This window comes from Massilia sp. NP310, assembly GCF_019443485.1.
In the GTDB taxonomy this organism is placed as follows: Bacteria; Pseudomonadota; Gammaproteobacteria; order Burkholderiales; family Burkholderiaceae_D; genus Telluria; species Telluria timonae.
Window position 1 is genome coordinate 4,333,521 of record NZ_CP080379.1, and the last position, 57,671, is coordinate 4,391,191.

Below are 57,671 nucleotides of genomic sequence, written 5' to 3' on the forward strand. Positions count from 1 at the left end.
GCCGGGATACCAGCGTACGGCAAAGCGCGCGTCCAGCAGCGGATGGGCGGCGCCGCCCTGCGCCTTGAATGGCGCCAGGCCGCGCCACTCGCGCGCCAGCGGGCCGTCGAGCCAGGCGCCGGTGTTCTTCTCGCCCCTGGCGCCGGCGGCCGCCTCGGCCAGGGTGGCGCGGTAGGTCACGCCATCGATCGTGAGCGTGACGCTGGCCGTCAGGCCGTCGGCGAGCAGGCGCTTGACGGTGACGTCGGCGGCGCGCGGCTGCGGCGCTTGCTCCTTCACCAGGTCGAGGTCGGCGTTTGCGCGCGCGCCGAGACGTGGCAGGACGCCGGAGAGGACCGCATGGCGCACCGAGCCGTCCGCATGAGTGGCCTTGACATCGACCTGTAGCGGCAGCAGGGCGCCGTCTTGCAGGCGCGCCGCCAGGCGCTCGTTCTTGCCCAGGTCGCCCGGCGCGAAGACCTGGCCGAAGGTGAAGGGGACGTCGGCCTGGTCGGAGCGCAGGTTCTGGAGGCGGACTTCAGCGAGAGGGGATGCCGCCAGCGCGGCGGTGCTGGTCAGCACGAGCGCCGCCGCCAGCAGACGGAACAGGCGCGGCGCGGAAAAAGAGGACGGGCCGGACATCGCAGCGGTGGGCGTCGGTGCGTCAGCCCGCCGTGGTCGACTGCGCGAGCGTGGCGCCGGCCCCTGGCGCGGCGTCGAGCGCGCGAATCACGTCGCGCGAGGTGGCTTCATACTTGCTGTTAATGAAGCGCATCGAACCGATGAAGTGCAGGAAAGCCGTTTCCGCGGTGGCGCAATCGGGGGTGCCATACTTGGGGAAGGGCAGCGTGCGGGTGCCGCGGGCATTGGCCACCAGGTAGTTCGAGGTCACCTGCTCGGTGCCCCAGCGCTTCCAGTCCTCGCCCAGCTTGGCGGTCATGCGGCGCGAAAAGTCCAGCATGGCGTCGCGCATGGTGTCCGAATGCGGGAAGCCGGTGAAGCCGGCGCAGCCGCGCACGTACAGGGCGTCCTGCGGCAGGCCGACATTGACCATCTCGCTCTCGGAAATGGTCTGGATGTGGGCGCCCGGCTTGAGCACGCGCAGCGCGTGCTCGCGCACCGCCGGCAGCTGGCGCAGCGGGGTGTCGGACAGGTCGGCCAGCACGAAACCGGTGCCGTTGCGCACGCCTTCCACGATTTCGGGGATCGGCTGGACCGTGACGGTATCGGCGTCGAGCTGGACCACATAGGTTTCGCGCACGAAGCCCGAGATCGCGTACAGCCTTTCCCACACGCCGCCGCGCGGAATGTCGGGATGGACGAATTCGTCGGCGTGGTGCAGCTCGATGTGCGGCACGTGCTGGCGCAGCACGGCACGGTCCTCATCGGTGATCGAGGGATCGCACACCACGACCACCCGTTCCGCGTTCGCATAACGGACGAAGGACTTGAGCGCGACCAGGTAGGCGAGAACGTCGCGGGTATGGACCATCGACAGCAGCATGAACGGCAGGTTGCCGCGCTCGACCGGAGGGGTCGACAAGATTTGCCGGGTCGCCTTCGTGTGCCGGGAACGGAAATAATCCCGTTTCAGGCGCTGAACGATCCTCTGAATTAAAGACATCCTCACTGACTCCTGTATCCGCATGTCGGCAAGCGTCGCAGCTTTGCCGGACGCTGGCGTGATACTATTGCATTTCTTGCAATAGCGCGCGATTATTATATGCTGAATTGTGCAGCGCACGCGTTCCGTGCTGCATTTTTTGCCAGATGACATTATCTTCATGCCTGAAGACGGCATACCGCCATCCAAATCCCTGACGGAGCGCCATTGAGTAAGCAGCAGGTAACATTTTTCTTGCCGGATCCGCAACAAGTACGCTTGTTGCAGGATGCCGATCCGGACCGCGACTGGCGCCTTTTCAGCACCGGGGTGCAGGTATGGGTCGGGCAAACCTATCTGCGCCTGAAGCGGGCCGGGTATCCGGTGGCGCTCAGCGCGCTGGCGCCGGATGCGGGCCTGGTGGTGGTCCATGCCGACCATGTGCCGGTGCTGCTGTGCCGGCGGCGTTGGGGGGCGGCCCTGACCATCGTGGCGGCGCGCGCCGACCGTCCGCACCAGCCGCATGCCGATGTCGAGATCGTGCAGAACGCCGCGTCCGCGCACGGCGGCAGCGCCTTCCACGTCCAGCACTGGCCGCAGCCAGGCCTGGTGGCGCGCGATCCGCAGCGCGGCAACACCGTGCGCACGGTGTCCTTCAAGGGGACGGTGGGCGAGATGACGCCGGAATTCGCCGCACCCGAGTGGGCCGACGGCCTGCGGCGCCAGGGCATCGAATGGCGCTGCGACGCGGTGGCATGGGGCGGCAATGCCGCGTCTTACCAGACCAGCTGGAACGACTACCACGATACCGACGTGGTGCTGGCGATGCGCAAGGACGTGTCGCACCTGCACGTCAAGAAGCCGGCCAGCAAGTTGATCAATGCCTGGCTGGCCGGCGTGCCGGCCATTCTCGGTCCCGAGCAGGCCTACCGCGAGTTGCGCCGCTCGCCGCTGGATTACATCGAAGTGGCGTCGGCGCGCGAGGCCGGGGAGGCGCTGGCGCGCCTGGCGAGCGAGCCGGCGCTGTACCAGGCCATGGTCGAGAACGGATTGCGTCGCGGTGAAGAAGTGCGGGCCGAGGCATGTACCCGGGTCTGGGCCGAATTGCTGTTCTATACCATCCCGGCGCGCCGCCGCGCACCGGCGCCGCTGGCGCTGGCCGGCCTTGGCCTGCGCAGCCTGCGCTGCCGGCTGCGCGCCTGGCGAACGGCGTCCCCGGCGTAAAAAAAAGCGGCGCCACCGCCAGGTGGCGCCGCCCCGGATCGGCTCCCGGACGCTGGCTTCAGGCGAAGCCGGCCGGGATGCCGCCTGCGGTCAGCGTGGAACGATGTTCCATTGCGGGCCCTTGCTGTAGTCGGGCTTGTCTGCGCGGCCGCTGAAAACGGTCCAGGCCTGGGTCGCGTTGGCGATGCCCGAAGTCGCCGCAACCGCCAGCGCCGGCTGCATATTGGACGGGTAGCCCATGGTCGAATCGGAGTAGCCCGACATGCGGCCCGGAGACCAGCGCCCCTTCGACGCGACGCGCAGCCAATCGCTCTGCTGGACGCTTGCACAAGGCTGGTCGATATACTTCAGGCCCTGCGGATGCTTCAGGCGCTTGCTTTCGTTCAGAATGCTGTCGCCGGCAAAGTTATAGGTGTGCATGGCGGTCAGGTCGCTGAAGATCGGTTCCTTGGCGCTTGGGCGGAACTCCAGGTGATAAGCCGAGGCCTGGATCCAGCAGAAACCCGGCGTGGTCATGCGGCCGACAGCGTACTTCGCCTTCCATTGGAGGATCGGCAGGGCCTTCTCGAAGCCGAGTTCGGTCAGGTAGCCGAAGCTCCAGGTCAGGAAGTCGTCCTGCCATGGGGCCGAAGCGGCCACCTTGAACGAACTGGCGCCAGAGCCGTCGTACACCCCCAGCTGGTTTGGATTGCCGACCACATAAGTCGCGTGATAGAAGTTCAGGTTGTTGTCGACCTGTTTGACAAAATAGTCTTTCAGCGGGTGGCTGTCCGGGGTGACGTAGGCGGCATGGCCGAGCGTGCGCAGCGACCAGGCCTGGCCGCGTACCTGCTGCCAGCGCACCAGGCCCTGGCCATAGCCGGAATTGCCTGGATCGGTTTCCAGCGGATTCGCAGCCGCCCAGAACAGCAGTTCTTCGAGATAGTAGTAGTCGCCGGTCAGCAGATACGGGAGGTAGACCATCGACGGCTGGTGGGCGGTATCGTGCGAATACGGCGTACTGCACAGCTGCTTGTTGTTATTGGCGCAACGCGGCACCGGCAGCGGAGCCTTGTTTGCCAGATTCATGTGGGTCGAAATATTCTTGTTGGCCGCGCTGTCGGCGCGCACCGGGTTGCCGGTGTTCTCGTCGCGCATGTGGATCGACCAGCTGGCGGCGCCATCGGCGGCGGCCATCATCGAGTTCAGCGCGCGCTGGTCCTTCGACAGCAGATAAGCGACTGACCAGGAAGGCAGGGGGCCGATGTCGGCGCGACCGCCCGTGGTGCCCATGGCCGCCATGACGGGACCGATCTTCATCGGGCCGGTGTTGGCCGTGGTGATGCCCTTGCCCAGATCGGCCAGCATGCTTTCCGACGGCACGACGTTCTGGTCGTAGTTAGAAACCGCTTTTGATGCGATCAGGTAGGACGTATTGTGACGCACGTGCGCCTGTGGCGCGCGGGCAGCGTCCCACCAGGCGCTCTGGTGCCAGCGCGCGTGATGGTAATGGGTCAGGCCAGCCTTGGTGTAGATGCGGCGGCCGGCGACATCGACGCTCACGTCATATACGAGGTTGCGGGCGCCTGCCTTGAAGGTCTTCGTGTTTTCGACGACGACGTCGACCCGTGCCTGTTTCGACAAGCCCGGATACCAGCGTACGGCGAAACTGGCCGTCAGCAGGGGATGCACGACGCCGGCGCCGTTCTTCACCGGGGTGCTCACGATCCATTCGTTGGCAACCGAACCCGACAGCCAGCTGACAGGCTTCGGGGAAGCCAGCGCATCGGCCAGGGAGGCGTTGTACTGCACGCCGTCGGCGGTGATGACGACGTTCGCGCTCAGGCCGCTCGCGGCCAGGCCTTCGAGGGTCACCCTGCTTTTTTCGGACGCGGTCGATTTGACCAGCTGGATCTTCTCGATCTGGCCGACGGCCAGGGTCGGCAGGATGCCGGACACGATCACGTGACGCACCGAGCCGTCGGCGTGGGTCGCCTTGATATCGGTCTGCAGGCGTAGCAGGGTGCCGTTCGACAGGCGGGCCGCAAGGCCTTCGGTCGGCGCCATCTGGCCGGCCGCGACTACCTGGCCAAAGGTAAACGGCACATTCGTCTGGGCCAGGCCGGTATTCTGGATCTCGACATCGGTCAAGGTGGGGCCGGCGACGATCGCGGCCGGCGTGGTCACCGGCGTGAGGACGGTCGGGGTGGTCGGTTTCGGGGTGAAGCCGGTGGTGGTCTTGGCCAGCGACGTACCGGAGTCGGTGTACGACACCGCGTCGGGCGCGAGGTCGTCGCCACCGCCGCCGCCGCAGGCGCTCAGCATGGCGGCGCTCAGTGCGGTGGCGATGACGGAGGTGCAGCGTGCAGTCAGGCGGGCCGGCTTGGCGCTGTGATTGCTGCCACGTTCCGCGCGGCTCGGGGTGATCTGGTCAGGGGTCATGGGAGTTGGGGTGTCGTTTCGCAGTGGAATTAATTTCCGTGTGGAACTGAACTTTACCCTGACAAACATTTCCATGGGCCAATTTTGAACAGATTTTGCTGATTTTCTGCGCAAAAACAACGAAAATGTCGAACTTGAAAGTATTTACGCAAATAAAGTCAAGCGTATTTTTGCCGAAAGACGTAAAAAAGCTACAATATTCTTGGTTTTTTTACACTTGTGACGGGTCAAAATCAGAACTTGAGCCGAATAACGCGTTTTTGTGCACCGGCAATGTTTCGGATTTGCTGAATATGCCTTGGGCGCGCGCACGCATCCTTGCGAAGTTGACATTGAATAATTATTTAATGTGCTAGGATGACAACATCAATGGACTGGCGACATGGCTGGTCCCTTTATCCAAGGACACAGTGCCGGCCGTTGTGCTGCGCCGATGTGGCGCACTCGGGCTTCGCGGAAATGATGCAATGCTAAGCACAACCAACCATGTAGCGGCCCGGCTGGCGGCCGGACGGCCGCCGGTCCTGATCGTGATCGTCGATACCGAGGAAGAATTCGCCTGGGACCGGCCATTCGACCGCGCCAGCGTCGATACCGCCTCGGTCGCGGCCCAGCCGCTGATGCACGAGCGCGTGTTCGACCGCTTCGGCATCGTGCCGGCTTATATGGTCGACTGGCCGGTGGCCACCGCCCCGCAGGCCGTCGCCACCCTGCGCCGGCTGATGCAGGAAGGACGCTGCGATATCGGCACCCAACTGCACCCCTGGGTCTCGCCGCCTTATGAAGAACAGGTCACGCGCTTCAATTCCTATGCCGGCAACCTGCCGCGCGAGCTGGAGCTGGCCAAGCTGCGCATGCTCACCAACGCCATCGGCAACGCTTTCGGGCGTGCCCCGACCGCCTTCAAGTCGGGCCGCTACGGCCTGGGGCCGCACAGCGCCGAGGCGGTGGCCGCGCTGGGCTACGAGATCGACGCCAGCGTGGTGCCCTATACCCGCTTCGAGGACGACGGCGCCCCCGATTTCCGCGCCTTCGACGAGCATCCCTACTGGTTCGAGGCCGGCGGACGGCGCCTGCTCGAGCTGCCGGTGACCACCGGCTATGCCGGCTGGCTGCGCGGCATGGGGTCGCGCCTGTTCGACCTGGCGCGCAGCCCGGCGGGACGCGTGCTGCGCATGGGCGGTGTGCTGGCGCGCACCCGCGCGCTCGAGCGCATCCGCCTCAGTCCCGAAGTCGCCACAGGCGCCGAGATGCGGCGCCTGACGCGCGCGCTGCGCGCCGATGGCTGCGAAGTGTTCTCGCTGACCTACCACAGCCCCTCGCTGGTGCCTGGCCACACGCCCTATGTGCGCGACGCGGCCGACCGCGAGCGCCTGATTTCCACGATCCACGATTACTGCGCCTGGTTCCGCGACGAGATCGGCGGCCAGTTCCTGGCCCTGTCGCAGGTGGGGGCGGCGCTGGCGCCCCAGGCCGGGGTCGCGCCGCGCTCGCTCGAAGCGGTGCGCTGAAATCAGCGCCCGGCGGCGCGTGCGTGCAGCCGGCCCAGCCAGGGCCAGCGATAGGCGTTCAGGTGGTACATGGTGCGCACCTCGCCGGTCCAGCGCAAGTGCCATTCCATCACCCGCCCATAGAATTCGATGCGCTCGAAGCGGCGCGCTTCGATGATGTCGCGCGTGGCTTCCTCGCGCATCAGGAGCGCCGGCGACAGGCCGTTGCCGATACCCTCGTCGTAGGCCGTCTTGAGCACCACGATGCAGCCGCCGCCCTCTACGCACAAGTCCATCGCCGCCAGCCGTTCGCCGATGAAGTAGCGGTAGACGCAAGCCGCATCGATGGCGGCGAAGGCTTCCAGCATGGCGCGGTAGAAGCGGCCCTGCTCGTTGCCGGCGCTGACGGCGGTGCCGTCCTGCGCCTTCCAGCCCGCGCTTTCCAGGCGGCCGTAGTCCTCGACCGCGGCCGCCATCTCGTGTGCCGCGCGGCTGGCCTGGAGCCGGGTCGGCACGCCGTCGTCCTGCAGGCGCTTGCGCTGCTTGCGCAGATTGCTGCGCAGGTTCTTGCCGCGCGTATTCCAGTAGTCCTCGAAACTGGCCGGCAGGGTGACGCGGGCGGTCTCGATATAGTCCATGCTGCGCAAGCCGCCGTCACCGTGCGCGGGACGCGCCATCAGCATCGGATCGCACTGGGTCAGGCCGAGCGTGAGGGCGGCGCCGGGCAGGGCGCGCAACAGGCCGGGCAGGCCGGCGCCGGGCGCCCCGGCGTCGCGCTGCAGCCACAGGCCGACCGGGGCCTGGGCCGGCTGGAAGGTATTCCAGGCGCCCAGGCGCGACGGCGCCAGGATCGCCATCGCGTCGGTTTCTCCATCGCGCTCGCGCCAGGCCAGCACTTCCCGTCCGGTGCCGAACACGGCCAGCAGGGGGAGCACGAATTCCGGCGCCAGCAGCGGCGAGCCGGCGCTCTCGCGGTGCAGGCGGCGCCAGCGTTCCAGGTGCTCGGGACGGGCCGCCAGTTCGGTTGCCGGGACCACGCGCCAGTTCATGACGCCGCTCCCGCCGTCTCTTCCAGCGCGCGGCGCACGGTGGCGGCCAGCCAGGCGCGCTCCGGCGCGCGCAATGCCTGGTGCACGGGCAGGCCGAACAGGCGCCGGCCGAGCGCCACGCTGTTGGGGCAGACCGTGGCGTCGACCCCGGGCCACAGGCTGGCGCCGAAGCGCACCATCGGCACGCCGGCAGCGCGCAGGCGTTCGAACAGCGCGTCCGGCCGGTCGGCCAGCAGCGGGAACACCCAGGGGCAGGCGCCGGCGGGCAGCGCCGCGAACAGCGGCTGCCAGCCGGGCGCACCGGCCAGCGCGCGTTCGAGTTCCAGGTAATTGCGGCGCCGCGCCCCGACCAGGCGCGCGCGGCCGGCGCGCCGCAGGACGGCGCGCGAGAACCACGACGAGCGGCGGTCGACCCAGCGCGGATCGAAGTCGAAGCTGCTGTCAGACGAGGCCGGGGCCAGCGCCGGGATCGCGCCGGCGCCGGGGTTGGCGCTGCGTGCCTTGAGCCGGTTCCACAGCGCCGTCTTCAGGCCCAGCGGCAGGGCCAGCGCGGCGCGCACGAGCGGCAGGCGGCCCTGGGCGAAACTGGCTTCGAGCGCGCCCAGCGCGGCCTTGGCTTCGAAGCCGGCGCCGGCGCCATGCAGGGCCGCGGGCAGCCGGTGGCGGTGCGACACCAGGCAACCGCCCTCGAAGATGGGGAAGAATTTCATGCTGCTGCCGATCGCGTAGTCGCCGCTGGCGCCGACCGCGACGCCATCGCGCTCGCCGAAGAAGCAGTGGGCGCAATCCTCGACCAGGCCGGCGGCGTGAGAGTCGCACAGCGCGCGCAGGGCGCGCAGGTCTTGCGGAAAGCCGAAGAAATGGGTGACCATGACGGCCTTCACGCCGGGGCCCAGCTTGCTTGCCACGTCGTCCAGGTCGGCCGTGGTGTCGGGATGGACCCGGTAGAACACCACCTCGGCCCCGCGCCAGTGCACCGGCGGGATCATCGAGGGGCTGTGGTAGGCCGGCACCAGCACCTTGTCGCCGGGGCCGACGCCGAGCGCGCGCAACGCCATGCCGATCGCGATCCGGCCGCTCGTGACGGGCTGCACCGCGGGCGCGTCGTCCAGCGCCGGCAGGGTCGCGCCGTGGCCGGCAAAGGCGCCGAGCGAGAGGATCGGGACGGAGGGAATGGCGCGGATGTCGCTCATGCTGGCGCTGCGGATGTGTTTATTCTAGGCATGATTTAAATATAACATGCGGTATCGCCGTTCCCGCGCACCGAAAAGATGTCGAAAAAGCATCCGCTTTCTTGCGGCGCGGCCCGAACTGGTAAGATTGCAGATGCGTGGCGGATGCGCCGCGCCATTTCGCGCCATGCGGCGACCGTACCCACTATGCGATGAACCACCTGATCCACGACAGCATCTTCGACAGCGCGGCGCGCACCCCCGAGGCCGAGGCCCTCGCCTATGGCGCGGCGCGCTGCACCTACCGCGAACTGGCCGACCAGGTCAACGCGGCGGCGGCCCTGTTCCTGGCCCAGGGCATGCAGCCGGGCGAGCGGGTCGCGGTGTACATGGAAAAGCGCATCGAGAACGTGGTGGCCATGTTCGGCGCGGCCGCCGCCGGCTGCGTGTTCGTGCCGGTCAATCCGCTGCTCAAGGCCGAGCAGGTGGCCTACATCCTGGCCGACTGCAATGTGCGCCTGCTGGTGACGACCCCCGAACGCCAGGCCCAGCTGGCCGCCAGCCTGGGCGGCTGCCCTGACCTGCGCGCGCTGCTGCTGACCGACGGCGCCCAGCCGGCGCCGTCCCCTTCGGGCCTGGCGCTGCTGCGCTGGTCGCAGCTCGAGACCGGCGTATCGTTCACCCCGCACCGCCGCATCGACACCGATATGGCGGCCATCCTGTATACCTCGGGCAGCACCGGCGCCCCCAAGGGTGTGGTGCTGTCGCACCGGAACATGGTGGCCGGCGCCGCCAGCGTGGCCGGCTACCTTGGCATGCGTGCCGACGACCGCCTGCTGGCGGTGCTGCCGCTGAGCTTTGACTATGGCCTGAGCCAGCTGACCACCGCCTTCCTGCGCGGGGCCTGCGTGGTGCTGATGAACTACCTGTTCCCGAAGGACATCGTGGCCGCCGTGCGCGCCGAGCGCATCACCGGCCTGGCGGCGGTGCCGCCGCTGTGGATCGCCCTGTCGCGCCTGGAGTGGCCGGCCGATTGCACGCTGCGCTTCATCACCAATTCCGGCGGCGCGATGCCGGTGGTGACGGTCGAGGCGCTGCGGGCGGCGCTGCCGCGCGCCGAGGTCTACCTGATGTACGGCCTCACCGAAGCCTTCCGCTCCACTTACCTGCCGCCGGCCGAACTGGCGCGCCGCCCCGATTCGATCGGACGCGCGATCCCGAATGCCGAGGTGCTGGTGGTGCGTCCCGACGGCACCCTGTGCGAGGCCGACGAGCCGGGCGAACTGGTGCACCGCGGCGCCCTGGTGGCGCTGGGCTACTGGAACGACCCGGCGCGCACCGCCCAGCGCTTCCGTCCTGCCCCCGGCCAGGATCCGGCCCTGCCGCTGCCCGAGCTGGCCGTGTGGTCGGGCGACACCGTGCGGCGCGATGCCGACGGTTACCTGTACTTCGTCGGCCGCAGCGACGAGATGATCAAGGTCTCGGGCTACCGCATCAGCCCGACCGAGGTCGAGAGCGTGCTGCATGCCAGCGGCCTGGTGAGCGAGGTGGCGGTGTTCGGCATCGCCGACGAGACGCTGGGCCAGGCGATCGTGGCGGTGGCGGTGGCCGACCTTGGCGCGGTCGACCGCGCCGCGCTGCTGGCCGAATGCCGGCGCCGGCTGCCGGCCTACATGATCCCGGCCCACATCGTCGTGCGCGCCGAGGCGCTGCCGCGCAACCCGAACGGCAAGATCGACCGCAACCTGCTGCGCACGACCTTCCAGCCCGGCCAGTAAAAAACGTCCGGACCTTACCGCACCTGTTCCAGCCTATTCCCATGACCGGCACCAAGCCCCAGCACGCTCCCCAGATTCATTTCCCCGTGGTCGACGACGTCCTGCAAGTCGGCGGCATCCCGCTCACCCGGCTGGCCGAGCGCGTCGGCCGCACGCCGTTCTTCGCCGTCGACCGCGCCGTCTGCAGCGGCAAGGTGGCGGGCCTGCGCGCGATCCTGCCGCCGCAGGTGGCATTGCACTATTCGATCAAGGCCAATCCGATGCCGGCCCTGGTGCAGCACATGGCGGGCCTGGTCGACGGCCTCGACGTCGCCTCCAGCGGCGAACTCAAGACCGCGCTGGATACCGGCATTGACCCGGCCCACATCAGCTTCGCCGGCCCGGCGAAGACGGATGCGGAGCTGCGCCAGGCGGTCGCCGCCGGCGTGTGCCTGAACATCGAGTCCGAACACGAGCTGGCGCGCACCGCGCGCATCGGCGAAGCGCTCGGCATCACGCCGCGCGTGGCGCTGCGCATCAACCCGGCTTTCGAACTGAAATCGTCGGGCATGAAGATGGGCGGCGGCGCCAAGCCCTTCGGCATCGACGAGGAACAGGCGCCTGCCGTGCTGCGGCAGGTGGCGGCGCTGGGCCTGGATTTCCAGGGCTTCCACATCTTCAGCGGTTCACAGAGCCTGCGCCTGGACGCCATCGTCGAGGCGCAGTCGCGCAGCATCGAGCTGGCCATGCGGCTGGCCGGCGACAGCCCGCTGGCGCTGCGCCAGCTGAACATCGGCGGCGGCCTGGGCATCCCGTATTTCCCGGGCGAGGCGCGCATCGATCCGGCGCCGATGGGCGAACACCTGGCCGCCTGGCTGCCGCGCCTGGCCGCGGCGCTGCCGCAGGCGCGGCTGGCGCTGGAACTGGGACGCTACCTGGTCGGCGAAGCCGGCGTGTACGTGGCGCGCGTAATCGACCGCAAGGTCTCGCGCGGCGAGGTGTTCCTGGTGCTGGACGGCGGCATGCACCACCACCTGGCCGCCTCGGGCAACCTGGGCCAGGTGATTCGCAAGAATTATCCGGTGGCGGTCGGCAGCCGCATGAATGCCGCGGGCGACGCGCCGGACAGCGGCCCGGCCTCGGCCACCGGCCCGCTGTGCACCCCGCTCGACATCCTGGCCGACCGCATGCCGCTGGCCCATGCCCGCGTCGGCGACCTGGTGGTGGTGTTCCAGTCCGGCGCCTACGGCGCCAGCGCCAGCCCGGCCATGTTCCTCGGCCATCCGCCGGCGCTCGAAGTGCTGGTCTAGCCGGTCTGGCGCGGCGCCGCCGCGCCGCCCTGCGCCTTGGCGTCAGGCGCCTTGCCCAGCCAGCGATCGATGCGGTCCTGCATGAACGGGATGCGCATCGGCGGAATGTCTTCCTGGATCGGCATGCGGATCAGCACCTTGTCGAGCACGATCAGGATCGCGAATACGTAGTAGATCAGGTCGTAATAGGCCAGGGTCAGGAAGGCGCCGGCGGTCATGTAGCCGATGATGCTGACGTGGCACATGCGCGCCAGCATCAGGGCCCAGCCGAGGTCCGGCTTGTCGCGGCAGAAGCGGATCACCCGCGAACCGAGGCGCCAGGCCACCAGGAACATGGTCAGGAAGATCGCCAGGCCGATATAGCCCTGCTCTCCCAGCACCTGGAAATAGATGCTGTGGGCATCGTAGTAGCGTTCGGGTTCCGGCGCATACAGCATGAACATATGGGGCGCGAACACGTTCGGCCCGCCGCCCAGCACGAACTCGTTGGCGATATTGATCGCGAACAGCCAGGAGTTGATGCGCCCGGTCGCGGAGGCGTCCTCGTCGTACGTCTGGATGCTGTGCATCCTTCCCATCCATTCCTCGGGCATGGCCAGCAGGACGACCGGCACCAGGAGCAGGAAGGCGATGCCGGTCTTGAGCTTGTGGTGCGACTTGAGCCACAGGAAAAATCCCATCATGAAGACAGCGAGGAAGGCGCCGCGCGAGTACGAGCCGATCGCGCCCAGCGCGGTCAGGGCGGCCATGGCCAGCACTCCTCGCTTGAGCCATTTTCCATGCACCTGGGTTACCAGGTAGACCAGCAGTGGCGTGATCGTCACCAGCGCCAGCGCCAGCGTGTTGTTGTCGCTGATGAAACTGGCGCGCGGACCGAGCATGCCTTCGCCGCCGCCGCTGAAGATGACGAAGATGCCGCTCTTGACGCCCCAGAAGCCGATCGACAGCGCCACCACGATGGCCAGCATCTGGGCATCCTTGCGGGTACGTACGGTCATGATGGTGAGGAAGACCATCAGGATAATCTTGCTGAAACGGTCCCAGTCCTGCCAGGCCGCGGCGGGCACCTGGGCGAAGATGGTGGTGACGGTCATCCAGCCAAAGAAGATCATCAGCATTACCACCAGCGGGGACATCGGAATCTTCTTGGGCTCGCGCGAGACCATGACCGCCACCAGGGTAATGATCGACAGGTACATCGCGAACGCGAAGTTCTGCGTGAAGCCATAGCTCAGGCGGTGGGGATTCATCAGGCTGACCACGGCGTAGGCCATGGCGCCGACCACCGGGCGTTTGAAGATATAGGGAATGATCGCCACGAAGGCGAACAGTAGAATGATGTCACGCATGGCCGGGCCGCCTCGGAATGCTTGGAATGGATGGTGTCATGTGGATGGGAGGTCCCAAAGCGCGCCGGGAAGCGCTGGCGCCGGATCGGTATTTGTTAAAAAGCAATGCCGCCATTATGCGAAAAAATTTTCCGGAGGGCAGCACGATTGACGCCAGACGCATAAATTTTTGACAAGCATGATACTATAATTCAAGTTCTGATCAGCACTGTTACACCTTATCGTTAGCAGCTGAAGCAACACTCGGCACAGGAAAAACGGCGCGCACGACGTGCGCTTTCACCGGTTTCTTTCGTTCAGTTAATTCACCTCCCAGAGAAATCATGAAGATCACTATCATTGGCACCGGTTATGTGGGCTTAGTTTCGGGCGCATGCTTCGCCGACGTCGGCAACACGGTATTGTGCCTGGATGTCAACGACGAAAAAATCGCCATGCTCAAGAATGGCGTCATCCCGATCCACGAACCCGGCCTGGACACCATGGTCGAGCGCAACGCTGCCGCCGGCCGCCTGCTGTTCTCGACCAGCTACGACGAAGCCATGGCGCACGCCGAATGCGTGTTCCTGGCGGTCGGCACCCCGCCGGACGAGGACGGCAGCGCCGACCTGACCCACATCCTGGCCGCAGCCCGTTCGATCGGCCAGCGCATCGAAAAGCCGGTGGTGGTGGTCGACAAGTCGACCGTGCCGGTCGGCACCGCCGACAAGGTGCGCGCCGCCATCCAGGGCGAACTCGACAAGCGCGGCAGCACTGTCGCGTTCTCGGTAGTGAGCAATCCCGAATTCCTGAAGGAAGGCGCGGCGATCGACGACTTCATGCGCCCGGACCGCATCGTGGTGGGCAGCGACGACGCCACCGCCACCCGCCTGATGCGCCAGCTGTACGCACCGTTCAGCCGCAACCATGAAAAACTGGTCGAGATGGACGTGCGCAGCGCCGAGCTGACCAAGTACGCCGCCAACGCCATGCTGGCCACCCGTATCAGCTTCATGAACGAGCTGGCCAACCTGGCCGAAGTGCTGGGCGCCGACATCGAGGCTGTGCGCCACGGCATGGGCCTGGATCCGCGCATCGGTTCGCAATTCCTGTATGCCGGCATGGGCTATGGCGGCTCCTGCTTCCCGAAGGACGTGAAAGCCCTGGTCAAGACCGGCGCCGACCACGAGCAGACCCTGCACATCCTGGAAGCGACCGAGCGCGTCAACGACAACCAGAAGAACGTCCTGTTCAAGAAGCTGTCGCGCTTCTACGGCGGCGTGGAAAACCTGAACGGCAAGACGGTCGCGCTGTGGGGCCTGTCGTTCAAGCCGAACACCGACGACATGCGTGAGGCGCCAAGCCTGATCCTGCTGAAGGAACTGTTCGCTGCCGGCTGCCGCGTGCGCGCCTACGATCCGGTGGCCAGCAGCGAAGCGCTGCGCGTGCTGGAACGCGACCACGGCGCCGCCCGCGTCGAGGAGATGCTCACCATCGCCAGCTCGGCCACCGCCGCGGTCGACAATGCCGACGTGCTGGTGCTGGTGACCGAATGGAAGGAATTCCGCGCGCCGGACTTCCGCCACCTGGCCCAGACCCTGCGCGGCAAGGCGATCTTCGACGGCCGTAACATCTACGACCCGGCGGAAGTCGCCGAAGCCGGCCTGGCCTACGAAGGCATCGGCCGCGTCAGCCGGAAGGCCGCCTGATGATCACGGGCGCCCACCGCATCCTGGTCACGGGCGCTGCCGGCTTCGTCGGCAGCTTCGTGGCGGCGCGCCTGGCGGCAATGGGCCACCAGGTGGTCGGCTGCGACAACTTCAACGACTACTACGATCCGCGCCTGAAGCACGACCGCGTGGCGGCCTTGCTTGCGCCGGCCGGCGTGCCCTGCCACACGGTGGAGCTGGCCGACCCGGCCCAGGTCGCGGCGCTGTTCGAACGCGAGCGGCCGACCCTGGTGGTGCACCTGGCGGCCCAGGCCGGGGTGCGCTACTCGCTCGAGAACCCGGCCGCCTACGTGCAGTCGAACCTGGTCGCCTTCGGCAACATCCTCGAGGCCTGCCGCCACGGCAAGATCGAACACCTGCTGTATGCCAGCAGCAGCAGCGTCTACGGCGCCAACGCCAAGGTGCCGTTCAGCGAGGACGACCAGGTCGACGCGCCGGTGTCGCTGTACGCCGCCACCAAGAAGTCCAACGAGCTGATGGCGCACTCATACAGCCACCTGTTCAAGCTGCCGGCCACCGGCCTGCGCTTCTTCACGGTGTACGGGCCCTGGGGGCGTCCCGACATGGCTTATTTCAGCTTCGCCGAGAAGATGGCGCGCGGCGCCACGATTCCGGTGTTCGCCGAAGGCCTGCTCACGCGCGACTTCACCTATATCGACGACATCGTCGAAGGCGTGGTGCGGCTGCTGTTCAAGCCGACCCCGGCCACGGAAACGCGCGCCGCGCACACCGTGTTCAACATTGGCAACCATAATCCGGTGCGGGTGCTGGACTTCATCCAGACGCTGGAAGGCGCGATCGGCATCGAGGCGCGTAAGGAGTTCCTGCCGATGCAGCCGGGCGACGTGCCGGCCACCCATGCCTCGATCGACAAGCTCAAGGCCTGGGTCGACTTCGCGCCGACCACGCCGCTGGCCACCGGCCTTGCCAACTTCTGGGCCTGGTACCGCGACTGGGCGCCGGCACGCACATGAGGCGGGAGCGAGCATGAACGACCAGCCGCAGATCCTGCTGTTCCAGACCACCGACCCGGCCGCCGTGAAGAAGCGCCTGCTGCGTTTTCGCGCCGCTTTCCTGCGCCTGGGCCCGCAGTGCCGCTTCGCCGCCATCTCGTACACGCCGAATGCGAAGTCCGGCGTGCGCAAGGTGGTGCTCGACGGCGTCGAGATCGAGCACCACGTGTACGGTCCGGACGCCATCGACACCCTCGGCTATCCGGCCAAGGGCGCCGCGCGTCCGTTCAAGCTCATCCCCGGCAACTGCGACCTGCCGCCGCTGCTGTTCCGGCGCGCGCAGCCGCAGTACACCCAGTACTGGGTGGTGGAGGACGACGTCGAGTACTCGGGCGAGCTGCATGAACTGTTCGCCGGACTGGCCGACCGCGAGGGCGACCTGCTGGCGGCCCACCTGGCGCGCGGCGAGGCCGAATGGACGTATGCGTCGATGCTGCGCGCGCCCGGCCTGGACCTCAAGCCGGCCGACAGCTGGCTGGTGTTCCTGACGTTCTTTCGCATCAGCGGCGCGGCGCTCGACCTCATCGACCGCTACTACCGCGCCGGCTGGACCGCCCACAGCGAGAATGCCTGGGCCACGATCCTCAAGCATGGCGGCATGAGCGTGGTCGACTTCGGCGGCGCCGGCGAATTCGTGGCCGAGGAAGACCGCAACAAGCGCTACCACGGAGTGCCCAACGACGGCTTCGCCAAGAACGGCAGCTTCGGCACGCTGAACATCCGCCTGCGTCCCGGGCGCCAGAAGGACGTGCTGTGGCATCCGATCAAGCCGCCGAAGGCCTGGCTGCGCCAATGGCGCAAGCGCTATGTCTCGATGGCCCAGTGGTATCTTGGCCGCTTGACGCGCGGCACGCGCCAGGGCTGAGCCTTCAAGCGGATGATGACGACCGGGGCCTTCACAGGCCCCGGTTTTTTTATGCCTCGGCGCTGACGCGCAGGAAGGTCTCGAACATCAGCACCGACCACAGCGGGGTGCTGTAGTCCTTGCCGCCGGCGATGTGTTGTTCGACCATCTCGCGCAGGAAGCGCTCGTTGAACATGCCGGTGTCGAGCAGCAGCGGCGACAGCGCCGCCGCGCGCAGCTTCTCGCGCAGCGGGCCGCGCAGCCAGGCCGCCAGCGGAATCGAAAAACCCTTCTTGGCGCGGTACAGCACATCGTGCGACAGGAACGGCTCGAGCGACTTCTTGAAGATGTACTTGCCTTCGCCGCCGCCCAGCTTGATGTCGGGCGGCAGGGTCGAGGCCCATTCGACGAAGGTATGGTCCAGGAGCGGCACCCGCACCTCGAGCGAGTGCGCCATGCTGGCGCGGTCGACCTTGGTCAGGATGTCGCCCGGCAGCCAGGTCTTGAAGTCGAGGTACTGGATCAGCGACAGCGGATCGTCGGTCGGCGAATTGGCCGCATGCTCGTGGAACACCTGGATCGCCTCGTAGCCCTGCAGCTCACGCTTGAAGCTATCCGAGAACAACTGGGCCCGGATCCGGTCCGGCATGCGCGACACGCCGTGGAAGTAGCCCTCCACCGTGTCGCGCGCCAGCGCCTCGAAGGTGGTCTTGGCGCGGAACATGCGCGGCGCCCAGTCGGCCTTTGGATACAGCCGGCCCAGGGTGCCGAACACGGGCTTGCGCAGGCCGGCGGGCACCTTGTCGCGCACGCGCTGCTCGGCCATCGCGAAGCGGTAGCGGCGGTAGCCGGCGAAGCTCTCGTCGCCGCCGTCGCCCGACAGCGACACGGTGACGTGCTTGCGCGCCAGCTGGCACACGCGGTAGGTCGGGATCGCCGAGCTGTCGGCGAAGGGTTCGTCGTACAGCCGGCCCAGGGTGTCGATCAGGCCGTAGTCGTCCTTGTCCACGACCTGGGCGTGATGGGTGGTGCGGTAGCGCGTGGCGACTTCATTCGCGTACTTCGATTCGTCGTACTCGGGATCGTCGAAGCCGATCGAGCAGGTGACCACCGAATCGGGATTCTGCTGCGCCATCATCGCCACCACCGCGCTCGAATCGACGCCGCCCGACAGGAAGGCGCCCAGCGGCACGTCGGCCACCATCTGGCTCTGCACGCATTCCTGCAGGCGCGCCGTCAGTTCCTGTTCGATTTCCTGCATCGGGCGCTGCGGGGCGCGCTGGAACGGAATGTCCCAGTACTGCTCGGGTTTCACCTCGCTGTCGCCGGCCTTCAGCGTGATGCGGTGGCCCGGCGCCAGCTTGAAGGCACCGTGGAAGATGGTGTGCGGTTCCGGCACGTAGCCGAAGGCGAAGTAATCCTCGACCGCGCGCGGGTTGAGCTTGCGCGACAGTTCGGGGTGGGTCATGACCGATTTCAGCTCGGAGCCGAACACGAACAGGCCGTTCGGCAGCAGGGCGTAGAACATCGGCTTGACGCCCAGGTGGTCGCGCGCCAGGAACAGCGTCTGTTTTTTCCTGTCCCAGATGGCGAAGGCGAACATGCCGCGCAGGCGCTGCAGGCAGTCCTGGCCCCAGGCCTGGTAGGCGTGCAGCAGCACCTCGGTGTCGGACTGGGTGCGGAAGGCGAAGCCGAGCGCGACCAGCTCGTCGCGCAACGCGCGGTAGTTGTAGATCTCACCGTTGAACACCATCACCACGTCGCCCTGGGCGTTGCGGATCGGCTGCTGGCCGCTTGCCAGGTCGATCACCGACAGCCGGCGGTGGCCCATGCCGAGCGCCGTTTCCAGATACAGCTCGCCTTCGTCCGGGCCGCGGTGGTGCTGGCTCTCGTTCATGCGGCCCAGCGCCGCGCGGTCGATCTCGCGAGTTCCCTGGGTATCAAAAATGCCGACGATTCCGCACATGCTCGTTCACTTCCTGCGTTGTTAAGTATTCATGGATTGGCGCAGCCGGGCCGGCGCCTTGCGCGCGACCAGGCCGTCGTACAGCGCCATATAGGCGCGCAGCATGGCGGCCATGCTGTATTTTTCTTCGATGCGTTCGCGCGCGGCGGCGCCGTGGCGCGCCTTCAATGCCGGGTCTTGCACGTAGCGCGCCAGCGCCTCGGCCAGGGCATCTACTTCGACCGGCACCAGCAGGCCGTGCACGCCGTCGGCGACCACTTCCGGGATGCCGCCGACGTTGGAACACACCGATGGCAGGCCGCACGCCATCGCCTCCAGCAGCGAGACCGGCGTGCCCTCGGCCAGCGAGGGCAGGGCGAACACGTCGAAACCATGCAGCAGCTCGGCCACGTCGGCGCGCGCGCCGGGCAGCCAGACGGCGTCCTGCAGGCCGGCCTGGGCCACCTGCTCGCGGATCGCGCCCAGCAGCGGGCCGTCGCCGACGATGGTGAGTTTCAGGCGTGCGCGCAGGGCGGGCAGGCGTTCGCGCAGCAGGGCGAAGGCAGCCACCAGGCTGCGGTGATTCTTGACGTCCTGCACCCGCGCCACGGCGCCGATCACGATATCGTCAGGCCCCCAGGGCGCGGCGGTGGCCGCATCCGCGCGCGGCGCGTAGCGTTCGGTGTCGACGCCGTTCTTGATCGGGTGGTTCTTCGCTCGCGGGATGCGGACCACGTCGTCCAGCCAGCGCTGCAGATCATCGGACACCGGGATATAGCGGTCGATGAAAGGCGCCAGGCGACGGCGCAGGAAATTGTGTTTCTTGTTCAGGCCCTGCGGGTCGGATGCGTCGCGGCCATGTTCGGCGTGGATCCGCACCGGCACCCCGGCCAGGGCCGCGGTGAAGCAGAATTCCATCGCCGCCAGGTTGTAGGTGTGCAGGATGGCCGGACGCAGGCGCCGCATCAGCTTCCAGAAGTCGACGTGCACTTGCGCGCCGTTCCCGGGCGGCTTGTTCAGGGCGAACAGCTCGACCCCGGGCTGGGTGATGCGCTGGGCGAAATCCGAGTAACGCGTCAGGCAGACGACCGCGTGCCGGTATTTTTCCGGCGGCAGGCGGTTGATGCAGTCGACCAGCAGCGTCTCCAGTCCGCCCACATCGAGCGAATAGACCAGGTGCACGACCAGGGGCCGCTGCGCGTTCAGGACCGACAGCTCGCTATGCATGGTCGTGACCGTCAATGGGTGCGCGCATGGTCCAGCGCGCGCTCGATCGCCTGGCCCTGGCCGGCCAGGAAGGCGCGCAGGGCGGCGCGCGCGCTTTCCGGATTGTCGCGCACCGGCGCCGACAGCAACACCACGGCGCCGTCGTCGCCGCGGAAGCGCAGCTTGGCCTGGGCCTGCAGCAGCTTGCCGACGTAGTTGTTGGCCGTCAGGTGGCCGTCGATCGACATCCACTGCCATACCAGGATCTGGCCGGTCGGACCGTTCAGGCGCGTTTCGCGCAGAGTCAGCGGCTGGCCGTCCAGGGTTTCGCTGCGCAGCGCGCCGCCGACGGCATGCCAGGCGTCGTCCGAGGTGGCCAGGGTGTTGACGGAGCTGATCAGGGCCTTGCCGTTGCGCTGGTTGCGGTAGTACATGATGTCGAGCGCGACCGGCGGCATGCTTTCGCTGTTGCGGAAGGTGGCGCGGTAGGTCGCGTCCGGGTTGACCCAGCGCGGGGTCCAGTCGGCGAACGGCGCCACCTGCGGCCAGCCCACCGCCACCGTGGACAGCTGGACCGGCTGCGGATTGAGGTTGGCGGCGTCGTTGTAGCGCGCGAAGCCCGGCCACAGCGCGGTGAGCGCCACCACGGCGGCGCACATCGCCGCCATGCGGACCGTCGAGGCCGGCGCCGGGTTGCCCGCCATGGTGGCGGCCGCCGCCGGTGTGGATGCATTGGCGACTGCCGGTTCGTCGTCGTCGCGCCAGAAGCTGCCGACCCAGAACATCAGCAGCATCACCAGGCCGAAGAACACCCAGCCATAGATCAGGTGGTCGACGCCGGTGGCCAGCTCCATGCCGGACAGGTGGCCGATCATCACGATCATGTAGGCGCGCAGGCCGTTGGCGACGATCGGCACCACGATCGACACCGCCACGAACAGCAGGCGCTTCGCGGTGGAGCGGTAGGTCAGGTAGGCGTACAGGCAGCCCAGGGTGAACGACGAAATCAGGTAGCGCACGCCGCTGCAGGCTTCCACCACCGACCAGGAGCCGGTCGGCAGCTCGAAGCGGGTGCCGTTGCGCAGCACCGGGATGCCGGTGGCCTGGACCGCCCACACGGTGAAGTCGGCGGTGAGGTTGATCAGGGGGCCGACGAAGACTTCGCCGAACGGCACCGCCAGCAGCAGGAAAAGAAGGGGAAAAGCAAGCGCCCCCGCCAGGCGCGGGCCCAGCATGGCCAGCGCGATGACCGGGAACATCGACACGAAGGCGTACTGCATCACCACCTGCACCTCGCCCATGCGCGCCAGCAGCCAGCCGGCGCCCAGCATGGCCACCAGCAGCAGGGCCGGGGCCCAGGGCCGCGCCGGCACCGCGTTGAACACCGCGCGCCGGCGCCAGATCAGCCACAGGCTGATCGGCAGGATCGCATAGCCGTGGGCGAAGGTCTCGGAACTGTTCCAGATCGCGACCAGCGACCCGGCGGTGCCGAGGTAGAGGAAGAAGGGCGCCAGCAGCGCGAGCGCGATCAGCATCGCGCTCGAGGGCGCCAGCGGGGTGGCGGCGGCGTGCGGCGCGGCGCCGGCCAGGTCCTTGGGTGGGTTCACGAGCATTCCAGTCGCTCCTCGATGCAGGCCAGGTTGCTCGGCCAGCTGTAATGATGTTCGACCCGCGCCCGAGCGGCGCGGCCCATCTCCCGGTTGTCGCGCACCAGCAGCGCCCCCAGGGTTTCGATCCAGGCCGGGGCGCCGTCGGCCACGGCCAGCTCCTGGTCCGGCACCGCATCGATGCCTTCCAGCGCCTGCGGCGAGACCACGGTCGGTGTGCCCATGGCCATCGCTTCGAGCACCTTGTTCTGGATGCCGCGCGCGATGCGCAGCGGCGCCACCGCCAGCGTGGCGTGGCGGATATAGGGCCGCACGTCGGGCACGGTGCCGGTGACGGTCACGCCGGGCAGCTGGGCCAGCGCCTGGACCTGCGGATTCGGGCGCGAGCCGACGATGTAGAAGCGCAGCGCCGGGTCTTGCGCGGAAAGGGCCGGGAACACGTCGTCGCAGAACCACTGCACGGCGTCGACGTTGGGCCAGTAATCCATGGCGCCGGTGAACACCAGCGCCTTTTCGCCCGCTGCGTAGGGGCTGGCCAGCGCGTGCTCGGGCGAGAAGTAGTCGGTGTCGACCCCGTTGCTGAAGTGGCCGATGCGCGCCACGCTCTCGGGCGCCAGCTGGCGGAACAGGTCGGCCTCGGGCTTGGAGACGAACAGCGAGGCGTCGTACTGGCTGGCCACCTGGCGCTCGTAGCGCAGCAGCTGGCGCGCCTCGTGGCGGTACAGCCAGCTCATGGGCCACGATTTCTTGTCGGCGTACTGGCGCCATTTGTCCGAGTCGACGTCGCAGAAGTCGATCACGCGGCGCGCGTCGCGGATGCTATCGACGTATTGCGCCATCGGCGACGAGAACACCATCACGCGCTTGATGCCGTGCGCGGCCACGGTCTGCTCGACCCAGCGCGCCATGCCTGCATCCTGGTAGTAGTCCAGCGACAGCGAGCGGTTCTTGACCAGCGCGCCCAGGCTGCGCACGCGCGCCAGCAGGGGATTGAGGGCCGCGAAATGGCTGCTGGCGCACATCGCTTCGACGGTGGGCACGTGCTGCCAGTCGTCGGCGTCGTCGACGAAGGTCGCCAGGTGCACCCGGTAGTCGCGCGCCAGGTGCTTGAGCAGGTTGTACGAGCGGATCTTGTCGCCCTTGTTGGGCGGGTAGGGGATGCGGTGGATCAGCAGCAGCAGGTCTTGCACGGCATTACCCCAGGTTGCGCACGATGTAGGGACCCAGGAAGTTCGCCACCGGCAGCGGCAGCTTCTTCCACATCTTGATGAACAGCTGGTACTTCGGGTTCAGCGGATTGTTGTCCGGCAGCTGGGTCGATGCGTAGAGTTTGTATTCATACGGCAGCGGCTCGGCCGTGAAGCCCCAGTTCTTCTTGAAGTCGTAGGCGCCGGTGCCCAGCTTGCTGCGGCCGAAGTCGAACAGGCGGCAGCCGCGGGCGCTAGCGGCCTGCATCAGGTTCCAGTACATGAAGTCGTTGCCGGCCACCGAGCGCGCCAGGTCGGTGCCGCCGCCGTAGTAGGGCACCACCTCGTCGCGCCAGTAGAACGACAGCACCGAGCCCACCAGGCGGTCGTCTTCGGTATAGATGGTGCGCACCTCGCACTCGTCGCCGAAGGTTTTTTGTAGCAGGGCGAAGTATTTTTTCGGGAACACCGGGGTGCCCAGGCGCAGTACGCTGGTGGCGTAGGCCTCGAACATGCGGTCGACGTTGTCCTCGACCACGCCCTTCAGGCCCAGCTTGATCCCCTTGCGCACCATCGCGCGCTGCTTGCGCGGGATGGCGTTCATATTGGTCTCGTCGTCGCCCGTGATCTCCTTGCGGAAGGTGACGTACAGTTCCTTGGTATGCCACGAGTCGTCGCCCGGATGGGCGCGCTGCATGCCGCGGTATTCCAGGTGGCCCACGCCCAGCTTCTTCGCGAGCTGGTCGGCCGCGCCGTCGAGCAGCAGGCGCGCGCCGTCGTCGACCGCGGCCACGCCGCCGTACACGCAGAACGGCATCGCGCCCAGCGAGTGGCCGAACAGGCGGCTCTTGATCTCGGCCAGCGGCAGCACGCCCTGGATCTGGCCGTCCTGCTCCACGTAGTAGAACCAGGTCTTGATGCCGAACGACTGCTCGATGACTTTCTGCCAGCCCGACAGGTGGAAGAAGGTGGCGCTGGGGCAGGCGCGCACGAAAGCGTCCCAGCGGGCTGCGTCCTGCGGCTGCATCAGGCGCAGGGTCTGGGCGCCGGCGGCGGCGGCCGGCATGGCGCGCTTGGCCTGCGCCGCTTCGATGATCGAGTTCATGGCTTGTCCAGGAAGATGCGGTCCATGCGGTCCCACTTGAAGTCGCGCGCCAGCTGTTCCAGGCGCCGCTCCATGCGGTCGATATTGACGTAGTGGCGGAAGCGCGCCTTGGCGCCCAGGCCTTCGGGACGCGGCTGGCCGGGATCGACTTCCCACGGGTGGAAGTAGAACAGGGCCGGTTCGCCGTCCTCGCGGTTGACCTTCTCCATCATCCAGCGCGACAGGGCGTAGGGCAGCAGGCGGAAGTAGCCGCCGCCGCCGGCCGGCAGGTTGCGGCCCGCCATCTTGACCGTGGTGATCGGTACTTCCAGCAGCCCGTCCGGGCCGTTCGGATAGAAGGCGAAGCGCGGCGCGTCCGGCATGCCGTAGTGGTCGTGGGCGATCGGATAGATGCTCGAGCTGTACTTGTAGCCGGCCTCGTGCAGCGCGTCCAGCGCCCACAGGTTGGCGTGGCCGATCGAGAAGCTCGGCGCGCGGTAGCCGACCACGGCTTGTCCGCCGATGTCTTCCAGCAGCGCCTTGCTCGACCGGATGTCGTTGTCGAATTCGGCCCGGCTCTGGTCCGAGGCGCGCAGGTGGCCGTAGCCGTGGCTGGCCAGTTCGTGGCCGGCGGCGACGATCCGGCGCACCATGGCGGGATAGCGCTCGGCGATCCAGCCCAGGGTGAAGAAGGTCGCGCGCACGCCGTGGCGCTCGTACAGCGCCAGGATGCGTTCCATATTGGCCTCGACCCGGCATTCGCGGATCGGCCAGCTGGCGCGGTCGATGTAGGGGGCGAAGGCCGAGACCTGGAAGTAGTCCTCGACGTCGCAGGTCATCGCATTGCGGATCTTCTCGCCGGGCGCTGGACGCGGCCGGGCTGCGGGAGCGGTCATTTTCATTGCCGGGTTCCTGAACTGTTATTCCTGGTTGTCCACGTGGCGCGGAGAGGTGCCGGACTGCGCACCGGGTGGGGTGGCGGCGATCTTTTTCAAGATCGACAGCACCGACACGATCGATTTTTCGAGGCGCATCATGCGTTCGTCGAGCTGCTCGACGCTGGCGCTGCGCCGCTCCCCGTGCTGCAGCTGGTGCTGGCCGGAGGTCGCGCGCATGGAGGCCGGCTCAGGCTCGCCCAGTCCGTCGGGGGCCTGGAACTCGTCCGAGATGTCGCGCACGACTTCCTCGATGTGGGCGCCGCCGAATCCATGCAGTTCTTCGAGGTAGCCCATCAGCAGCACGCGGTCCATCAGCGTGTTGGTCTTGCGCGGAATGCCGCCGCTGTAGGCATAGATCGCGGCGTGGGCGGCGTCGTCGAACGACGGGTCGCCCTTCCAGCCGACCGTGGCCAGGCGGTGCTCGACGTAGGCGCGGGTCTCTTGCGCGTCCATCGGTCCCAGGTGGTAGCTGGCGATCACGCGCTGGCGCAGCTGCTGCATGGTGGGGCTGTGCAGGGTGGCGCGGAACTCGGGCTGGCCGAGCAGGAAGGTCTGCAGCAGCGAGCGGTCGTCGGTCTGGAAATTGGACAGCATGCGCAGCTCTTCGACCGTGCGCGCGTTCAGGTTCTGGGCCTCGTCGATCACGAGCAGGGCGCGCTTGCCCTGGCGGTCGACCGAGCGCAGGAATTGTTCCAGGCGATTGAGCAGCTCGGCCTTGCTGGCGCCCTCGTAGGGCAGGCCGAAGGCGGAGACTACCATGCGCAGCGTGTCTTCGGGATCGAGGCTGGTGTTGACGATGTGCGCCGCGATGATCTGGTCGAGCGGGATGCGGCCCAGCAGGTTGCGCACCAGCGTGGTCTTGCCGGCGCCGACCTCGCCCGTGATGACGATGAAGCCCTCGCCCTGCGACAGGCCGTAGTCGAGGTAGGCCATGGCGCGCTTGTGGCCCTTGGAACCGAAAAAGAAATGCGGGTCCGGGCGGAGCTGGAAGGGCTTGGCCGACAGGCCGTAATAGGATTCGTACATCGTGGTTCCCTGGGGTCTGTTGCGCTTAAAACGTCTTGAACAGGCTGGCCGAAATGGCGTTCTCGGTGTAGGTGCCGGCGTTGAAACGGTCGCCGCTGCGACGACGCAGGTCGACCGATCCGATGGTCTCGCCGAAACGGCGCGACACGCCGAGCTGGAACACGCGCTGGGTGCTCTTGTAGCCGCGGTCGCGCGACTCGCTTTCGTCGATGTCGTAGCGGGCGGTCAGGTTCGAACGCGAGTTCAGCCGGTAAGTGTAGTTCGCTTCGAAGCCACGCTGGCGCACGTTGTCGCTGTAGCGGCCCTGCTGGCTGCCCAGCAGCGGGCTGTCGCTTTGCTGGTCCGAGATCGCGCTGCGGTCGCTGGCATGGGCCGACAGCACCGCGCTGCTGCGGCCCTTGCGGTACACCATCGATGCCTGCAGCCGCTTCTGGCGCATGAAGCGGTTGCTCAGGTAGTTGATGCTGTCGGACAGCGATGGCGGCAGGCCGGTCTGGTCGATATAGGCCTGCACCACCTGCGCGCGCACTACCGGATCCGGGTAGGCGGTGGAAAACATGCGGTCGAGCAGGCCCGCGGTGTCGATCGTCGACGGCAGCGTGAACTGCTGGCGCGACGTCGTGATGACGTCGTTGTAGCTCACGTTCCAGCTGGTGTGGCGGCTGCGGTGCAGGGCCATCAGGTTGCCGGTGTTGCCATAGAAGTGGCGGCCGGCGGTGGCCTGCAGGCTGGTGCGCGAGGACGGCGTCCAGGCGAAGCCGAGCGACCAGTTGGCGCCTTGCTCGCCGCCGCCCAGTCCTTCGAACTCGTAGCGGTCGTAGCCGGCGTTGGCCAACAGCGAGAAGCGGCCGTTGACCATGTAGCGCAGGTTAGTGGCCAGCATTTCGCTCGAGGAGTCGCCATAGCGCCCGCCGTTCAGGTCCTGCTTGGTGTAGGTGACGCCCCAGCCGACGGTGCGGAAGGCGGGACCGTTCACCAGCGAGGCCAGCAGGGTGTTGCCGCCGGTGCGCCGAAAGCCGATATTGTCGCCGCCACCGACCGAGTCGCGCGTGAAGCGCAACTGGCCCGCGGCGGTGCTGCCGAAATTCTTCAGCAGGTAAGGGCTGATGCTCCAGGTATCGATGTCGGTACGGTTGGCGTTCGAATACTGGTCGTTGGTGATGCGCGGACCGAAGGCCGAGATGTTCTGCTGGCCGCGCGACGCGGTGGCGTCGACGTACAGCAGGTCTTGCGCCAGTTCGCCGCGCAGGTTGGCGCGGTAGCTGCGCCGCACGCTCGACACGCCGCCGTTTTCGCCATCACCGAAGGAACCGTCGCGGTTGCGCTTGTCGCTGTCGTGCAGGTAGGCGAACGTATGCAGCTGGGCGCTGGCGTTCACGGTCAGGCGCCGGGTCTGGTTGCTGAGCCTGAAGCCGGGCGATATCTGTGTGATCAGGTCGCTGTACGCGAGTTCGTCTTCCGTCAGGTTGACGTTATCGGTCCAGGTCTCGACCACCCTCAGGGTCGGCGTCACACGCCAGTCGGCGTGGGCCGGCAGGGCGGCCAGCAGCAGCACCGCCACCGCCAGCGGCGTCAGGACGGGCATCCGGCGTCCCGGCATGCGCCGCGAGCGGATGACGGCGGATTCTTTAGCCGTAGTGATAGTCATACGTTTCTTCGATGCCGGGGATATCCCTGGTCTTGTTATAGACGAGATTGACGTTGCTCATGCCTTCGAGCTGCTGCAGCGATTCCTTGACCGCATGCTGGGTCGTGGTCTGGGCTTCCACCACCACCACGATCTGGCCCATGTGGCTGGCCAGCACGCGCGCCTCGGTGGTCAGCATCAGCGGCGGCGAGTCGAAGATGATGACGCGGTCCGGATAGCGGTTGGCCAGTTCGGTCAGCATGGCGGCCATCGTCGAGCTGGCCAGCAGCTCGGTGGCGGCGTTGGAGGTGGCGCCGGCCGGCAGCAGCGCCAGGGTGTCGACGTTGGTGCGCAGGATCACGTCCGGCAATTGGAGCGTGTCGTCGACCAGGATGTCCATCAGGCCGCGCTGGGCCGGCAGGCCGAGCGTGCGCAGGACCGACGGACGCGCCACGTCGGCGTCGACCAGCAGCACGGTGTGGTCGAGCTCCATGGCGATGCTCATCGCCAGGTTGATCGCGCAATAGGTCTTGCCTTCGCCGGGCAGCGAGCTGGTGATCATGATCAGGTTGGCCGGGTTGTCCTTCGGACCGCGCTCGGCAAAGGCGCGCTTGAGCAGCGGGCGCTTGATGATGCGGAATTCTTCCAGCAGGTTGGTGCGGCCGCCGGCGGCGGTGACCATGCCCAGCTCGCGCATGCGGCCCAGGTCGAGTTCGACACGGCGGGTGCGCGCCGGGGCGGGCGCGGCTTCCGCGGCCAGGTCCGGCGTCGGGGCCGGCGCGACCGGCACGTCGACCAGCACGGCGGCCGGTGCTTCGACCAGTGGCGGCTCGGCCGGCACGATGCTGGCGGCGGGATTGACGGGGGCGGCGTTCTGGCGCTGCTGGTCGATGCGGCTGGCGGCTTTTTCGATAATGCTCACATTTACTCCTTATTGGCCATCCGGCCTTACATCGCGGGGCGGACCAGGATGGCGGCGACGCCGGCGCCATAGGCGCCGAACAGCAGCAACACCGAAGCGGCAAGGGCGACCAGGCGGCGCTTGCGCAGCACGGTCTGTTCGGAGGTCCAGTTCATGCTCACCGAACCCAGGACCGGCAGGCCGGTGGCCTCGCGCAGGGAGGCCTGGCTGAGGAAGGTCGGGCGCAGTTGGCTCAGCAGCAGGGCGCCGGCCAGGCCGGCGGCGAGGGCGCCGACGAACACCAGCGAGAACAGCTGCAGGCGGTTCGGACCGGTCGGCACGGCCGGCGCGATCGGCGGATCGATCACGCGGAAGGTCAGCATGTCGGTGACCGAGGACACCTCGCCCGACAGCTTGGCCGATTCGCGCCGCTCGACCAGGCGCTGGTAGTTCTGGCGGTTGACTTCGTAATCGCGGTTGAGCTGGGCCAGCTGGGCTTCGACCTCCGGCACCAGTTCGCTCTGGCCGCGCAGGCGCGCCACGCGGGCGCTGTATTCGTTCACGCGTGCCCGCAGCGAAGCGACGCGCGCCTCGGCGTCGGACAGCTGTACGGTCAGCTGCTGCAGCATGGGACTGAAGCTGGCGCCCGGGTCCGAGCTCTGCACGGGATTCTTGGCCGCATCGGCGCGGCGCTCCATCAGCTGCTCGAGCAGGCGGCGGTTGGCGACGATGTCGGGGTGCTGTTCGGTGTACTGGGTACGCAGGCTGTCCAGGTTCTTGTTGACGGCAGCGATGCGTTCGTCCAGCGCCGGGTCGCGCAGCACCGGGGCGCCGGCGCCGCCCTTGTAGTCGCCCGACATCCTGCTGCGGATCGCATTGCGCGCCTGTTCGGCCTCGGCCAGGTCGAGCTGCGCCTGGTTCAGGGCTTCGGTGGCCGACATCAGGCGCGCGCCGTAGTCGGCGCCGGCGCGCGGCAGCATGCCCATATTCTTGATCTTGAATTCCTTGAGCGAGTTCTCGGCCGCGGCCAGGCGTTCTTCATAGCTGCGGATCTGTTCGTCGATGAACTGGACCGCCTTTTCGGAGTCCTGCTTCTTGCCGGCGAAGCTGCCCTCGACGAAGATCGTCAGGAAGGCCTGCACCACGTCCTTGCTCTCGCGCGCGCTGGTGCCGGTGTAGCTGATGGTATAGATGTTCTCGCGGCCGGTGCCGGCCATCTTGAGCTTGTCGATCATGTCGTCGACCAGCTTGTCGAATTCCTTGGGGGTACGCGTGCGGGAGTCGAGGTCGAGCTCGCGCGCCACGCGCTCGACGTTCGGGCGGCTCATCAGGGTGCGGCGCATGAACTGCACCTGCTGGTTCAGGTTCGGCAGGGTGGTCATGCCCGACAGCAGGGGCTTGAGTATGGTCTGAGTGTCGACGTAGACGCGCGCCGACGCCTCGTACTGATTGGGGAGCGAATACACCACCCCCCAGCCGGCCAGCGCCACCACCCAGGTGATGACGACTGCATGCCAGCGGTACTTGCCGATGGCTTTGAGGAGGTGAAGAATCTGGGTTGTGATTTCAGCCATCGTGTCGATCTCGTCGGTCAGGGCCTGGGCTGCAGGCTCAACAAATAAACAATGTGCATGATCGCTTGTACCCTAATCAATTGCAATTGAGGGTTAAGGGATGCAGCGATTCGTGGTCACCGATGCCATCGGTTTGCAACACATGTTCCGCACTGCAATAAGAAGATGCTAAACAAATTGCATCATGCCAGTTGTTGCATTATCGCAAACATCTGAAGAATTCGCATGTTGTATTTCGCTAAACGAATCCACCTATCTGCCGGGGTTCGGTTCGTGGCCCTTCAGGGCCGCGCGGTTCTTCAAATAGTTGCTGAAATTCAAAGAAGCTTATTGTAATGTTTAAAAATGGAAAGGGGCTGTACGATTGCCTCAGCTCTGTTACAACTACCTCAAGATTGTGAAGGTTTGATGACGCGAAGACTATTTTCAAAACGCCTGGCCGCCGGCGCGCTGCTCTGGTGGGCGGGAGCCGGTCTGCAGGCGGCGACCCTGCCGCAGACGGTGGCGGCGGTCAAGCCGTCTATCGTGGGCGTCGGCACGCAGCTGCAGACGCGCAGCCCGGCGATCGTGTTCAGCGGCACCGGCTTCGTGGTCGGCGACGGCCTGAGCGTGATCACCAATTCCCACGTGGTGCCGGACAAGCTCGATGCGGCGCGCATGGAGCAGCTCGGCGTGGTGCTGCCGGACGGCGCCGGGGTGCGCTTCCGCCCGGCCCAGCTGGTGGCCCTGGACCGCGAGCACGACCTGGCTCACCTGCGCCTGGAAGGCGCGCCGCTGCCGGCCCTGCGCCTGGATGACGCGGACAGGGCGGTCGAGGGCCAGGACCTGGCCTTCACCGGCTTTCCGCTTGGCATGGTGCTGGGCCTCCACCCGGCCACCCACCGCGCGCTGCTGGCTGCGATCACGCCGGTGATGCAGCCTTCGCTCAGCGCGCGCCGCCTCGATGCGCGCGCCGTGGCCCGGCTGCAGCGCACGCCGTTCAGCATCTACCAGCTCGACGGCACCGCCTATCCGGGCAACAGCGGCTCGCCGTTGTACGACCCCGCGACCGGGGAGGTGGTGGGCGTGATCAATATGGTGTTCGTGAAAGGCTTGAAGGAATCGGCGATCTCGACCCCCAGCGGCATCACCTATGCCATTCCGGTGCGCCACGTGCGGGAATTGCTGAGCCGCTAGCATCGGTGGGCGGCGCGCGCTGGCGTACGGCAGCAACACGCAAGTATTTCAATTGTGCATGGCTTGTCGCCACGCCGGTCTGCGCTACAATAGCGCAGGCCGTGATGGCGAAATTACAATTTTTGATTCACGTCGAACACTATTCCACCAGGGATGGCCGGTAGGCGCGAAGGGGATGAACGCGATGATGACGAAGACCATGAAGAATCTGTTGGCAACCGGCGCCGCCGCTTGCATGCTGCTGCTGGGCGGCTGTTCCACTCCGGTACCTCCCAGCACCGCCGCGCTGGCGCCGGTCAACCCGGACTATCTGATTGGACCGGGCGATGCCGTCAACATCATCGTCTGGCGCAATCCGGAAGTGTCGATGTCGGTCCCGGTGCGGCCGGATGGCAAGATCACGACTCCGCTGGTCGAAGACCTGCCGGCAGCCGGCAAGACTTCGACCCAGCTCGCGCGTGACATTGAGCAGGCCCTGGCCCAGTTCATCCAGCAGCCGGTGGTCACCGTGGTCGTGACCAACTTCGTCGGCAATTTCAACGAACAGATCCGCGTGATCGGCCAGGCGGCGCGCCCGCAGGCGCTGCCGTATCGTCGCGAGATGTCGCTGATGGACGTGCTGATCGCGGTGGGCGGCGTCACCGAGTTTGCCTCGGGTAACAAGGCCAGCATCGTGCGCACCGTCGAAGGCAAGCAGGAAAAAATCAATGTGCGTCTCGACGACCTGATCAAGGATGGCGACATCTCGGCCAATGTCATGATGCGTCCAGGCGACATCCTGGTCATTCCCGAGAGCTTCTTCTAAGCCCGTTCATCCTGCCCGACCGGCCCTCGCGCCGGTCGTCTTCCCCCTGGCATTCGCCATGGCGGCGCCTTGCCGCACAACCGGTCACCACCAGTGCGCCGGTTACTTTCTTCAAGACATATTGTCCCCGCGCGCCGCAGTGCCTGCTGAAGCTGCTATCGTCCACCATGCGGTGACATTCAAAATGTCAAAGTATCAAATACTCCTAGTTAATACAATTGATAATTTGTAATTTATAATGCTATGATGATCAGGAATGCCGCCGTCACTCGACGTGCCGGACTGCCTGGAGAATGACCATGATCGAGACATTAGCGCCGGCCTCCTTCTGTGCCGGCCCAGGCGACGACGAGGTCGCCGCTTCCGACGGACCCAGCATCATCGACGTCGCCATCAACGAGCGCGTGTTCGGTATCCGCGCGGCCGATATCGATTCACAGCGCAATTCCGCCAGCATGCTCATCAGTAAGATGTATTCCTGGCGCGGCTACAGCGGCAACCACCAGGTGCAAAGCGACCCCAACCGGATCACCTTGACGGCATCCGACCACGGCCAGGTGTTCGGCACGCTGAGCCTGGGCCTGGATTCCGAGATCGGCTTGCTGGCCGACCAGGTGTTCAAGGATTGCATCGATGTGCGGCGCAGCGACGGGCGGGTGTGCGAGATCACCAAGCTGGCGGTCGACCCGGCGGTCAAGTCCAAGGCGGTGCTGGCCTCGCTGTTCCACGTGGCCCTGATCTATGCCCGCGACCTGAACGGCTGCAAGGATATCTTCATCGAAGTCAATCCGCGTCATCGCCGCTTCTACGAAGCCATGCTCGGCTTCCAGACCGTGTGCGAGTCGCGCCCCAACCCGCGGGTGCAGGCCCCGGCGGTGCTGCTGCGCGTCGACACCGCCTTCGGCACCGAACAGGTGGAGAAATGGGGCGGCATGCAGGACCGGGCGGTGGGCGAGCGCTCGCTGTTTCCGTGGTTCTTCTCGCCGCGCGAAGAGGCCGGCATCATCAACCGCCTGCGCCAGCTGGGCTGAGCTACCCGATCCTCGCTTGCCTGCAGTTCATTAACGACCTATATTTTCCGCTTCTATCCAATCAACGAGGACGCTCCATGACGACCGGTAAGACCAGGGATGAAATCGCCGAAGCCTATTCATCCGAACCGTGGTGGTACGACCTGCGCGGCTTTTTCATTCTCACCTTCGCCTATAACAGCACGATCGGCACCCAGATGCGCTTCTTCGGGCCGAATTTCGGACCCGACCACCTGGAGGTGGCCTGCGGCACCGGCACCCTGCTCGAGATGGTCCTGAACTGGCGCCGCCGCCGCAAGCTGCCGCCGGTCAAGGTGACCGGCATCGACTACGCCCCGTCGATGCTGGCCGGCGCCAAGCGCCGCTTCGCCGGTAATCCGCAGGTCGAGGTGCAGCATGCCGACGCGGCCCAGCTGCCGTTCGCCGACAACCGCTTCGACAGCGCCAATATCGCCAACTCGATCCACTGCTTCCCGACGGTCGACGGCGCCTTGCGCGACATCCTGCGCGTGCTCAAGCCGGGCGGGACGCTGGCCGCCAACGTGCTGCTGTATCCGTCCGGTTTCGCACCGCTGCGCTGGGCGGCGCAGAAGATCAATGACTGGGGCATCCGCAAGGGCATCCTGTACAGCCCCTTCCACATCGAGGAGCTGCGCGCCAAGGTGCTGGCGGCCGGCTACGAGGTCGCCAGCGAATTCACCTCCGGAAATACCTGGAATGTAGTGTTGCGGAAACCCCTGTAGGACAAGACCGACAGCGCCATGAGAATTTCTTAAATGGGGCTGTCGGGATCTTTTACAGTGTTGTAATTTCTTATACGAAATACTGAGTTAAGTAGTTGATTTTAAAAGAGTTGAGTTTGCTGGCACGATGGTTGCTTACATAGAGGTCGTTAGTACGAACCCTACAACCAGGAGATCCAAGATGAAAGCAGTTTCGAAGACCATTATCGCTTGCGCAATCGCTGCCACCTCGATGTTCGGCGCCGCCGCCCACGCCGATAACTTCAACCCGTTCACCGTGGAATACGACGGCCGTAAATTCACCGCCGACAAGATCACCGGCAACTACAGCGAAGTCGCTACCTTCACTCCGAGCACCCCTACTTCCACGAGCGGTACTTTCGACGTGTCGTTGTACTGGAATGCAGGCCAATTCGTTACCGGCGAAGGCAATACCACCGTCAACGGCACCGGGTTGACCAACGACTACGGCCTGTATGCTGTGTACCGGGCCAGCGGCACCTATGGCGTCGTGAACGGGCGTAATCAGTTCACCTTCACCGAAGGCAGCGGTAGCCTGGCGATGTACCTGGATGCAGGCCTGAACACCACCTTCGGCCTTGGCGCAACGGGAGCTGACGGCGTCATCCTCGGCAACACCGGCGACGACCTGCTGCTGGCGGAAGGCGATCCGCTGTCGGGCTTCGGCGTACTCGATCCGACTCTGCCGACCTGCGGTCCTCGCGGCATCAACTGCGGTAGCTTCGGCGCCGACTCGACGTTCGCCCTGGCTGGTTTCGGTCCAGAGTTCTTTACCTCGCCGAATCCGTTCTACAACATGTCGTTCCAGTCGGGCCAGCTGAACAACTTCCAGGTCGGCGGCACCCAGCGTATCAATGGTTCGCTCGACGTGGTCTTCGGCAACGCGGCCGAAGTGCCTGAGCCTGCATCGGTCGCCCTGCTGGGCCTGGGCATGCTGGGCCTGTACGGCGCCCGCCGCCGCAACAAGAAAGCCGCCTGAGCACGACGCACGGGCCTGCCTCGCAGGCCCGATGTGCAAAGGTAAAAGCCACTGCCGGAGCGATCCGGCAGTGGCTTTTTTATGTCCGGGAAGCCGCCGGCCGGCGGCGCTCGCTCAGCGTCCGGCGGCCGCCATGCGCGCGAACTGGCGCCGCCCGATCGCCAGCATCAGCCGCTGGATCGGATGGCGGTTGCCGCCCGGCCGCCAGGTGCGCTTGAGCTTGTTGCGATAGGCGTCGAACTGCATGCCCCAGGGCGCCGCCAGCACGTCGCCGCGGCCGAGCAGGATCTTGAGCGCCTCGGTGGCGCAGACGCCGGCGCACAGCTGGCAAGCCATGATGGTCGATGGGCCGCTCCGCTCCGCCAGGTTGACCGATCCCGGCACCATCAGATAAGGCCGGTGCAGGCCGGCGGGGGCCAGGCCGACCACGAATCGGATCGCCTTCTCCTGCTCGGGCAGGTCGCCCCAGCCGAAATACTCTTCGAAGGTCATCTTGCCCGGCATGAAGTTGAGCAGGGCCGTTCCCATGCCCAGCGGCGCGCCGGTGGTGGCCGGGATGCCGAGCCGGGCGCAGGCGGCGAAAGTCTGCTGGCGCGCGTCGAAGGCGAAGAAATCGAGCGCGTCGACGTACAGGTCGACCCCCGCCAGGAAGGCGTCGAGATTGTTCTTGTGCACGCCGTCCGGAAAGATCTCGATCTCGATCTCGGGATTGATGTCGCGCGCCATGCGCGCCAGGACCTCGGCCTTGGGCTGGCCGACCGTCGACATCATGGCCCCGACCTGGCGATTGAAATTGGCGATGTCGAAACTGTCGAAATCGGCGATGTGGAAGCGGCTCACACCCAGTCGCGCAAGGGTCAGCAGGTGCACGCCGCCGACCCCGCCGCCGCCGGCAATGGCGACGCGCTTGCCGCGTAATTGCTGCTGTTCGGCTTGCGTCACCCAGCCGATATTGCGCGAGAAAGCCTGTTCGTAGTTGAACGGTTTATTCATTGGTTCAAAAAAAGTGGGGAACAAGAGCCCGGCCTCATGCCGGATGCGATTCGTCCATGCGCAACAGGCGATTGATAATGCCACGCTCTTCGCGTGGGGAAAAGAAATATGGATAGAAAGAACGTTCTTCTGTTTCGCCCTCGGCGGCCCAGGTGCCGCCGAAACGGTCGATCTGTTCGGTGACGAAGGCCAGGTTCACGCGCAGCAGGTAGGCCGGCGCGTCGACCCGTGGATTGATCTTGAGTTCGCCTTCCTTGCGAAAACCCAGCATGCGCTCGTAGAAGCGGCGGTGACGCGGATTGACCTCGATCACGATGTCGGTACAGCCATGCATGTCGCGCGCGTAGATCACGGCCAGGTGGAACACATTGGCCAGCGCGGTCTTGGAACGCACCGAAGGGTCGAAGGCGAACTTGGTGAACTCGCACAGTTTCGCGCCGCGCTGGCGGTGGGCGTCGAGTTCGTCCTTGAAGATTTCGTCGGCCATCAGGCCGACCTCGGAATCGATGCCGATGCTGAGCGTGCCGACCACGTCGCCCTTGTCGGTGGCGGTCAGGGTGATGCGGTTGGGGTCGCTACTGGGCTGGTGATCTCCGGCGTAGCCGCGCCAGGCATACATCCTGTTGATCAGCATACTGGCCGTGTTACGACCGTCCGAAGTATCGGTAAGCCGGATTCCGTACGAATCGTCGTCCACGATAAACATCCTCATTTAGGAGAACGTTATCTTATCGCGACATTAATAAATCCAGCGTTCGATAGGATGAGGCCGCGAGCCTTTACTGATGGGAAGAAGGGCGCCTCAACGGGTGCGCCGCGGGACCGGGCCAGGTCCCGCGGCGAAGGCACCGCTTACAGGGTCTTGAGCAGCGCGCGCGCCTCGTCGGCGTGGGCGAACGGCGCGTTCGACCCCAGCAGTTTGTCGAGCTCGCGGCGTGCGCCGGCCTTGTCGCCGCTCTTGTGCAGGGCCTGCGCCAGGTGGTAGCGGATCTCCATCGAGTTCGGCGCCTGGCTGCTGGCCTTCTGCAGCAGCGGCAGGCCGCGCGCGGTGTCGCCTTGCTCCACCAGCACCCAGCCCAGGGTGTCCATCACGCCCGGGCTGTCGCTGGCCAGCTTGTATGCCTTCTCGGCGGTCGCCAGTGCGCGCGGGTCCTTCACCTGCTGGTAGGCCCAGGCCAGGTTGTTCAGCACCAGCGGATGCTCGGGAGCGCGCTTCTGCGCGTTCTCGAGCCTGGCGATGGCGCCCTTGTAGTCCTTGGACGCCAGGTTGAGCTCGGCGACCAGCAGCAAGACACGCACGTCGTCCGGCTGGGCGGCCAGCCAGGCCTGGCCGCGCGCCAGCGCTTCCTTGCTCTTGCCGCCGGCCTGCATGGCCTGCATGACCTTGACCGTCAGTTCCGACGAGCGCGCCAGGGACAGGCCTTTTTCAAAGGACTGCTGGGCCTGGGCAAATTTCTGCTGCGACATCAGCACGTCCCCTTCGATGACGTGGCCGACCGGCGCCTTGGGCGCCGCCTTCTGCAGCTCGCGCGCCACCGCCAGCGCCTCGTCCGGACGCTTGCCGCGCAGCGCCAGGTCGACCTGCATCAGGCGCGCCGGCACGAAGTCGGGCTGGAGGTCGACCGCGCGCTTGAGGTGGGTGGCGGCCGCCGATTCGTTCTTCAGCGCCAGCTGCACCTGAGCCAGGCGCAGCTGGGCGCCAGGCGCCTTCGGCAGCACGTTGACCAGCTTGCTGTAGGTGTCGAGCGCGCCGTTCAGGTCCTTGTTCGCGGCCTGCGACTGGCCGAGCAGTTCCAGCACGCCGGCATCGGTCGGATGCGAGGTCTGGAGCTTGCGCGCCAGCGCCAGTGCCTTGGGCGCCTGCCCGGTGGCCAGGTAGTGCGCGCCGAGCTTGAGCGAAGGCGCGGTGGCGTTCGGATTGGCTGCGCTGGCCTTCTCGAACCAGCTCGTGGCCTCGGCCTGGTTCTTTTGCAGCATGGCCAGTTCGCCCAGTGCCGTCATGGCCTCGACGTTGTCCTTGTTCTTGTCCAGGAAGGCGGTGAAGCGGGCCTTGGCGGCATCCGGCTTCTTGTCCTGCACGTCCAGGCGCGCCAGGTTGGTCACCGCCGGCAGGAAGCTCGGCTGCAGCGACAGCGCCTTTTCGAAGGCGGCGCGCGCTTCCGCGTGCTTGTTCTGGACCATGTAGACGGCGCCCTTGAGCTGCTGCACTTGCGCGCTGTCAGGTTGCTGTTTTTCGAGCGCATTGACGGCGGCCAGGGCCTTGTCGTAGCGCTTCATATTGATCTCGGTCTGGACCAGGGCCATGGTCGCCTGCAGCGATTTCGGATCGAGCGTGGCGGCCATCTCGAGGTCGCTCAGGGCACGCGCCTGGTCGCCCTGGGCCAGGCGCGACAGCCCCAGCGAGGTGCGCACCGCGGCCGCCTCCGGCGCCAGGGTGGCGGCCTGCTGCAGGTAGTTGGCGGCCTTGTCGAAGTCGCGCACCTGCATGTACGATTCGCCGGCCAGGGCCAGCAGCTGGGCATCCTGTGGCGCATCCTTCAGGGCCGGCGCCAGGGTGGCGGCGGCATCGGCCGGCTGCGAATTCTTGAGCTGGGCCTGGGCCAGCAGCTTGCGCGCATAGACGTTGTTCGGATTGGCTTCCAGGTACTTGCGCAGATGCTGTTCGGCCTGCTGGGTGCCGCCCAGCTGCAGCTCGGAGGCGCCGGCCAGCAGGATGCTCGGATAATGGTTGGGCGCGACCTTGAGGATCTTCGCCAGCGCATCCCGCGCCGCCGAATGCTTGCCTTGCGAGAATTCATACAGGGCGCGGGTGTACACCACCAGCAGGCTGCCCGGCGAATTCTTTTCCGCCGCCTCGACTTCCTTCTTTGCCGCATCAAACTTGCCGCGCGCGATCTCGATATACGCTTTCTCGATGTGGGCGCCGCGGTGATCCGGCTTGAGCGCCAGCGCCTTGTCGTAGGCGCCCAGGGCTTCGTCCGGCTTGTTCATCGAGCGCAGCATCGCGCCTTGCATGATGAAGACTTCGGGATTCTTCGGATCCTTGGCCACCGCCTGGTCGACGTAGAGGAGGGCGGCGTCGCGCTCGCCACGTACGGCGGACAGGCGCGCCAGGCCCATCAGGGCATCGCCGGAATTGGCGTTCGCGGCCAGGGCCGCCTCGTAGGCCTGTTTCGCCTCGTCGGGCTTGCCGCTGCCCAGCAAGGCGTCGCCCCGCAGCGACAGCAGCGCGGCCGATTTGCCGGCCTTCTCGGGCGTGATCAGCTCCAGCACTTCCTTGAACTTGCCCTGCTGCGCCAGGGTGCTGCCCAGCAGCGGCAGCACCCGCTCGTCGGCGATGCCGAGCGCGCGCGCGCGGCCCAGTTCCTTCTCGGCCGAGACGTTGTCGCCGGTCGACAATTGCAGGGTGCCCAGCGCCAGGCGCGCCTCGCCGTCTTCCGGGCTGTTCGCCACGGCGTTCTTGAGCTGGATCAGGGCAGCCTTGATGTCGCCCTTCTGCTGGTATTCGGATGCTTCCGCCAGCAGGGTTTCGGTCGACTGGGTCCGGTTGCAGCCGGCCAGGCCGACGGTCAGGAGGGCGCCGGTCAGGAGGGCGGCGGTGAGTTTGAGCTTGGTGGGATGGCGCGGCATGTGGAATTCCTCAGGCAGTGGAGACGGTCGTTTCGCTGGGTAAGCGAAATTCTCAACAACAAATCATACCTGAAGGAACCGCGCACCCAGTGTACAAACGGACACAGCTATTGCAAAACTTATTCGATGCGTGTTGCGTGAATGCTGAAAAAATTACTACAGGGGAAAATTACCCCTCGCCGCTGCCGTCAAGGCCGGGGTCGCGGCGCAGCCGGCCCAGCAGGGCTTCGACGTTCTCGCCCACCGGCAGGCCGTGGCGCCGCAACAGCTGGACATGCAGCACCAGGTTTTCCAGCACCAGCTTGGCCGCCACGGCGAGCAAGGTCAGCGTGCGGTCTTCCTCGCTAAAGTTCTCCATCGCCGCCGCCATCTCGCACAGGTGGTCGGCGACGATGGCGCGCATCTCGTCCTCTGGGAAGGGCAGGTCGGCGAAGTCGATCGGGTCTTCCCGTTCGACTTCGCGCATCAGGGCGGCGAGCTGGTCTGGCTGGATGGACATGCGAGCTCCTGTGGGGTCTTGCTGACATTGTAGGTTCGTCCATGCGAACAGGCTTGCCCCGCTGTGCTTCGGCAGGTGCGCAGTCGATCATCTGCCCAGAGGAGAACAATGCCAGCCGGTCGAAAGCTCGCGTGCCCGGCTCGGTTTATTCCTCGACCGGCAAGTGCATTGACACGGTCGCTCGCAACCGATCGGCAAAACTGTAGAGATCGTCGATTTCTTCGAGTGGAAAACGTTCCTCGGCCTTGTCCGGCCCGAATATGCCAACCGCCAGCTTCTGGGTGTTATTGAAGCGCAAGCGGCAGACGGGCTTGCGATTATTGTCGTCGAGCAGAATGGCGCAATAACTCAGGTTGTCGCGCATGACGATGCGGCGTGGGCTGACGACATCGCGCAAAATCGAGCGAACGATATGCAGGCCCTCGATTTCCTCGGCGCTGGTTTCGACTTCGGCTTCATCTGCAGGGTGGGGAATGATCGGCGCGGAATGCTCGGACGTCGTTGGCGCCTCGGCGGCCATCGCACCTTTCAGTCGTACGTTGATGCGCTCGCTTAGCAGCTGTTCAAAAGCACGTTTTGTGATCTGCGTGAACTGGTCCTTGAGTGTCGGCGTGAAGCGTCGCCCGCCAAGCAGGTCGGCAGACAGCAAGCGCACGAATTCTTCCGGAGGATTGGCCACCCACTCGTTCAAGCGTTCTTGAATGGCCCGCGTATATTTGAGATCGCTGGCAGTGTTAAGAATTGTGTCGATATCGAAGCTCGATTTGGCGAACTTTTTCAGCTCCTCGACGTCACGCTCCTTGAAATCGAGGATGTCGAACTCAAAAAATGGCGTGCTGTCCATCTTGTTCGGTTGCTCGAGATCGGTAAAGAACCGGTATTTCAGGCCGTTCGTCAACACGCCAAAGCGGGATTCGGTGACATGGAAATAACGGAACAACTGACTTGCATGATTAATATGCAGGTCGCCACCACAACGTTTGCACTCGAAAAGCATGATGGGATTCCCGTCGCGCAGAATCGCATAGTCTACCTTTTCGCCCTTCTTGGTCCCGACATCCGCGATCAATTCCGGGGTGACTTCGGTTGGATCGAAAACGTTGTAGCCGAGGATCTGAATGAATGGCATTACCATGGCATTCTTGGTAGCCTCTTCTGTCTGAATCAGGTCTTTGGTAGCACGAATACGGGTAGCCAGTGCGTTGAGCTGGTCGATCAGATCCACGGTAATGCTCCTTCAAGCTGGGTTGAACAGGTAAAGATGCAACAAATCAATGGAAATAACATTTCCATATTGCACATTTTTTAATGCTGTATCAACCTTTAAATGAAGCGCTGGCATGGTGGCGCATTTTCGCCACATAACTGAATTGAGCCAGATCCAGACAGGTACTGGTCGGTATGTCAGGAAGGGAATAAGGACGCGGCTGGCGCGCCCCTTTTTCACATATTGCGGCGATACTGCCCACCCACCTCGAACAGCGCGGTCGTGATCTGCCCCAGCGAGCATACGCGCACCGCGTCCATCAGGCGCGCGAACACGTTCTCGTTGTCGATCGCGGCCTGGCGCAGGGCGGCCAGCGCGGCTGGCGCCGCATCGGCGTTGCGGCGGTGGAAGTCTTCCAGGCGCTGCAGCTGCGATTGCTTTTCCTCGTCGGTCGAACGGGCCAGTTCGATCGTGGCGGGAAGCGCGGCGCCCTTCGGGTTGCGGAAGGTGTTGACGCCGATGATCGGCAGGCTGCCGTCGTGCTTGCGGTGCTCGTACAGCATCGACTCTTCCTGGATCTTGCCGCGCTGGTAGCCGGTTTCCATCGCCCCCAGCACGCCGCCGCGCTCGGCGATGCGCTCGAACTCCTGCAGCACCTGCTCTTCGACCAGGTCGGTCAGCTCGTCCATGATGAAGGCGCCCTGGTTCGGGTTTTCGTTCTTGGCCAGGCCCCATTCCCGGTTGATGATCAACTGGATCGCCAATGCCCTGCGCACCGATTCGTCGGTCGGCGTGGTGATCGCCTCGTCGTAGGCATTCGTGTGCAGCGAATTGCAGTTGTCGTAGATCGCGATCAGCGCCTGCAGGGTGGTGCGGATGTCGTTGAAGTCGATCTCCTGCGCGTGCAGCGAGCGGCCGGAAGTCTGGATGTGGTACTTGAGCTTCTGGCTGCGATCGTTGGCGCCGTACTTGTCGCGCATCGCCACCGCCCAGATGCGGCGCGCCACGCGGCCCAGCACCGTGTATTCCGGGTCCATGCCGTTCGAGAAGAAGAACGACAGGTTCGGCGCGAAGTCGTCGATGTGCATGCCGCGCGCCAGATACGCTTCCACGAACGTGAAGCCGTTCGACAGGGTGAACGCCAGCTGCGAGATCGGGTTGGCTCCCGCTTCGGCGATGTGGTAGCCCGAGATCGACACCGAGTAAAAATTGCGCACGCCGTGCGTCACGAAATATTCCTGGATGTCTCCCATCACCTTCAGCGAAAACTCGGTCGAGAAGATGCAGGTGTTCTGGCCCTGGTCTTCCTTCAGGATGTCGGCCTGCACGGTACCGCGCACGGCGGTCAGCACCCAGGCGCGGATCTGCGCGGCTTCTTCGCCGCTCGGCTGGCGCCCGTTGTTCTCGACGAACTTGTCCATCTGCTGGTCGATGGCGGTGTTCATGAACATCGCCAGGATGGTCGGGGCCGGGCCGTTGATGGTCATCGAGACCGAGGTCGACGGGCTGCACAGGTCGAAGCCGTCGTACAGCACCTTCATGTCGTCCAGCGTCGCGATCGACACGCCCGAGTTGCCGACCTTGCCGTAGATGTCCGGGCGCAGCGCCGGGTCGGCGCCGTACAGGGTCACCGAGTCGAAGGCGGTCGACAGGCGCTTGGCGTCCATGCCGGTCGAGACGAGCTTGAAGCGGCGGTTGGTGCGGAAGGCGTCGCCCTCGCCGGCGAACATGCGGGTCGGATCCTCGCCCTCGCGCTTGAAGGGGAACACTCCGGCCGTGTAGGGGAAGGAACCCGGCACGTTTTCCAGCATCAGGAAGCGCAGGATCTCGCCATGGTCCTCGAAGCGCGGTAACGCCACCTTGCGCACCGGATTGCCGGACAAGGTCGTCGAGATCAGGCGCGTGCGGATTTCCTTGTCGCGGATCTTCACCACGTGCTCGTCGCCCGCGTAGGTCGCCTGCAGCTGCGGCCAGGAGGCCACCAGCGCCCTGGCTTCGCCGTCCATGGCGTTGTCGCGCTGGGCGATCACATCGTCGAAGCCGGCATCCTTGCCCGCCTCGGCCAGCATGCGCTTCGCCTCCTGCAGCTGCTGGCGCTCGCGCGCGAGCTTGACCTGCGTGCCGACCCGGCGGTGGTAGCCGCGCACGGTGTCGGCGATCTCGGCCAGGTAGCGGCTGCGCGCGGGCGGCACGATCACGTTCTTGCCGCTCGAGTAGCGCTGCGCCGGCGCCTGCAGCTTGCCGGTTTCGACCTTCAGGCCCAGTTCCGCCAGTTTCGGCAGCAGGCCGTGGTAGAGGGCGGTCACGCCGTCGTCGTTGAAGCGCGAGGCCTGGGTGCCGTAGACCGGCATCTGGTCCGGGCTCATCGACCACAGTTCGCGGTTGCGCTGGTATTGCTTGGCGACGTCGCGCAGCGCGTCGAGCGCGCCCTTGCGGTCGAACTTGTTGATCGCGATGAGATCGGCGAAATCGAGCATGTCGATCTTCTCGAGCTGCGAGGCGGCGCCGAATTCCGGGGTCATCACATACATCGAGGTGTCGACGTGCGGCACGATGGCGGCGTCGCCCTGGCCGATGCCCGAGGTCTCGACGATCACGAGGTCGAAGCCGGCCACCTTGCAGGCGGCGATCACGTCGGGCAGGGCCTGCGAGATCTCGGAGCCCGCTTCGCGCGTGGCCAGCGAGCGCATGAACACGCGCTGCTGCCCGTTCCAGGGATTGATCGCGTTCATGCGGATGCGGTCGCCCAGCAGGGCGCCGCCCGACTTGCGGCGCGACGGGTCGATCGAGATCACGGCGATGTTCAGGCGGTCGCCCTGGTCGAGGCGGATGCGGCGGATCAGCTCATCGGTCAGCGAGGACTTGCCGGCGCCGCCGGTGCCGGTGATGCCCAGGGTCGGCACGCGCAGCGTGTCGGCCGTGTCGAGGATCTCCTTGCGCAGGGCCGGGTCGGCCCGGTCGTTTTCCAGCGCCGTGATCAGCTGGGCCAGCGGGCGGTGGCGCGCGGCGATGTCGCCGGTGCGCAGCGCCGCGAGCGAGGTCGGGGCGTAGGGCGACAGGTCGACGTCGCAGGCTTCGAGCATCGAGCGGATCATGCCGACCAGGCCCATGCGCTGGCCGTCTTCCGGACTGAAGATGCGCGTCACGCCATACGCGTGCAGGTCTTCGATCTCGCTCGGGACGATCACTCCGCCGCCGCCGCCGAACACCTTGATGTGCTCGCCGCCGCGCTGGCGCAGCAGGTCGATCATGTACTTGAAGTATTCGACGTGGCCGCCCTGGTAGCTCGAGATGGCGATGCCCTGCGCGTCCTCGGCCAGCGCCGCAGTGACCACTTCGTCGACCGAGCGGTTGTGGCCGAGGTGGATCACCTCGGCGCCGTTCGACTGCAGGATGCGGCGCATGATGTTGATCGAGGCGTCGTGGCCGTCGAACAGCGAGGCGGCGGTGACGAAACGGACCTTGTTGGCCAGGCGCGGCTGTTCGGGCAGGTCGAGCTTCGCGACGGGAGTGATGTCGTTCATGAGGGACGGGTCCTTGTGAGCGGTGAGGACGGATGCTGGTACGGTATATGACGTTAACGTTAACGTCAAGCTCGCGGCGAAGTAATACGGCTGGCTTCGATCCATTTCACATTGCGTATCCCTAAGGCAACATTAAGTTCCATTATGCAATCTGCTTGTTATACTCAATGCATAATCGGAATTCATGCAGAAGAAGAGACACGACAGATGCTGAAAAAAGTGGATTCTTCACAGCTCAGGGTGGGCATGTTCATCCACGACCTGGATTGCGGTTGGATGGAGCATCCGTTCGTACGCAACCAGTTCCTGATCACGAACGAGGCCGAGATCCGCAAGATCGTCGAGGCGCGTATCCGCGGCGTCGTGATCGATTGCCGTCGCGGCCTGGACGTCGACGCGCCCACCGTCGACGAGAGCATGGCCGCCACCGAGGCCGAGGTGACCGCGCTGGCGCAGGCCGCCACGGCCTCCGCGCGCATGCGGGTGCCGCTGGCCGAGGAATTGCAGCGCGCCATCCATGTGCGGCGCCAGGCCGAGGGTCTGGTGCGCGCCGTGATGCAGGACGCGCGCCTGGGAAAGGCCGTCGAGCTGGACCAGGTAAGCCCGGTGGTGCAGAGCGTTACCGAATCGATCCTGCGCAATTCGGGCGCCTTGCCCAGCCTCCTGCAGCTCAAGAACAAGGACGACTACACCTTCCTGCACTCGGTCAGCGTGTGCGCGCTGCTGGTCGCCTTCTGCCGCTCGCGCGGCATGGACGAGGAAACCATCTACCAGGCCGGCCTGGGCGGCCTGCTGCACGACACCGGCAAGGCCATGGTGCCGGACGCCATCCTCAACAAGCAGGGCCGCCTGACCGACGCCGAATTCGCCATCGTCAAGCGCCATCCGCGCGACGGCCACGACATCCTGGTGAAGACGCCCGGCATCGGCCCGGTGCCGCTCGACATCACGCTGCACCACCATGAGCGGCGCGACGGCAGCGGCTATCCGGACCGCCAGGCCGGGGACGGCATCAGCGAGCTGGCGCAGATGGCGGCCATCGTCGATGTGTACGACGCGATCACCTCCGACCGCTGCTACCACAAGGGCATCCCGCCGGCCGAGGCGCTGCGCAAGATCTACGAGTGGAGCAAGCACCACTTCGATCCGGCGCTGGTCCAGGAGTTCATGCGCTGCGTCGGCATCTACCCGGTCGGCACCCTGGTGCTGCTGGAATCGGGCCGGCTGGGCGTGGTGGTCGAGCCGCACGAATCGAGCCTGCTCACGCCGAAGGTGAACGTGTTCTTCCATGCGAAACAGCAGGTGTATATCCGCCCCGAGACGGTCGACCTGTCGCGCGCGACGGGCTTCGGCGGCGGCGACCGCATCGTGCGCCACGAGTCGGCCGCCAAGTGGCAGGTCGAGCCGCTGCGCTTCATGCAGCTGGCCGAGGCCTGAGCGCCTGCCACCCGCCGGCGCGGCGCGCGGCTGCTTCGGCATGCGATTGAACGCGCTGCCCTCACGTGCAGGGAATCAGAAGAATTCGGCGGTGTCGTTGACGGCCACGGTCTGCAGCAGCCCGCCGGCGACCAGCTCTTCGTAGTGGCACACGCGGTTGCGGCCGTGGGCCTTGGCGTAGTACAGGGCCTGGTCGGCGTGGCCCAGCGTGACCACCGGCGAATCGGCGGCGCTGACGCTGGTGAAGCCGATGCTGACCGTGACCTTGCCCACCTGCGGGAAGTCGTGGCTCTCGACGTCGGCGCGGAAGCGCTCGATGATGCGGCGGGCGTTCTCCAGGTTCGTCGAGCGCAGCAGCACCACGAACTCCTCGCCGCCGAAGCGGAACACCCGGTCCTGGGCGCGGAACGACGACTGCAGCAGGTTGGCGATCAGGATCAGCACTTCGTCGCCGTACAGGTGGCCGAAGCGGTCGTTGACGCCCTTGAAGTGGTCGACGTCGACCACCGCCAGCCACTGCTTTTCTTCGCCGTTGTGGTGGCGCCGCTCGGCCTGGCCGGGGGCCGTGGCGTCGGTCTCGGAGGCGTGCAGCATGCGCGCCAGCTGGTCGTCGAAGGTCTTGCGGTTGAGCAGGCCCGTGAGCGAGTCGCGTTCGCTGTAGTCGAGCAGGTTCTGGAAGTTGCGGTACACGCTGACGATCCCGTTGACCATGTACAGCGCCTCGGGCGTGAACGGTTCGGCATGCACGATCTCGAGGCAGGTGTCGGCCTTGTCGCCGAACCAGATCGGCAGCCACAGGCGGCGCAGGCCGTCGGCGCCGATGCTTTCCGCGCGCGGTTCGTGGCGGCGCACGCAGGCGCCGAGTTCGGGATAGAGCGCGATCGGTTCGCCGGGACCGCTGTCCTGCGGCTCTTCGGGGCAGGCCACGCCGCCGGCATGGATGCAGGCGCGCGAGCGCACGAAGTACTGTTCGCCGACGCTGGAGATAGTGAGCACCCGGGTGCGGGCCGCGCCGGACAATTCCTGGACTGCCGAAATCACGGAGATGTCCAGCATGGTGTGATCGCGGTGGCCGGTCATGTCCACCATGTGTCGCAGCAGGGAATCCATGTCGTCGTTATCAGACCAAGCAATAAGAGGTACCGGGAGACCGCCCCGCGCAAGGCGTGGCGCACAGGGCGGACAGCGCTGAATGGATACCCAGCGCCATGATCGGCGGTGCCGCATTTTTCAGCGGTCAAGCGAAACAGCATAATACTTTTTTGTATTACCGGCAACTATTCTTAACAATTTTTATTCATGGTTTCCCGCGCGCTGACACATCACCCTGGGAGTTTGTTTCTCATCAGAAGCATGCATTTCCATACGGAAAAGTTGTGGATGGTCAACTTGCCGTGCGGCACTAATCTGTACAGTGAACTCACTGGCAAACGTAACACAGCAGTAGCGACGGGGCCCAGTCGCAGCCAGTATTTCCTCAACCATCATAAGGAGTTTGTCATGAGCACGATTACCTCCGCCATCAAAGCATTTTTCGCTGACGAAAACGGTGTGACTGCCATCGAGTATGGCCTGATCGCCGCCCTCATCGGCGTGGTGATGGCCGGTGTCGCTGGCGAAGTCGGTGAAAACATCGAGGCGGCCTTCATCTACATCCGCGATCAGTTGGTCGTTCCGGAGTAATCCGCCTGCCCCCCGGGACGCGGTTCGGCCCCGGGGGGCTTTTTTTTTCGTGGAGTCCGATCATGGCTGTCGCACTTTACCTCGATACGCTGCTGCTGCTGATGGTGACGGCGGCGGCGCTCAAGGACCTGGAGAGCCGGCGCATTCCGAACCGGCTGCTGGCCGCCGGCATGGCATGCGCCCTGGTCCTGCACCTGCTGTCGCCGCAACCGCTGGCGGGGCTGCTCGCCTGGCTGGGCGGGACGGCGACCGGCCTGGCGATCTTTCTGCCTTTTTACCTGGTCCGCGGCATGGCCGCCGGGGACGTCAAGATGATGGCCGCGGTCGGCGCCTTCGCCGGTCCCGGCGACGCGCTGCGCATCGCCATCCTGGCCTGGTGCGTGGGCGGCGTCATGGCGCTGGCCGTCATCGTCTTCAAGGGCCGCCTGCGCATGGCGCTGGCCAATATGTGGGCGATCCTGAAGCCCATGCTGCTGCGCCTGCCGCGCGGGCCGGCGCCCGTGATCGGCGGCGCCGGCGGCCAACCCAGCGCCGGCTCGATTCCCTATGGCGTGGCGATCGCCGCCGGCGCCATCGCGCTGCTGGTCAGTCGCTACGCCGACCGACCGCTGTTATGAGCGGCGGGTCGGGCCTTTGTCAGGTATCAAGTGCCTGATGAGGCCGCTCGCTAGAATCAAATCAAGGTTTTCCGAAACATCTTCATGGGCAGGAGGGTGCATGATGGGAATGTTGTCGGCCACCACGGCCGCCGCCGGGCACGATGCATCGTTCGGGTCCGGGGCCAGCGCGTCGTCAAGCGATGGCGACGTGGCCGCCGTGCTGCCGCGCCAGCCGCGCACCGTGCGCGACACCGGGCTCGATCCGCGCCTGGTGACGGGATTGGTGCTCAAGGTCCTGCATGCCGGCGGCAAGACGCCGCTGTCCAGGCTTACCGGACGCCTGCGGCTGTCGGTCAGCGTGGTGCGCGAAGTGCTGCAGGGCCTGGTCGCCAGCCAGCAGGCCGAAGTCGCCTATTCGGGCGAGACCGATCTCGACGTGCACTACCAGCTCACCGCCGCCGGCGCGCGCGCCGCCGGCGAGCACCTGGCCGAGTCGCGTTATGCCGGACCGGCGCCGGTGACCCTGGCGGCCTGGCGCTCGGTGGTGGCGCAGCAGTCGCAGCGCCAGCCGGACGCGCCGCGCGTGGCGCGCGCCGAACTCGAAGCGGTGCTCGACGGCGACGGCCTGGAACCGGCGATGCGCGAACTGATCGGCGCGGCCCTGTATTCCGGCCGTCCGCTGCTGCTGTATGGCCCGTCCGGCAGCGGCAAGACCACCCTGGCGCGCAAGTTCGCCCGCCTGCGCCAGGATCCGATCGCGGTGCCGTACGCGGTGCTGGTCAACCACGAGATCGTCCAGCTGCACGATCCGGCCCTGCATCCGTTGCCGCTGCAGATGCGCGGCCTGGAAGAACGCCGCAGTTGCGACGCGCGCTGGGCCCTGAGCCAGCGGCCGCTGGTGCACGTCGGCGCCGAGCTCACGCGCGACATGCTGGAACTGCGGGTCGACGCCGCCAGCGGCGTGCTGCGCGCGCCGCCCCACATCCTGGCCAATAACGGCCTGCTGGTGCTGGACGACCTGGGACGCCAGCGGATGCCGGCCGGCGAGCTGCTGCACCGCTGGCTGGGCGCGCTGGAGGCCGGCCAGGACCACGTGACGGTGCCGCACGGCCCGAGCCACGCGCTGCCGTTCGACGTCGGCCTGGTGCTGGCCACCAGCCTGGCGCCGGAATCGGTGCTGGACGACGCCTGCCTGCGCCGCATCGGCTACCGCATCGCCGTGGGGCCGCTGTCCGAAGCGAGTTACCGCGCGCTGCTGCGGCGCCAGGCGCGGCTGCGCCGCATCGAGGTCGACGAGGCGGCGTTCGATTTCCTGGTCGACGAACTGCATCGCCGCACCCGGCGCCCGCTGCTGGCCGCCTGGCCGCACGAGCTGCTGGGACGCATCGCCGATTTCGCCGGCTTCGCCGGCCGCGCGCCGCGCTGCGACGTGGACGGCCTGGTCCAGGCCTGGAGCAGCCTGTTCGGAGCCAGCGCCCTGCCGCCCGCGCTGCCTTGTGCATCGAACCCAGCGGCGATGAAGCGGGAAGACAAGGAAGGGGATGCGCGATGAAGAACAAGCGTGCCGTGATCATGATGGCACTGGCGGTGCTGCTGGGCCTGCTGGCGGTGGCGCTGGCGGCGAGCTGGCTGCTCAATGCCCCGGGCGCAAGCGCCGGCCGGATCGTCGTCGCCAAGGCCGACGTCGACATCGGCCAGCGCCTGACGCCCGAGATGTTCAAGCTGGCCGACTGGCCGGCCGACAGCGTGCCGAAGGGCGCCTTCACCGATCCCGCGCCGCTGGGCGGACGGGTATTGCGCAGCAGCCTGCTCGCGGGCGAACCGATCAGCGAAGCCAAGCTGGCGCCGGCCGGCACCCTGGGCGGCCTGTCGGCCCTGATCACCGAGGGCAAGCGCGCGATCACGGTGCGCGTCAACGACGTGATCGGGGTGGCCGGCTTCACCCTGCCGGGCAACTACGTCGACATCATCGTCAGCACCGAGACCATGCCGGACCCGAACGCGACCCGGGCGCGCGAGCAGAGCATCTCGAAGATCGTGCTGGAGCGGATCCTGGTGCTGGCGGTGGCGCAGGAAGTCAATCGCGACGAGACCAAGCCCAAGGTGGTCAATGCCGTCACGCTCGAGGTCACGCCAAGCGAGGCCGAAAAGCTGGACCTGGCGCGCAGCGTGGGCACCCTGTCGCTGGCGCTGCGCAACCAGGTCGATCCGGCCGCCGCCGCCACCTTCGGCGCGACCAAGGAGAACCTGCTGCCCGCTGTCGCCGCCGCGCCGCCGCCGGTGGTGCGGGCCCCGCCGCGGCCGCGCGTGCAGCAGGCGCGCGCCCCGGCCCCGCCCAAGCGCGACTGCATCAGCGTCATCAACGGCCTGCACGCATCGCAGGAATGCTTCTGACCACCGACTGGATCGATCATGAAACGACGTCCCTCGATCGCATTGCGCGCCACCCTTGCCGCCGTCCTTGCCGCGCTGGCCGGCCCGGCCCTGGCCAGCGCCGCGCCCGCCGCCGCCGCCGCCGCGCAAAAGGTGGCGGAACCGAAGCCGGCGCCGAAGAAGCCGGCGCCCGCCCGCACCGCGAGCGAAGTGCCCGCGCGCGTCGCCGAAGGCTGCCGCGGCGAGGCCGCGCGGCCGGCCGTGATGGCGCTCCAGATGGGCAAGTCGACCATGCTGCGCCTGCCCGAGAAGGTGGCCCGCCGCAGCGTCGGCAACCCGGCCGTGGTGCAGGCGATGCTGGTCGCCCCGGACACCCTGTACATCGCCGCCGTCGACGTCGGCAGCACCAATATGATCGTGCAGGGCCGCAGCGGCTTGTGCAGCGTGATCGACATCACGATCGCGATGGACCCGAGCGGGCTGGAAGCCACGCTCAAGGCCGCGATGCCGGACGAGCAGGACATCCGCGTGATGGCGGCCAACGACAGCCTGATCCTGACCGGCACCGTCAGCGACGCCACCGTCGTGCAGCGCGCGGTGGAGCTGGCCGGCGCCTATGTGCGGCGTCCGCTGCGCCAGCTGCCGGCGGCCGACAAGGAAAACGATACCGATGGCGTGATCGTGGTGGGAAGGAATGGCGCCAGCGGCGCCGGCGCGGCGGGCGGCGCCGGCACCCGGGTGATCAACCTGCTGGCAGTGAGCGCGCCGCAGCAGGTGCAGCTCGAGGTCAAGGTGGCCGAGATCTCGCGCACCCTGCTCGAACGGCTCGAGACCGGCACCCGCTTCAGCTTCGGCTCCGGCAGCTGGACCACCACCCTGGCCACCGATTTCCTGAGTGGCCTGCTGGGCGGCAGCCTGTCGGGAGTCAAGACCAATGGCAACCGTTTCGCCATCGAGGCCGACAAGCTCGATGGCCTGGTGCGCATCCTGGCCGAGCCGAACGTGCTGGCCATCAGCGGCCAGGAAGGCTCGTTCCTGGCCGGCGGCAAGTTCTACATCCCGGTGTCGCAGGACGACGACCGCGTCACGCTGGAAGAAAAGGAATTCGGGGTCGGCGTGCGCTTCACCCCGACCGTGCTGTCGGGCGGGCGCATCAACCTGAAGGTGGCGCCGGAGGTGTCCGAACTGTCGCGCGAAGGGATCGGCATCACCGCCACCGGCATCACCGGCACCGCCATCATGCCGCTGGTGACCACGCGCCGCGCCAGCACCACGGTGCAGCTGCATGACGGCCAGAGCTTCGCGATCGGCGGCCTGGTGCGCAACAACCTGATCGCCAACATGAAGGGCTTGCCGGGCCTGGGCGAGATTCCGGTGCTGGGCGCGCTGTTTCGCAGCACCGACTACCAGCAGGACCGCACCGAGCTGGTGTTCGTGATCACGGCGCGCCTGGTCAAGCCGCTGCCGGGCGGCAGCCATGTGCTGCCCACCGACGGCCATGTCGCGCCGTCGCGCGCCGGCCTGATGCTGGGCGGGCGGCTGGAAGGGGAGCGGCCCGCCGCCGCGGCGCCTGCCGGGGCGCCGGCCACGCCGCCGGCCGCGGTACCCGGTGCGGTATCCGGGAGCTTCGAACTGACGCCGGCGGCTTCGAACTGACACAGGGGAATGCAATGCGAACCACATTCACACGATGGGCGGCGCTGGCGCTGCTCGCCTGCGGCGCGTCGGGATGCGTCTCGACCACGCCGGACTGGGATGCGCGCTTCGGCGCGGCCACCCGCAGCAATTTGGCGGCCCAGGTGCTCGACCCGAGCGGCGCCGCCAGCGGCAATCCCGCCCTGGGCCTCGATGGCCGCGCCGCGCGCGCCGCCATCGACAACTACCAGCGCTCGTTCGCCCGGCCGGATACCGGCCAGCCGGCGGCGATGGTGGACCAGTGATGGACGCGCGCGCAGCGAACGTCCCTTGTCCGGGGCTGCCATGAGAGCGCTCCTGATCAGCCGCGACAGCCACTTGTACGCGGAGCTGGCCTCGCAGGGCGCGGCGCGGGTGCCGCCCCTGCACCTGGCCGCCACCCGCGCCAGCCTGCGCGAAGCGCTCGACCGCCCCGAACCCGACGCCCCGCAACTGGTGATCGTCGACGCCAGCGGGCTGGAGCCGCTGGAGGCCGCCCTGCTCGAGCGCCTGGGCCGCCAGTATCCGGGATCGCAGCTGATGCTGCTCACCAACCAGCACCAGCCCGACCTGTTGATCACGGCGATGCGCGCCGGCGTGCGCGAGCTGCTGCAACTGCCGCTGGTGCACCGCGCCTTCCACGAGGCGATGGACCGGATCGCCACCGCCGCCGGCGTGTCGAGCCTGCGCGAAGGCAAGGTGCTGGCCTTCATCGCCTGCAAGGGCGGCAGCGGCGCCACCTTCATCTCGGCCAACTTCGGCTATGCGCTGGCCACGCTGGCGGGCAAGAAGGTCTTGCTCATCGACCTGCACGGCCAGTTCGGCGACGCCGCCCTGTACGTGTCGGACCAGAAGCCGGCCATGACGATGTCGGACGTGTGCGCCCAGATCGCGCGCGTGGACGGGCCCTTCCTCGAATCGTGCCTGGTGCACGTCACGCCGGGCTTCGGCGTGCTGGCCGCGGCCGACGATCCCGGCCACGCGAAAGAGGCCAAGCCGGAACACATCGACACCATCCTGCGCGTGGCGCGCCAGAACTACGACTACGTGCTGCTCGACGTCGGACGCCAGATCGACGCGGTGTCGCTGCGCGCGCTGGACGTCACCGACACCATCTATCCGGTGCTGCAGCTGGCGCTGCCCGACATCCGCGACGCGCGGCGCCTGCTCGACATCTTCCGCTCGCTGGGCTACGTGCTGGACAACATCCGCCTGATCGTCAACCGCTACGAGAAGGGCGGCAAGCTGCGCCTGCAAGACCTGCATGCGGCGCTCGGCTGCGAGGTGGTGCACACCTTCCCCAACGACTACGTCGCGGTGACCGATTCGGTGAACCAGGGCGTGCCGGTGCTGCAGCTGTCGCGCTCGAGCTCCGCCGCGCGCAGCCTGGCCGAGATGGTCGAGCTGGTGACCGCGCACCGGGTCCAGGAAAGCCGCGGCCTGCTGGACCGCCTGTTCGGGCGCCAGGACGCCGATTACTGACCAGTTGAGAAAGACGCCCATGTCCCTTCGCGAACGACTTGCCTTGTCCGGCCAGGAGCGCATCCCCAGCGGCGGCGCCGAGCTGCAGGACGCGCCGAACCAGGCTTACCAGGAGCTCAAGAAGCTGATGCACCAGATGATCCTCGACCGGATCGACCTGGAGCGGCTCAAGCGCCTGACCGCCGAGCAGTTCAAGCACGAACTGGCGCTGCTGGTCCAGCGCATCATCGAGGACGAGCGCATCGTCCTCAACCAGCACGAGCGGCATCACCTGGTGCTCGACATCCAGCACGAGATGCTGGGCTTCGGCCCGCTCGAGCCGCTGCTGTCCGACCCCTCGATCTCGGACATCCTGGTCAATACCTTCAACAAGGTCTACGTCGAGCGCCACGGCCGTCTGGAGCTGACCGAGATCACCTTCCACGACAACGCCCACCTGATGAAGATCATCGAAAAGATCGTCTCGCGCGTGGGCCGCCGGGTGGACGAGTCGAGCCCGATGGTCGACGCCAGGCTGCCGGACGGCTCGCGGGTGAACGCGATCATCCCGCCGCTGGCGGTGGACGGGCCGATCCTGTCGATCCGCCGCTTCGGCGGCAGCCCGCTGACGGTGCAGAACCTGCTCGACTACAAGAGCATGACCGCGCCCATGATCCGGGTGCTGGAAGGGCTGGGCACGGCCAAGGTCAACATCCTGATCTCGGGCGGCACCGGCAGCGGCAAGACCACCTTGCTCAACCTGATCTCGGGCTTCATCCCGGCCAGCGAACGGGTGGTGACGATCGAGGACGCGGCCGAGCTGCAGCTGCGCCAGCCGCACGTGGTGCGCCTGGAGACGCGACCGGCCAACATCGAGGGCAAGGGCGAGGTGCCGCAGCGCGCGCTGGTGCGCAACGCGCTGCGCATGCGGCCCGACCGCATCATCCTGGGCGAGGTGCGCGGCCCGGAAGCGCTGGACATGCTGCAGGCGATGAACACCGGCCACGAAGGGTCGCTGGCCACCATCCACTCGAACACGCCGCGCGACGCGCTGTCGCGGCTGGAGAACATGGTCAGCATGGCGGCGGTGAACCTGACGCCGCGCGCGATCCGCCAGCAGATCGTGTCGGCGGTGACGGTGGTGGTGCAGGTCTCGCGCCTGACCGACGGCACGCGCAAGCTGGTCAGCCTGCAGGAGATCACCGGCATGGAGGGCGAGATCATCTCGATGCAGGAGATCTTCCGCTTCGAGCAGCGCGGGGTCGACGTCGACGGGAAAGTGCTGGGCCACTTCAGCGCCACCGGCGTGCGCCCGCGCTTCGCCGACCGCCTCAAGCTGTTCGGGGTCCCGGTGCCGGACGATTCGTTCGACCCCGACCGCCGGTTTGACTGAATCGAGCGACCGGGAGCGCGCATATGGACGGCTTGTTCTATGGCTTCGTGGTGCTGGTGTTCGCGGCCGTGATCCTGGCGGTCGAGGGCTTCTATCTGTGGTGGATGAGCACCCATGGCGCGGCGGCGCGCCGCATCGCGCGCCGCCTGCAGATCATGTCCGGCGGCCTGCAAGGCCGCAGCGGCGAACGGATCTCGATCCTCAAGCAGCGCCGCTACAGCCGCATCGAGGCGCTGGACCGCCTGCTGCATCGCTCGACGCTGGCGCAGCGCGTCGATGCGCTGCTGGTGCAGGCCGGCGCCACCTGGTCGGTCGGCCAGTTCCTCGCCGGCTCGCTCGGCTGCCTGGCGGCGGCCCTGGTGCTCACTTCGAGCGCCGTCAGCGCGGTCGAGGTGCCGCTGCCGGCGCGCCTGCTGGCCTGCGTCGGCGGCCTGCTCCTGCCCTGGTGGCTGCTGCACCGCATGCGCATGCGGCGCCTGGTGCGCATCGAGCACCAGCTGCCCGAGGCGGCCGACTTCATCGCGCGCGCGCTGCGCGCCGGCCACTCGTTCACCAACGTGCTGCAAATCGTCGGCAACGAGCTGCCCGAGCCGCTGGCCGGCGAGTTCCGCATCACGCGCGAGGAAATCAACTACGGCGTGCCGATGAACGAGGCCCTGCACGGCCTGGCCGAACGGATCCCGCTGACCGACCTGCGCTACCTGATCATCGCGGTGCTGATCCAGCGCGAGTCGGGCGGCAACCTGGCTGAAATCCTCGGCAACATCAGCCAGATCATCCGTGCCCGCTTGAAGCTGGTGGCGCACGTGCGCGTGCTGTCGGCCGAGGGCCGCATGTCGGCCTGGATCCTGGGCTTGCTGCCGTTCGGCGTGATGGGCGTGATGCTGGTCAGCAGCCCGGCCTACGTGCGCATGCTGTGGACCGATCCGTCCGGGGTGCGCCTGCTGTGGTACGGCCTGGGCATGATCGTGTTCGGCGTGCTGTGGCTGCGCAAGACCATCCGCATCCGCGTGTGAGGCCTCCATGACTTCTTCCCAGCTGATCTTCCTGCTGATCGTCTTCGCCGTCGTCTGCCTGCTGGCCTGGGTCGCGCTGGTGCTGTTCGCGCCGCTGGCCCTGCGCGAGCGCCTGCTCCGCTTCCTCGGCCCGCGCGCCGGACAGGAAGCAGGCGTGCGCTGGATCGAGCGCGTCGCCAGCGTCGCCCGTCCCCTCACCAGGCTGTCGATCCCCGAGGAGGGCTGGGAAAAATCGACCTTGCGCACCCGTTTCATGAACGCCGGCTGGCGCCACCCGTCGGCGCCGACCCTGTACTTCGCGTCCAAGACCGCGCTGGCGCTGCTGGTGCCTGCCCTGTGCGCGCCGTTCCTGGTGCTGTATGGCTCGTCCCTGAACGGCGGCAAGGTGCTGGGCATCCTGCTGCTGGGCGCCGCGTTCGGCTACTACGCGCCGAACGCGGTGCTCGAGCGCCTGGTGCGGCGGCGCCGGCGCGAGATCTTCGAGACCATCCCCGACGCGCTCGACCTCCTGACGGTTTGCGTCGAGGCCGGCCTGAGCCTGGAGCGGGCGCTGGTCAAGGTGGCGGCCGAAATCCACATCAAGAGCATGGTGCTGTCGCAGGAGCTGCAACTGGTGCTGATGGAAATGCGCGCCGGCTTCAGCAAGGAAAAGGCGCTGCGCAACTTCGCGCTGCGCTCGGGCGTGGACGACGTCGACACCCTGGTCGCGATGCTGATCCAGTCCGAGCGCTTCGGCACCAGCGTCGGCGACTCGCTGCGAGTGCATGCCGAGAACCTGCGCCACAAGCGGCGCATGATGGCCGAGGAAACCGCCGCCAAGATCGGCCTCAAGCTGCTGTTCCCGCTGATCTTCTGCATTTTCCCGACGCTGCTGATGGTCCTGCTCGGACCGGCGGCGATCCAGATCTCGCGCACCCTGGGCTCCTTGCCCTTCGCGCGCTGAAAGGAGCGACTCCCATGCGACGCACCCTCAAGATGACCCGCCTGGCGCTGTTGTGCGCCGGCCTGATGGCCTGCTCGCCGTCCGGCTGGCGCGCCGCCGTCGACACCGGCGCGCAGGCCGAGCAACTCTATGGCGCCGGCCGCGCGCAACACCTGGCGCAGCAGCCGGACGCCGCGCGCGCCTCCTACCAGGCCGCGCTTCAGCTAGAGCCCGGCCATCCCGGCGCGCGCAACGGCCTGGCGACCCTGTACGCCGAAGGACGCGAATTGGAACCGGCGATCGCCATCTGGCGCGAGCTGACAGCATCGATCGGGCTGGATGCGGGGCCGGGCAAGGCTTATTTGTTCGCCAACCTGGGGCAGGCTTACCTGCTGGGCGGCGCGCACGAGGAAGCGCGGGGCGCGCTGGAACGCGCCTGCCTGCTCGACCCGCTCAATCCGCGCGCCTGGCAGCTGCTGGGCGACGCGCT

At 66.6% G+C, this 57,671-nt stretch carries 48 protein-coding genes (2 of these 48 cut by a window edge); 25 read left to right on the forward strand and 23 right to left on the reverse strand.

The features are described from left to right. On the reverse strand, positions 1-621 hold the start of the coding sequence (locus tag KY496_RS19055) for a glycosyl hydrolase family 79 C-terminal domain-containing protein (RefSeq protein WP_005663896.1). The gene continues 1,545 nt to the left of window position 1, outside the view; 621 of the gene's 2,166 nt are visible here — the first part of the coding sequence; the start codon lies at positions 619-621; its stop codon lies off the left edge, out of view. A gap of 22 nt (positions 622-643) precedes the next feature. Next, positions 644-1,522, reverse strand: a complete 879-nt coding sequence (locus tag KY496_RS19060; protein WP_219861978.1) for a glycosyltransferase family A protein — start codon at positions 1,520-1,522, stop codon at positions 644-646. A gap of 339 nt (positions 1,523-1,861) precedes the next feature. Between KY496_RS19060 and KY496_RS19065 the strand changes: the two genes are divergently transcribed. After that, a complete protein-coding gene (locus tag KY496_RS19065) occupies positions 1,862-2,806 on the forward strand; it encodes a hypothetical protein (RefSeq protein WP_157225420.1) in 945 nt (314 codons plus the stop codon). Between the two features lie 90 nt (positions 2,807-2,896). Here KY496_RS19065 and KY496_RS19070 read toward each other — a convergent pair whose 3' ends face one another. After that, entirely contained in the window at positions 2,897-5,227 is a 2,331-nt protein-coding gene (locus KY496_RS19070; RefSeq protein ID WP_219861979.1) for a hypothetical protein, read from the reverse strand. Positions 5,228-5,694: 467 nt separating this feature from the next. Between KY496_RS19070 and KY496_RS19075 the strand changes: the two genes are divergently transcribed. Beyond that, entirely contained in the window at positions 5,695-6,738 is a 1,044-nt protein-coding gene (locus tag KY496_RS19075) for a polysaccharide deacetylase family protein (RefSeq protein WP_005663888.1), read from the forward strand. A 2-nt stretch (positions 6,739-6,740) separates the two neighbouring features. On the opposite strand, the gene KY496_RS19080 is transcribed toward KY496_RS19075, so the two are convergent. Then, entirely contained in the window at positions 6,741-7,766 is a 1,026-nt protein-coding gene (locus KY496_RS19080; RefSeq protein WP_005663886.1) for a GNAT family N-acetyltransferase, read from the reverse strand. After that, complete coding sequence (locus KY496_RS19085) at positions 7,763-8,959, reverse strand: aminotransferase class I/II-fold pyridoxal phosphate-dependent enzyme (protein WP_005663883.1); 1,197 nt, start codon at positions 8,957-8,959, stop codon at positions 7,763-7,765. The genes KY496_RS19080 and KY496_RS19085 overlap by 4 nt, the downstream gene beginning before the upstream one ends. A gap of 191 nt (positions 8,960-9,150) precedes the next feature. Between KY496_RS19085 and KY496_RS19090 the strand changes: the two genes are divergently transcribed. After that, positions 9,151-10,716 carry an acyl-CoA ligase (AMP-forming), exosortase A system-associated gene (locus tag KY496_RS19090; RefSeq protein WP_005663881.1) on the forward strand — a complete coding sequence of 522 codons (1,566 nt, stop codon included), beginning with the start codon at positions 9,151-9,153 and terminating at the stop codon, positions 10,714-10,716. Positions 10,717-10,757: 41 nt separating this feature from the next. Then, positions 10,758-12,005, forward strand: a complete 1,248-nt coding sequence (locus KY496_RS19095; protein ID WP_005663879.1) for a pyridoxal-dependent decarboxylase, exosortase A system-associated — start codon at positions 10,758-10,760, stop codon at positions 12,003-12,005. On the opposite strand, the gene KY496_RS19100 is transcribed toward KY496_RS19095, so the two are convergent. After that, positions 12,002-13,354, reverse strand: coding sequence for a putative O-glycosylation ligase, exosortase A system-associated (locus KY496_RS19100; RefSeq protein ID WP_005663878.1), 1,353 nt, complete (start codon positions 13,352-13,354; stop codon positions 12,002-12,004). The genes KY496_RS19095 and KY496_RS19100 overlap by 4 nt on opposite strands. Positions 13,355-13,677: 323 nt before the next feature. Between KY496_RS19100 and KY496_RS19105 the strand changes: the two genes are divergently transcribed. Genes KY496_RS19105 through KY496_RS19115 form a run of 3 tightly spaced genes read left to right on the forward strand, consistent with a single transcriptional unit; the run spans position 13,678 to position 16,941 of the window. After that, positions 13,678-15,042, forward strand: a complete 1,365-nt coding sequence (locus tag KY496_RS19105; protein ID WP_005663876.1) for a UDP-glucose/GDP-mannose dehydrogenase family protein — start codon at positions 13,678-13,680, stop codon at positions 15,040-15,042. Next, positions 15,042-16,037 (forward strand): NAD-dependent epimerase/dehydratase family protein, encoded by a 996-nt coding sequence (locus KY496_RS19110; RefSeq protein ID WP_219861981.1) that lies wholly within the window; start codon positions 15,042-15,044, stop codon positions 16,035-16,037. Before KY496_RS19105 ends, KY496_RS19110 begins: the two co-directional genes overlap by 1 nt. Before the next feature lie 13 nt (positions 16,038-16,050). Further along, positions 16,051-16,941, forward strand: coding sequence for a hypothetical protein (locus tag KY496_RS19115; RefSeq protein WP_219861983.1), 891 nt, complete (start codon positions 16,051-16,053; stop codon positions 16,939-16,941). 49 nt (positions 16,942-16,990) lie between these two features. On the opposite strand, the gene KY496_RS19120 is transcribed toward KY496_RS19115, so the two are convergent. Genes KY496_RS19120 through KY496_RS19165 form a run of 10 tightly spaced genes read right to left on the reverse strand, consistent with a single transcriptional unit; the run spans position 16,991 to position 30,015 of the window. Beyond that, on the reverse strand, positions 16,991-18,886 hold the full coding sequence (locus KY496_RS19120; protein WP_219861985.1) for an XrtA/PEP-CTERM system amidotransferase: 1,896 nt from the start codon (positions 18,884-18,886) through the stop codon (positions 16,991-16,993). Positions 18,887-18,907: 21 nt separating this feature from the next. Further along, positions 18,908-20,092 (reverse strand): TIGR03088 family PEP-CTERM/XrtA system glycosyltransferase, encoded by a 1,185-nt coding sequence (locus KY496_RS19125; RefSeq protein WP_219861987.1) that lies wholly within the window; start codon positions 20,090-20,092, stop codon positions 18,908-18,910. Positions 20,093-20,103: 11 nt separating this feature from the next. Then, a complete protein-coding gene (gene xrtA, locus KY496_RS19130) occupies positions 20,104-21,684 on the reverse strand; it encodes an exosortase A (protein WP_005663866.1) in 1,581 nt (526 codons plus the stop codon). Continuing rightward, positions 21,675-22,868 (reverse strand): TIGR03087 family PEP-CTERM/XrtA system glycosyltransferase, encoded by a 1,194-nt coding sequence (locus KY496_RS19135; RefSeq protein WP_219861988.1) that lies wholly within the window; start codon positions 22,866-22,868, stop codon positions 21,675-21,677. The genes xrtA and KY496_RS19135 overlap by 10 nt, the downstream gene beginning before the upstream one ends. A gap of 4 nt (positions 22,869-22,872) precedes the next feature. Then, entirely contained in the window at positions 22,873-23,970 is a 1,098-nt protein-coding gene (locus KY496_RS19140; protein WP_005663862.1) for a FemAB family XrtA/PEP-CTERM system-associated protein, read from the reverse strand. Beyond that, positions 23,967-24,851 carry an XrtA system polysaccharide deacetylase gene (locus tag KY496_RS19145; protein ID WP_005663860.1) on the reverse strand — a complete coding sequence of 295 codons (885 nt, stop codon included), beginning with the start codon at positions 24,849-24,851 and terminating at the stop codon, positions 23,967-23,969. The genes KY496_RS19140 and KY496_RS19145 overlap by 4 nt, the downstream gene beginning before the upstream one ends. Before the next feature lie 18 nt (positions 24,852-24,869). Beyond that, positions 24,870-25,913 (reverse strand): XrtA/PEP-CTERM system-associated ATPase, encoded by a 1,044-nt coding sequence (locus tag KY496_RS19150; RefSeq protein WP_005663859.1) that lies wholly within the window; start codon positions 25,911-25,913, stop codon positions 24,870-24,872. A 25-nt stretch (positions 25,914-25,938) separates the two neighbouring features. Beyond that, positions 25,939-27,561 (reverse strand): TIGR03016 family PEP-CTERM system-associated outer membrane protein, encoded by a 1,623-nt coding sequence (locus tag KY496_RS19155; RefSeq protein ID WP_157225419.1) that lies wholly within the window; start codon positions 27,559-27,561, stop codon positions 25,939-25,941. Next, positions 27,542-28,462 (reverse strand): XrtA-associated tyrosine autokinase, encoded by a 921-nt coding sequence (locus KY496_RS19160; protein ID WP_005663855.1) that lies wholly within the window; start codon positions 28,460-28,462, stop codon positions 27,542-27,544. Before KY496_RS19160 ends, KY496_RS19155 begins: the two co-directional genes overlap by 20 nt. Positions 28,463-28,488: 26 nt before the next feature. Then, on the reverse strand, positions 28,489-30,015 hold the full coding sequence (locus KY496_RS19165) for an XrtA system polysaccharide chain length determinant (protein ID WP_219861990.1): 1,527 nt from the start codon (positions 30,013-30,015) through the stop codon (positions 28,489-28,491). Between the two features lie 408 nt (positions 30,016-30,423). On the opposite strand from KY496_RS19165, the gene KY496_RS19170 reads away from it, so the two are divergent. The 5 genes from KY496_RS19170 to pepA all read left to right on the forward strand — a co-directional run bounded on the left by KY496_RS19170 (position 30,424) and on the right by pepA (position 34,770). Then, positions 30,424-31,191, forward strand: coding sequence for a serine protease (locus KY496_RS19170; RefSeq protein ID WP_005663852.1), 768 nt, complete (start codon positions 30,424-30,426; stop codon positions 31,189-31,191). A gap of 199 nt (positions 31,192-31,390) precedes the next feature. After that, positions 31,391-31,996: an XrtA/PEP-CTERM system exopolysaccharide export protein gene (locus KY496_RS19175; protein ID WP_229409714.1), complete on the forward strand. Its 606-nt coding sequence runs from the start codon at positions 31,391-31,393 to the stop codon at positions 31,994-31,996. Between the two features lie 299 nt (positions 31,997-32,295). Then, positions 32,296-33,027, forward strand: coding sequence for a GNAT family N-acetyltransferase (locus KY496_RS19180; RefSeq protein ID WP_005663848.1), 732 nt, complete (start codon positions 32,296-32,298; stop codon positions 33,025-33,027). A gap of 77 nt (positions 33,028-33,104) precedes the next feature. Continuing rightward, a complete protein-coding gene (locus KY496_RS19185) occupies positions 33,105-33,770 on the forward strand; it encodes a class I SAM-dependent methyltransferase (RefSeq protein WP_219861992.1) in 666 nt (221 codons plus the stop codon). Positions 33,771-33,951: 181 nt separating this feature from the next. After that, positions 33,952-34,770: a flocculation-associated PEP-CTERM protein PepA gene (gene pepA / locus KY496_RS19190; RefSeq protein ID WP_184238491.1), complete on the forward strand. Its 819-nt coding sequence runs from the start codon at positions 33,952-33,954 to the stop codon at positions 34,768-34,770. 114 nt (positions 34,771-34,884) lie between these two features. Here pepA and KY496_RS19195 read toward each other — a convergent pair whose 3' ends face one another. From KY496_RS19195 to icmF, 6 genes are all read right to left on the reverse strand, one after another. Beyond that, a complete protein-coding gene (locus KY496_RS19195; protein WP_219861994.1) occupies positions 34,885-35,763 on the reverse strand; it encodes a ThiF family adenylyltransferase in 879 nt (292 codons plus the stop codon). A 34-nt stretch (positions 35,764-35,797) separates the two neighbouring features. Beyond that, on the reverse strand, positions 35,798-36,397 hold the full coding sequence (locus tag KY496_RS19200) for a GNAT family N-acetyltransferase (protein WP_229409713.1): 600 nt from the start codon (positions 36,395-36,397) through the stop codon (positions 35,798-35,800). A gap of 218 nt (positions 36,398-36,615) precedes the next feature. Further along, positions 36,616-39,393, reverse strand: a complete 2,778-nt coding sequence (gene prsT / locus KY496_RS19205) for an XrtA/PEP-CTERM system TPR-repeat protein PrsT (RefSeq protein ID WP_005663837.1) — start codon at positions 39,391-39,393, stop codon at positions 36,616-36,618. Between the two features lie 169 nt (positions 39,394-39,562). Next, positions 39,563-39,892: a hypothetical protein gene (locus KY496_RS19210; protein ID WP_005663835.1), complete on the reverse strand. Its 330-nt coding sequence runs from the start codon at positions 39,890-39,892 to the stop codon at positions 39,563-39,565. 145 nt (positions 39,893-40,037) lie between these two features. Next, positions 40,038-41,117, reverse strand: a complete 1,080-nt coding sequence (locus KY496_RS19215) for a type I restriction endonuclease (RefSeq protein WP_005663833.1) — start codon at positions 41,115-41,117, stop codon at positions 40,038-40,040. A 218-nt stretch (positions 41,118-41,335) separates the two neighbouring features. Beyond that, positions 41,336-44,623 carry a fused isobutyryl-CoA mutase/GTPase IcmF gene (gene icmF, locus KY496_RS19220; protein ID WP_219861996.1) on the reverse strand — a complete coding sequence of 1,096 codons (3,288 nt, stop codon included), beginning with the start codon at positions 44,621-44,623 and terminating at the stop codon, positions 41,336-41,338. 207 nt (positions 44,624-44,830) lie between these two features. Here icmF and KY496_RS19225 point away from each other — a divergent pair, with 207 nt between their 5' ends. Continuing rightward, positions 44,831-46,060 carry an HD-GYP domain-containing protein gene (locus tag KY496_RS19225; RefSeq protein ID WP_005663830.1) on the forward strand — a complete coding sequence of 410 codons (1,230 nt, stop codon included), beginning with the start codon at positions 44,831-44,833 and terminating at the stop codon, positions 46,058-46,060. 75 nt (positions 46,061-46,135) lie between these two features. Here the strand turns inward: KY496_RS19225 and KY496_RS19230 are convergent, their stop codons facing one another. Continuing rightward, complete coding sequence (locus KY496_RS19230) at positions 46,136-47,170, reverse strand: GGDEF domain-containing protein (RefSeq protein ID WP_005663827.1); 1,035 nt, start codon at positions 47,168-47,170, stop codon at positions 46,136-46,138. Between the two features lie 98 nt (positions 47,171-47,268). Between KY496_RS19230 and KY496_RS19235 the strand changes: the two genes are divergently transcribed. The 12 genes from KY496_RS19235 to KY496_RS19290 all read left to right on the forward strand — a co-directional run. Then, on the forward strand, positions 47,269-47,466 hold the full coding sequence (locus tag KY496_RS19235; protein ID WP_219861998.1) for a hypothetical protein: 198 nt from the start codon (positions 47,269-47,271) through the stop codon (positions 47,464-47,466). A 94-nt stretch (positions 47,467-47,560) separates the two neighbouring features. Continuing rightward, positions 47,561-47,743 carry a Flp family type IVb pilin gene (locus tag KY496_RS19240; RefSeq protein WP_005663826.1) on the forward strand — a complete coding sequence of 61 codons (183 nt, stop codon included), beginning with the start codon at positions 47,561-47,563 and terminating at the stop codon, positions 47,741-47,743. Positions 47,744-47,805: 62 nt separating this feature from the next. Further along, positions 47,806-48,360 (forward strand): prepilin peptidase, encoded by a 555-nt coding sequence (locus tag KY496_RS19245; RefSeq protein ID WP_184238482.1) that lies wholly within the window; start codon positions 47,806-47,808, stop codon positions 48,358-48,360. Positions 48,361-48,460: 100 nt separating this feature from the next. Then, positions 48,461-49,894, forward strand: coding sequence for an ATP-binding protein (locus KY496_RS19250; protein WP_184238480.1), 1,434 nt, complete (start codon positions 48,461-48,463; stop codon positions 49,892-49,894). Next, positions 49,891-50,736, forward strand: coding sequence for a Flp pilus assembly protein CpaB (gene cpaB / locus KY496_RS19255; RefSeq protein WP_005663820.1), 846 nt, complete (start codon positions 49,891-49,893; stop codon positions 50,734-50,736). Before KY496_RS19250 ends, cpaB begins: the two co-directional genes overlap by 4 nt. A gap of 18 nt (positions 50,737-50,754) precedes the next feature. After that, positions 50,755-52,371: a type II and III secretion system protein family protein gene (locus KY496_RS19260; protein WP_219862000.1), complete on the forward strand. Its 1,617-nt coding sequence runs from the start codon at positions 50,755-50,757 to the stop codon at positions 52,369-52,371. A 14-nt stretch (positions 52,372-52,385) separates the two neighbouring features. Beyond that, entirely contained in the window at positions 52,386-52,655 is a 270-nt protein-coding gene (locus KY496_RS19265; RefSeq protein ID WP_005663816.1) for a hypothetical protein, read from the forward strand. 40 nt (positions 52,656-52,695) lie between these two features. Further along, positions 52,696-53,871 (forward strand): AAA family ATPase, encoded by a 1,176-nt coding sequence (locus KY496_RS19270; RefSeq protein ID WP_005663814.1) that lies wholly within the window; start codon positions 52,696-52,698, stop codon positions 53,869-53,871. A gap of 19 nt (positions 53,872-53,890) precedes the next feature. Continuing rightward, positions 53,891-55,243, forward strand: a complete 1,353-nt coding sequence (locus KY496_RS19275) for a CpaF family protein (protein ID WP_184238474.1) — start codon at positions 53,891-53,893, stop codon at positions 55,241-55,243. 23 nt (positions 55,244-55,266) lie between these two features. Further along, entirely contained in the window at positions 55,267-56,259 is a 993-nt protein-coding gene (locus tag KY496_RS19280; RefSeq protein WP_071360861.1) for a type II secretion system F family protein, read from the forward strand. A 7-nt stretch (positions 56,260-56,266) separates the two neighbouring features. Beyond that, positions 56,267-57,202, forward strand: a complete 936-nt coding sequence (locus tag KY496_RS19285) for a type II secretion system F family protein (protein WP_219862003.1) — start codon at positions 56,267-56,269, stop codon at positions 57,200-57,202. A gap of 14 nt (positions 57,203-57,216) precedes the next feature. Beyond that, positions 57,217-57,671: the 5' end (the start) of a tetratricopeptide repeat protein gene (locus tag KY496_RS19290; RefSeq protein ID WP_219862004.1), read on the forward strand. The gene runs 616 nt beyond the window's last position; only the first 455 of its 1,071 coding nucleotides appear in the window; it begins with the start codon at positions 57,217-57,219; its stop codon lies off the right edge, out of view.

Coding starts and splice junctions, on each gene's coding strand:
- KY496_RS19070 (WP_219861979.1), bottom strand. CDS start 5,227: ATGACCCCTGACCAGATCACCCCGAGCCGCGCGGAACGTGGCAGCAAT.
- KY496_RS19075 (WP_005663888.1), top strand. CDS start 5,695: ATGCTAAGCACAACCAACCATGTAGCGGCCCGGCTGGCGGCCGGACGG.
- KY496_RS19080 (WP_005663886.1), bottom strand. CDS start 7,766: ATGAACTGGCGCGTGGTCCCGGCAACCGAACTGGCGGCCCGTCCCGAG.
- KY496_RS19085 (WP_005663883.1), bottom strand. CDS start 8,959: ATGAGCGACATCCGCGCCATTCCCTCCGTCCCGATCCTCTCGCTCGGC.
- KY496_RS19090 (WP_005663881.1), top strand. CDS start 9,151: ATGAACCACCTGATCCACGACAGCATCTTCGACAGCGCGGCGCGCACC.
- KY496_RS19095 (WP_005663879.1), top strand. CDS start 10,758: ATGACCGGCACCAAGCCCCAGCACGCTCCCCAGATTCATTTCCCCGTG.
- KY496_RS19100 (WP_005663878.1), bottom strand. CDS start 13,354: ATGCGTGACATCATTCTACTGTTCGCCTTCGTGGCGATCATTCCCTAT.
- KY496_RS19105 (WP_005663876.1), top strand. CDS start 13,678: ATGAAGATCACTATCATTGGCACCGGTTATGTGGGCTTAGTTTCGGGC.
- KY496_RS19110 (WP_219861981.1), top strand. CDS start 15,042: ATGATCACGGGCGCCCACCGCATCCTGGTCACGGGCGCTGCCGGCTTC.
- KY496_RS19115 (WP_219861983.1), top strand. CDS start 16,051: ATGAACGACCAGCCGCAGATCCTGCTGTTCCAGACCACCGACCCGGCC.
- KY496_RS19120 (WP_219861985.1), bottom strand. CDS start 18,886: ATGTGCGGAATCGTCGGCATTTTTGATACCCAGGGAACTCGCGAGATC.
- KY496_RS19125 (WP_219861987.1), bottom strand. CDS start 20,092: ATGCATAGCGAGCTGTCGGTCCTGAACGCGCAGCGGCCCCTGGTCGTG.
- xrtA (WP_005663866.1), bottom strand. CDS start 21,684: ATGCTCGTGAACCCACCCAAGGACCTGGCCGGCGCCGCGCCGCACGCC.
- KY496_RS19140 (WP_005663862.1), bottom strand. CDS start 23,970: ATGAACTCGATCATCGAAGCGGCGCAGGCCAAGCGCGCCATGCCGGCC.
- KY496_RS19145 (WP_005663860.1), bottom strand. CDS start 24,851: ATGAAAATGACCGCTCCCGCAGCCCGGCCGCGTCCAGCGCCCGGCGAG.
- KY496_RS19150 (WP_005663859.1), bottom strand. CDS start 25,913: ATGTACGAATCCTATTACGGCCTGTCGGCCAAGCCCTTCCAGCTCCGC.
- KY496_RS19155 (WP_157225419.1), bottom strand. CDS start 27,561: ATGACTATCACTACGGCTAAAGAATCCGCCGTCATCCGCTCGCGGCGC.
- KY496_RS19165 (WP_219861990.1), bottom strand. CDS start 30,015: ATGGCTGAAATCACAACCCAGATTCTTCACCTCCTCAAAGCCATCGGC.
- KY496_RS19170 (WP_005663852.1), top strand. CDS start 30,424: ATGACGCGAAGACTATTTTCAAAACGCCTGGCCGCCGGCGCGCTGCTC.
- KY496_RS19175 (WP_229409714.1), top strand. CDS start 31,391: ATGAAGAATCTGTTGGCAACCGGCGCCGCCGCTTGCATGCTGCTGCTG.
- KY496_RS19180 (WP_005663848.1), top strand. CDS start 32,296: ATGATCGAGACATTAGCGCCGGCCTCCTTCTGTGCCGGCCCAGGCGAC.
- KY496_RS19185 (WP_219861992.1), top strand. CDS start 33,105: ATGACGACCGGTAAGACCAGGGATGAAATCGCCGAAGCCTATTCATCC.
- pepA (WP_184238491.1), top strand. CDS start 33,952: ATGAAAGCAGTTTCGAAGACCATTATCGCTTGCGCAATCGCTGCCACC.
- KY496_RS19195 (WP_219861994.1), bottom strand. CDS start 35,763: ATGAATAAACCGTTCAACTACGAACAGGCTTTCTCGCGCAATATCGGC.
- KY496_RS19200 (WP_229409713.1), bottom strand. CDS start 36,397: ATGCTGATCAACAGGATGTATGCCTGGCGCGGCTACGCCGGAGATCAC.
- prsT (WP_005663837.1), bottom strand. CDS start 39,393: ATGCCGCGCCATCCCACCAAGCTCAAACTCACCGCCGCCCTCCTGACC.
- KY496_RS19210 (WP_005663835.1), bottom strand. CDS start 39,892: ATGTCCATCCAGCCAGACCAGCTCGCCGCCCTGATGCGCGAAGTCGAA.
- icmF (WP_219861996.1), bottom strand. CDS start 44,623: ATGAACGACATCACTCCCGTCGCGAAGCTCGACCTGCCCGAACAGCCG.
- KY496_RS19225 (WP_005663830.1), top strand. CDS start 44,831: ATGCTGAAAAAAGTGGATTCTTCACAGCTCAGGGTGGGCATGTTCATC.
- KY496_RS19230 (WP_005663827.1), bottom strand. CDS start 47,170: ATGGATTCCCTGCTGCGACACATGGTGGACATGACCGGCCACCGCGAT.
- KY496_RS19235 (WP_219861998.1), top strand. CDS start 47,269: ATGATCGGCGGTGCCGCATTTTTCAGCGGTCAAGCGAAACAGCATAAT.
- KY496_RS19240 (WP_005663826.1), top strand. CDS start 47,561: ATGAGCACGATTACCTCCGCCATCAAAGCATTTTTCGCTGACGAAAAC.
- KY496_RS19245 (WP_184238482.1), top strand. CDS start 47,806: ATGGCTGTCGCACTTTACCTCGATACGCTGCTGCTGCTGATGGTGACG.
- KY496_RS19250 (WP_184238480.1), top strand. CDS start 48,461: ATGATGGGAATGTTGTCGGCCACCACGGCCGCCGCCGGGCACGATGCA.
- cpaB (WP_005663820.1), top strand. CDS start 49,891: ATGAAGAACAAGCGTGCCGTGATCATGATGGCACTGGCGGTGCTGCTG.
- KY496_RS19260 (WP_219862000.1), top strand. CDS start 50,755: ATGAAACGACGTCCCTCGATCGCATTGCGCGCCACCCTTGCCGCCGTC.
- KY496_RS19265 (WP_005663816.1), top strand. CDS start 52,386: ATGCGAACCACATTCACACGATGGGCGGCGCTGGCGCTGCTCGCCTGC.
- KY496_RS19270 (WP_005663814.1), top strand. CDS start 52,696: ATGAGAGCGCTCCTGATCAGCCGCGACAGCCACTTGTACGCGGAGCTG.
- KY496_RS19275 (WP_184238474.1), top strand. CDS start 53,891: ATGTCCCTTCGCGAACGACTTGCCTTGTCCGGCCAGGAGCGCATCCCC.
- KY496_RS19280 (WP_071360861.1), top strand. CDS start 55,267: ATGGACGGCTTGTTCTATGGCTTCGTGGTGCTGGTGTTCGCGGCCGTG.
- KY496_RS19285 (WP_219862003.1), top strand. CDS start 56,267: ATGACTTCTTCCCAGCTGATCTTCCTGCTGATCGTCTTCGCCGTCGTC.